Annotated in this window: 61 protein-coding genes, 1 tRNA gene and 1 pseudogene (2 of these 63 cut by a window edge); 57 read left to right on the top strand and 6 right to left on the bottom strand. The window is 40.5% G+C overall.

All coding sequences use genetic code 11. The annotated features are described in order from the left end of the window. The 15 genes from comGA to rpmH all read left to right on the top strand — a co-directional run. Positions 1–79, top strand: partial view of a competence type IV pilus ATPase ComGA gene (comGA, locus tag ACXYSK_RS06045; RefSeq protein ID WP_458625393.1) — the end only. 860 nt of this gene lie to the left of the window's left edge; the window shows 79 of its 939 coding nt (coding positions 861–939); the start codon falls outside the window, past its left edge; the stop codon is at positions 77–79. Beyond that, the gene (comGB, locus tag ACXYSK_RS06040) at positions 3–1046 is read left to right on the top strand and encodes a competence type IV pilus assembly protein ComGB (protein ID WP_458625392.1); all 1044 of its coding nucleotides are present in this window, start codon (positions 3–5) and stop codon (positions 1044–1046) included. Before comGA ends, comGB begins: the two co-directional genes overlap by 77 nt. Continuing rightward, positions 1047–1370, top strand: a complete 324-nt coding sequence (comGC, locus tag ACXYSK_RS06035) for a competence type IV pilus major pilin ComGC (RefSeq protein ID WP_235083713.1) — start codon at positions 1047–1049, stop codon at positions 1368–1370. It abuts the gene before it with no gap. Then, the gene (gene comGD, locus ACXYSK_RS06030) at positions 1333–1767 is read left to right on the top strand and encodes a competence type IV pilus minor pilin ComGD (protein WP_029689590.1); all 435 of its coding nucleotides are present in this window, start codon (positions 1333–1335) and stop codon (positions 1765–1767) included. Before comGC ends, comGD begins: the two co-directional genes overlap by 38 nt. After that, entirely contained in the window at positions 1730–2032 is a 303-nt protein-coding gene (gene comGE, locus ACXYSK_RS06025) for a competence type IV pilus minor pilin ComGE (RefSeq protein WP_025169999.1), read from the top strand. Before comGD ends, comGE begins: the two co-directional genes overlap by 38 nt. Beyond that, positions 1995–2456, top strand: coding sequence for a competence type IV pilus minor pilin ComGF (gene comGF / locus ACXYSK_RS06020; RefSeq protein WP_254726639.1), 462 nt, complete (start codon positions 1995–1997; stop codon positions 2454–2456). The genes comGE and comGF overlap by 38 nt, the downstream gene beginning before the upstream one ends. Then, the gene (comGG, locus tag ACXYSK_RS06015; protein ID WP_254726637.1) at positions 2434–2871 is read left to right on the top strand and encodes a competence type IV pilus minor pilin ComGG; all 438 of its coding nucleotides are present in this window, start codon (positions 2434–2436) and stop codon (positions 2869–2871) included. Before comGF ends, comGG begins: the two co-directional genes overlap by 23 nt. 99 nt (positions 2872–2970) lie before the next feature. Next, entirely contained in the window at positions 2971–3672 is a 702-nt protein-coding gene (locus ACXYSK_RS06010) for a histidine phosphatase family protein (RefSeq protein ID WP_006150385.1), read from the top strand. A 191-nt stretch (positions 3673–3863) separates the two neighbouring features. Beyond that, positions 3864–5570, top strand: coding sequence for an ABC transporter ATP-binding protein (locus ACXYSK_RS06005; RefSeq protein WP_458625391.1), 1707 nt, complete (start codon positions 3864–3866; stop codon positions 5568–5570). Between the two features lies 1 nt (position 5571). Beyond that, positions 5572–7338, top strand: coding sequence for an ABC transporter ATP-binding protein (locus ACXYSK_RS06000; protein ID WP_458625390.1), 1767 nt, complete (start codon positions 5572–5574; stop codon positions 7336–7338). A 242-nt stretch (positions 7339–7580) separates the two neighbouring features. After that, positions 7581–8270: a gamma-glutamyl-gamma-aminobutyrate hydrolase family protein gene (locus tag ACXYSK_RS05995; protein WP_458625389.1), complete on the top strand. Its 690-nt coding sequence runs from the start codon at positions 7581–7583 to the stop codon at positions 8268–8270. Between the two features lie 170 nt (positions 8271–8440). After that, on the top strand, positions 8441–9790 hold the full coding sequence (locus tag ACXYSK_RS05990; protein WP_000018248.1) for a glucose-6-phosphate isomerase: 1350 nt from the start codon (positions 8441–8443) through the stop codon (positions 9788–9790). A gap of 131 nt (positions 9791–9921) precedes the next feature. Then, positions 9922–11382, top strand: coding sequence for a glutamate--tRNA ligase (gltX, locus tag ACXYSK_RS05985; RefSeq protein ID WP_458625388.1), 1461 nt, complete (start codon positions 9922–9924; stop codon positions 11380–11382). A gap of 474 nt (positions 11383–11856) precedes the next feature. Next, positions 11857–13071, top strand: a complete 1215-nt coding sequence (locus tag ACXYSK_RS05980) for a pyridoxal phosphate-dependent aminotransferase (RefSeq protein WP_006150249.1) — start codon at positions 11857–11859, stop codon at positions 13069–13071. Positions 13072–13215: 144 nt separating this feature from the next. Beyond that, complete coding sequence (rpmH, locus tag ACXYSK_RS05975) at positions 13216–13350, top strand: 50S ribosomal protein L34 (protein ID WP_000831905.1); 135 nt, start codon at positions 13216–13218, stop codon at positions 13348–13350. Between the two features lie 182 nt (positions 13351–13532). Here the strand turns inward: rpmH and ACXYSK_RS05970 are convergent, their stop codons facing one another. Continuing rightward, on the bottom strand, positions 13533–15377 hold the full coding sequence (locus ACXYSK_RS05970; protein WP_458625387.1) for an APC family permease: 1845 nt from the start codon (positions 15375–15377) through the stop codon (positions 13533–13535). A 156-nt stretch (positions 15378–15533) separates the two neighbouring features. Between ACXYSK_RS05970 and ACXYSK_RS05965 the strand changes: the two genes are divergently transcribed. The 13 genes from ACXYSK_RS05965 (at position 15534) to pflA (ending at position 27646) form a co-directional block, all read left to right on the top strand. After that, complete coding sequence (locus ACXYSK_RS05965) at positions 15534–16310, top strand: TatD family hydrolase (protein WP_458625386.1); 777 nt, start codon at positions 15534–15536, stop codon at positions 16308–16310. Continuing rightward, entirely contained in the window at positions 16307–16870 is a 564-nt protein-coding gene (gene rnmV, locus ACXYSK_RS05960) for a ribonuclease M5 (RefSeq protein ID WP_458625385.1), read from the top strand. The genes ACXYSK_RS05965 and rnmV overlap by 4 nt, the downstream gene beginning before the upstream one ends. 118 nt (positions 16871–16988) lie before the next feature. Further along, positions 16989–18416 carry an SseB family protein gene (locus ACXYSK_RS05955; RefSeq protein WP_458625384.1) on the top strand — a complete coding sequence of 476 codons (1428 nt, stop codon included), beginning with the start codon at positions 16989–16991 and terminating at the stop codon, positions 18414–18416. An 89-nt stretch (positions 18417–18505) separates the two neighbouring features. Beyond that, entirely contained in the window at positions 18506–19222 is a 717-nt protein-coding gene (locus ACXYSK_RS05950; protein WP_458625383.1) for a dimethyladenosine transferase, read from the top strand. 12 nt (positions 19223–19234) lie between these two features. Further along, the gene (gene rsmA, locus ACXYSK_RS05945) at positions 19235–20107 is read left to right on the top strand and encodes a 16S rRNA (adenine(1518)-N(6)/adenine(1519)-N(6))-dimethyltransferase RsmA (RefSeq protein ID WP_458625382.1); all 873 of its coding nucleotides are present in this window, start codon (positions 19235–19237) and stop codon (positions 20105–20107) included. A 1-nt stretch (position 20108) separates the two neighbouring features. Continuing rightward, positions 20109–20987 (top strand): ribosome small subunit-dependent GTPase A, encoded by an 879-nt coding sequence (gene rsgA / locus ACXYSK_RS05940; protein ID WP_458625413.1) that lies wholly within the window; start codon positions 20109–20111, stop codon positions 20985–20987. 10 nt (positions 20988–20997) lie between these two features. Further along, positions 20998–21654, top strand: a complete 657-nt coding sequence (gene rpe, locus ACXYSK_RS05935) for a ribulose-phosphate 3-epimerase (protein ID WP_414259615.1) — start codon at positions 20998–21000, stop codon at positions 21652–21654. Continuing rightward, entirely contained in the window at positions 21617–22279 is a 663-nt protein-coding gene (locus ACXYSK_RS05930) for a thiamine diphosphokinase (protein WP_458625381.1), read from the top strand. The genes rpe and ACXYSK_RS05930 overlap by 38 nt, the downstream gene beginning before the upstream one ends. 1 nt (position 22280) lies before the next feature. Next, on the top strand, positions 22281–23537 hold the full coding sequence (locus ACXYSK_RS05925) for a DNA recombination protein RmuC (protein ID WP_458625380.1): 1257 nt from the start codon (positions 22281–22283) through the stop codon (positions 23535–23537). Next, positions 23527–24468 (top strand): 3'-5' exoribonuclease YhaM family protein, encoded by a 942-nt coding sequence (locus ACXYSK_RS05920; RefSeq protein ID WP_006152067.1) that lies wholly within the window; start codon positions 23527–23529, stop codon positions 24466–24468. Before ACXYSK_RS05925 ends, ACXYSK_RS05920 begins: the two co-directional genes overlap by 11 nt. Positions 24469–24569: 101 nt before the next feature. Next, positions 24570–25394, top strand: a complete 825-nt coding sequence (gene purR, locus ACXYSK_RS05915) for a pur operon repressor (protein WP_006152187.1) — start codon at positions 24570–24572, stop codon at positions 25392–25394. Positions 25395–25466: 72 nt separating this feature from the next. Beyond that, positions 25467–26720 (top strand): diaminopimelate decarboxylase, encoded by a 1254-nt coding sequence (locus tag ACXYSK_RS05910; RefSeq protein ID WP_458625379.1) that lies wholly within the window; start codon positions 25467–25469, stop codon positions 26718–26720. Between the two features lie 131 nt (positions 26721–26851). Beyond that, complete coding sequence (gene pflA / locus ACXYSK_RS05905; RefSeq protein ID WP_458625378.1) at positions 26852–27646, top strand: pyruvate formate-lyase-activating protein; 795 nt, start codon at positions 26852–26854, stop codon at positions 27644–27646. A 79-nt stretch (positions 27647–27725) separates the two neighbouring features. Here pflA and yidC read toward each other — a convergent pair whose 3' ends face one another. Further along, on the bottom strand, positions 27726–28652 hold the full coding sequence (gene yidC, locus ACXYSK_RS05900; RefSeq protein ID WP_373113768.1) for a membrane protein insertase YidC: 927 nt from the start codon (positions 28650–28652) through the stop codon (positions 27726–27728). Between the two features lie 77 nt (positions 28653–28729). After that, positions 28730–29008 carry an acylphosphatase gene (locus ACXYSK_RS05895; RefSeq protein WP_458625377.1) on the bottom strand — a complete coding sequence of 93 codons (279 nt, stop codon included), beginning with the start codon at positions 29006–29008 and terminating at the stop codon, positions 28730–28732. 33 nt (positions 29009–29041) lie between these two features. On the opposite strand from ACXYSK_RS05895, the gene ACXYSK_RS05890 reads away from it, so the two are divergent. From ACXYSK_RS05890 to ACXYSK_RS05840, 11 genes are all read left to right on the top strand, one after another. Continuing rightward, positions 29042–29782 carry a TrmH family RNA methyltransferase gene (locus tag ACXYSK_RS05890; protein WP_458625376.1) on the top strand — a complete coding sequence of 247 codons (741 nt, stop codon included), beginning with the start codon at positions 29042–29044 and terminating at the stop codon, positions 29780–29782. A gap of 53 nt (positions 29783–29835) precedes the next feature. Beyond that, positions 29836–30519, top strand: a complete 684-nt coding sequence (locus tag ACXYSK_RS05885) for a Bax inhibitor-1/YccA family protein (protein WP_458625375.1) — start codon at positions 29836–29838, stop codon at positions 30517–30519. A gap of 97 nt (positions 30520–30616) precedes the next feature. Continuing rightward, entirely contained in the window at positions 30617–31609 is a 993-nt protein-coding gene (asnA, locus tag ACXYSK_RS05880; protein ID WP_458625374.1) for an aspartate--ammonia ligase, read from the top strand. A 60-nt stretch (positions 31610–31669) separates the two neighbouring features. Further along, positions 31670–32209, top strand: coding sequence for a 16S rRNA (guanine(966)-N(2))-methyltransferase RsmD (gene rsmD / locus ACXYSK_RS05875; protein WP_458625373.1), 540 nt, complete (start codon positions 31670–31672; stop codon positions 32207–32209). Then, the gene (coaD, locus tag ACXYSK_RS05870) at positions 32199–32687 is read left to right on the top strand and encodes a pantetheine-phosphate adenylyltransferase (protein WP_458625372.1); all 489 of its coding nucleotides are present in this window, start codon (positions 32199–32201) and stop codon (positions 32685–32687) included. The genes rsmD and coaD overlap by 11 nt, the downstream gene beginning before the upstream one ends. Next, the gene (locus ACXYSK_RS05865) at positions 32671–33708 is read left to right on the top strand and encodes a SepM family pheromone-processing serine protease (protein WP_414254280.1); all 1038 of its coding nucleotides are present in this window, start codon (positions 32671–32673) and stop codon (positions 33706–33708) included. The genes coaD and ACXYSK_RS05865 overlap by 17 nt, the downstream gene beginning before the upstream one ends. A 57-nt stretch (positions 33709–33765) precedes the next feature. Then, a complete protein-coding gene (locus ACXYSK_RS05860; RefSeq protein ID WP_282185014.1) occupies positions 33766–33996 on the top strand; it encodes a DUF1146 family protein in 231 nt (76 codons plus the stop codon). 24 nt (positions 33997–34020) lie between these two features. After that, complete coding sequence (gene murA, locus ACXYSK_RS05855; RefSeq protein ID WP_006150250.1) at positions 34021–35307, top strand: UDP-N-acetylglucosamine 1-carboxyvinyltransferase; 1287 nt, start codon at positions 34021–34023, stop codon at positions 35305–35307. Then, a complete protein-coding gene (locus ACXYSK_RS05850) occupies positions 35300–35488 on the top strand; it encodes a DNA-directed RNA polymerase subunit beta (RefSeq protein WP_006150292.1) in 189 nt (62 codons plus the stop codon). Before murA ends, ACXYSK_RS05850 begins: the two co-directional genes overlap by 8 nt. A 45-nt stretch (positions 35489–35533) precedes the next feature. Continuing rightward, positions 35534–36361 carry a DNA/RNA non-specific endonuclease gene (locus ACXYSK_RS05845; protein ID WP_006150172.1) on the top strand — a complete coding sequence of 276 codons (828 nt, stop codon included), beginning with the start codon at positions 35534–35536 and terminating at the stop codon, positions 36359–36361. 118 nt (positions 36362–36479) lie between these two features. Further along, on the top strand, positions 36480–37811 hold the full coding sequence (locus tag ACXYSK_RS05840; RefSeq protein WP_414259601.1) for a hemolysin family protein: 1332 nt from the start codon (positions 36480–36482) through the stop codon (positions 37809–37811). A gap of 309 nt (positions 37812–38120) precedes the next feature. Here ACXYSK_RS05840 and ACXYSK_RS05835 read toward each other — a convergent pair. Next, a tRNA-Cys gene (locus ACXYSK_RS05835) sits at positions 38121–38191 on the bottom strand. Positions 38192–38370: 179 nt separating this feature from the next. Between ACXYSK_RS05835 and ACXYSK_RS05830 the strand changes: the two genes are divergently transcribed. From ACXYSK_RS05830 to ACXYSK_RS05805, 6 genes are all read left to right on the top strand, one after another. Beyond that, a complete protein-coding gene (locus ACXYSK_RS05830; protein ID WP_458625371.1) occupies positions 38371–40350 on the top strand; it encodes a peptide ABC transporter substrate-binding protein in 1980 nt (659 codons plus the stop codon). A 65-nt stretch (positions 40351–40415) separates the two neighbouring features. Next, positions 40416–41912: an ABC transporter permease gene (locus ACXYSK_RS05825; protein WP_458625370.1), complete on the top strand. Its 1497-nt coding sequence runs from the start codon at positions 40416–40418 to the stop codon at positions 41910–41912. Continuing rightward, on the top strand, positions 41912–42838 hold the full coding sequence (gene oppC, locus ACXYSK_RS05820) for an oligopeptide ABC transporter permease OppC (RefSeq protein ID WP_006150281.1): 927 nt from the start codon (positions 41912–41914) through the stop codon (positions 42836–42838). The genes ACXYSK_RS05825 and oppC overlap by 1 nt, the downstream gene beginning before the upstream one ends. Positions 42839–42846: 8 nt before the next feature. Next, the gene (locus ACXYSK_RS05815; RefSeq protein ID WP_006150205.1) at positions 42847–43914 is read left to right on the top strand and encodes an ABC transporter ATP-binding protein; all 1068 of its coding nucleotides are present in this window, start codon (positions 42847–42849) and stop codon (positions 43912–43914) included. Between the two features lie 10 nt (positions 43915–43924). Beyond that, on the top strand, positions 43925–44851 hold the full coding sequence (locus ACXYSK_RS05810; RefSeq protein ID WP_458625369.1) for an ATP-binding cassette domain-containing protein: 927 nt from the start codon (positions 43925–43927) through the stop codon (positions 44849–44851). Between the two features lie 154 nt (positions 44852–45005). After that, positions 45006–45206 (top strand): mechanosensitive ion channel protein MscL, encoded by a 201-nt coding sequence (locus ACXYSK_RS05805; RefSeq protein WP_458625368.1) that lies wholly within the window; start codon positions 45006–45008, stop codon positions 45204–45206. A gap of 346 nt (positions 45207–45552) precedes the next feature. On the opposite strand, the pseudogene ACXYSK_RS05800 reads toward ACXYSK_RS05805, so the two are convergent. Beyond that, positions 45553–47952, bottom strand: a pseudogene (locus ACXYSK_RS05800) (glycoside hydrolase family 95 protein); the annotation flags it as partial. A 282-nt stretch (positions 47953–48234) separates the two neighbouring features. Here ACXYSK_RS05800 and ACXYSK_RS05795 point away from each other — a divergent pair. The 12 genes from ACXYSK_RS05795 (at position 48235) to ACXYSK_RS05740 (ending at position 55907) form a co-directional block, all read left to right on the top strand. Continuing rightward, the gene (locus ACXYSK_RS05795; RefSeq protein WP_004251708.1) at positions 48235–48480 is read left to right on the top strand and encodes a YneF family protein; all 246 of its coding nucleotides are present in this window, start codon (positions 48235–48237) and stop codon (positions 48478–48480) included. A gap of 208 nt (positions 48481–48688) precedes the next feature. Continuing rightward, on the top strand, positions 48689–49483 hold the full coding sequence (gene racE / locus ACXYSK_RS05790; protein ID WP_458625367.1) for a glutamate racemase: 795 nt from the start codon (positions 48689–48691) through the stop codon (positions 49481–49483). Continuing rightward, positions 49480–50451, top strand: a complete 972-nt coding sequence (locus ACXYSK_RS05785; protein WP_458625366.1) for a nucleoside-triphosphate diphosphatase — start codon at positions 49480–49482, stop codon at positions 50449–50451. Before racE ends, ACXYSK_RS05785 begins: the two co-directional genes overlap by 4 nt. Next, positions 50427–50948: a metallophosphoesterase gene (locus ACXYSK_RS05780; RefSeq protein WP_045614638.1), complete on the top strand. Its 522-nt coding sequence runs from the start codon at positions 50427–50429 to the stop codon at positions 50946–50948. Before ACXYSK_RS05785 ends, ACXYSK_RS05780 begins: the two co-directional genes overlap by 25 nt. After that, positions 50945–51406, top strand: a complete 462-nt coding sequence (cbpB, locus tag ACXYSK_RS05775; protein WP_049530037.1) for a cyclic-di-AMP-binding protein CbpB — start codon at positions 50945–50947, stop codon at positions 51404–51406. The genes ACXYSK_RS05780 and cbpB overlap by 4 nt, the downstream gene beginning before the upstream one ends. Next, a complete protein-coding gene (gene xerD, locus ACXYSK_RS05770; protein ID WP_458625365.1) occupies positions 51403–52137 on the top strand; it encodes a site-specific tyrosine recombinase XerD in 735 nt (244 codons plus the stop codon). The genes cbpB and xerD overlap by 4 nt, the downstream gene beginning before the upstream one ends. Then, the gene (locus ACXYSK_RS05765) at positions 52137–52871 is read left to right on the top strand and encodes a segregation/condensation protein A (protein WP_016466838.1); all 735 of its coding nucleotides are present in this window, start codon (positions 52137–52139) and stop codon (positions 52869–52871) included. Before xerD ends, ACXYSK_RS05765 begins: the two co-directional genes overlap by 1 nt. Before the next feature lie 12 nt (positions 52872–52883). Next, a complete protein-coding gene (scpB, locus tag ACXYSK_RS05760) occupies positions 52884–53453 on the top strand; it encodes an SMC-Scp complex subunit ScpB (RefSeq protein ID WP_458625364.1) in 570 nt (189 codons plus the stop codon). After that, complete coding sequence (locus ACXYSK_RS05755; protein ID WP_458625363.1) at positions 53440–54165, top strand: pseudouridine synthase; 726 nt, start codon at positions 53440–53442, stop codon at positions 54163–54165. The genes scpB and ACXYSK_RS05755 overlap by 14 nt, the downstream gene beginning before the upstream one ends. Further along, positions 54165–54401: a membrane protein insertion efficiency factor YidD gene (gene yidD / locus ACXYSK_RS05750; protein ID WP_016466835.1), complete on the top strand. Its 237-nt coding sequence runs from the start codon at positions 54165–54167 to the stop codon at positions 54399–54401. The genes ACXYSK_RS05755 and yidD overlap by 1 nt, the downstream gene beginning before the upstream one ends. Positions 54402–54521: 120 nt before the next feature. After that, positions 54522–55586 (top strand): glutamyl aminopeptidase, encoded by a 1065-nt coding sequence (gene pepA, locus ACXYSK_RS05745; protein ID WP_458625362.1) that lies wholly within the window; start codon positions 54522–54524, stop codon positions 55584–55586. A 24-nt stretch (positions 55587–55610) separates the two neighbouring features. Further along, the gene (locus ACXYSK_RS05740) at positions 55611–55907 is read left to right on the top strand and encodes a bacteriocin immunity protein (RefSeq protein WP_458625412.1); all 297 of its coding nucleotides are present in this window, start codon (positions 55611–55613) and stop codon (positions 55905–55907) included. Positions 55908–55936: 29 nt separating this feature from the next. Here the strand turns inward: ACXYSK_RS05740 and ACXYSK_RS05735 are convergent, their stop codons facing one another. After that, a protein-coding gene (locus tag ACXYSK_RS05735; protein WP_458625361.1) for a Na/Pi cotransporter family protein crosses the window boundary here: on the bottom strand, positions 55937–56433 show its end. The gene runs 1135 nt beyond the window's last position; 497 of the gene's 1632 nt are visible here — the last part of the coding sequence; its start codon lies beyond the right edge, outside the window; it ends in the stop codon at positions 55937–55939.

Below are 56433 nucleotides of genomic sequence, written 5' to 3'. Positions count from 1 at the left end.
GAATGAACAAATTGACCAACTTCTTAAAGAAGGACATATCACTACCATTCAAGCTGAAACGGAGAAAATTAGCCACTAGTAAGCAGAAGAAAATCATCACTCTCTTTAACAATTTATTTTCGAGTGGTTTTCACTTGGTAGAAATCACTTCCTTCTTAGATAGAAGTCATTTGTTGGAAAAGGAATATGTATCTCAGATGCGCTTAGGACTCTCGCAGGGGAAATCCTTCTCGGAAATGATGAGGACTTTAGGTTTTTCGAGTGCGATTGTCACCCAACTTTCATTGGCTGAAGTTCATGGAAATCTTCATTTGAGTTTAGGGAAAATTGAAGAGTATCTTGATAATCTTGCTAAGGTGAAGAAGAAGTTAATTGAAGTTGCGACCTACCCACTTATTTTACTAGCTTTCTTACTGCTCATTATGTTGGGTTTGCGAAATTATCTCTTGCCCCAACTGGATAGTAGTAACATAGCTACATTAGTGATTAGCAATCTACCACAGATTTTTCTTTGGCTTGTTCTAGCGTTAGCTCTCGTATCTTTAACAGGGCTGATTTTCTACAGGAAATCTAGAAAGATACAAGTCTTTTCTTTTCTAGCTAGAATCCCCTTTCTAGGTGTATTTATCCAGTATTATCTAACTGCCTATTATGCTAGAGAATGGGGAAATATGATTGGACAAGGTTTAGAGTTGGCACAGATTTTCCAGATGATGCAGGAGCAAGGGAATCCTCTTTTTAAGGAAATTGGATACGATTTAGATCAATCTTTGCAAAATGGGCATGAATTTTCTAAGGTTGTTCAGACCTATCCCTTTTTTAGAAGGGAGTTGGGATTAATCATTGAATATGGAGAGGTTAAATCCAAATTGGGAAGCGAATTGGAAATCTATGCGGAAAAAACTTGGGAATCATTCTTTACCCGAGTCAATCGGACCATGAACCTCGTTCAACCACTGGTCTTTATTTTTGTAGCCCTACTAATCGTTTTATTGTACGCAGCTATGTTGCTGCCAATGTATCAAAATATGGAGGTAAATTTTTAGATGAAAAAAATGATGATGAAATTAAAAGAAGCAAAGGTAAAAGCTTTTACTCTGATCGAAATGTTAGTGGTTCTTCTTATCATTAGCGTCCTACTCTTGCTTTTTGTGCCAAATCTGACGAAGCAAAAGGATGCAGTGAATGACAAGGGGAAAGCGGCTGTCGTCAAGGTGGTAGAAAGTCAGGCAGAACTCTATAGTCTGGATAAAAATGAAGATGCCAGTCTAAGCAAATTACAGGCAGATGGACGTATCACTGCTGAGCAAGCAAAAGCCTATAAAGAATATCATGCAAAGCAAAAGACAAGTCAAACAGTTGCGGATTAGGGCTTTTACTGTGCTAGAAAGTCTATTGGTATTAGGAATAGTCAGTCTGTTAGCTTTGGGCTTGTCAAGTTCAGTTCAGTCCACTTTTGCGGCTGTGGAGGAGCAGATTTTCTTTATGGAGTTTGAGGAACTATATAGAGAAACGCAGAAACGGAGTCTGGCTGGTCAGCAAAAGATGAACTTAATGTTAGAAGAGAGAAGTATTGATAATGGTTACCGAAAATTAGCCATCCCTAAAGGAATTCAACTGAAGTTCAATCAGTCAATCACCTTTGACAAGGCTGGAGGGAATTCATCTCTGGCAAGTGTGAAATTTCAAACAAGGAAAGAGGTAGTTCGTTACCAACTATATCTAGGAAATGGAAAGATTAAACGTATTCAAGAAGCAAAAAATTAAGGCGGTTATTCTGCTAGAGGCAGTGATTTCCCTTGCAATTTTTGCTAGTATTGCAACCCTCTTGCTAGGACAGATTCAAGAAAGTAGAAGGAGAGAAGCAGAACTTCTAAAACAGGAAGAAGTTTTGCGAGTGGCCCGTATGGCTTTGCAGACTGGAGAAAAGCAGTTGACGGTTAATGGGCTTACGGTTGATGTTGTCTCGAATGAGCGAGGTTTGGAGGTGTATCATGGAACTGAAAAATTACTGGCGATTCAAGATAAGTAGAGTCAGAGCCTTTACTCTTTTAGAATCCCTGGTTGCTCTTATTGTGATTAGTGGGAGTTTACTTCTTTTTCAATCTATGAGTCAACTCTTGGTTTCAGAAGTTCGCTACCAGCAGAAAAGTGAGCAGAAGGAATGGCTCTTATTTGTGGATCAGCTGGAAGCAGAGTTGAATCGAACTCAATTTGAAAAAGTGGAGAATGATAGACTTTACCTTAAACAGGATGGGAAATCTATCTCTATGGGTAAATCAAAGTCAAATGATTTTCGGAAAACAGATGCCAGTGGACGTGGTTATCAACCTATGATCTACGGTCTGAAATCAGCTCATATTTACCAAAAAGGGCAAAATGTTCATTTTTATTTTCAGTTTGAAAAGGGACTTGAGAGGGAGTTTATCTATCGTGTGGAAAAAGAAAAAAGTTAGGGCTGGAGTTCTCCTTTACGCCGTTACTATTGCTGGAATTTTTAGTCTCTTATTGCAGTTTTATCTGAATCGACAAGTGGCTCATCATCAGGATTATGCCCTTAATAAAGAAAAGCTTCTTGCATTCGCAATGGCTAAAAGAACTTATGAAAAAGCTAGTTCTGAAAGTGGAGTCCAGTCATTTGATGTCGGAAAAGCAACTTATCATACTGATGAAAAAGGCTTTTTAAAGATAGTTACAAGTGGCAAAAATCAGTTTGAATTTCGCTTTTCTCCTTTAAAAAAGACCGGCCGAAAGTCTGAGAAAACAGAAAATAAGCCCAAAGAAGGAAATGAGGAGAAAAAAGAAGAACAGGTAAAAAAAGAAACTGCAAAGTCTTCTGAAGTTACTCCTTCAAAGAAAGATACAGAATAGCTTGGATTTTTGCTTCAGTTGTAAGGTTGAAGGCCAGTGAGTTAGGACGAGGTTTTTGTCTAAAATCATGCTATAATAGATACATATGGAGGACGGAATATGTCAGGTGTAAAATTGTATCTAGTACGTCATGGGAAAACAATGTTTAATACAATCGGTCGTGCTCAAGGTTGGAGTGATACTCCCCTAACAGCTGAGGGAGAACGAGGCATTCACGAATTGGGAATTGGTTTGCGGGAGTCAGGTTTAACCTTTGAACGTGCTTATTCAAGCGATTCTGGGCGGACCATTCAGACAATGGGAATTATCCTTGAAGAGCTTGGTTTGACAGGGCAAATTCCTTATCGCATGGATAAGCGAATTCGTGAATGGTGCTTTGGTAGTTTTGATGGTGCTTATGATGGAGATCTTTTTATGGGTATCATCCCTCGAATCTTTAATGTCGATCATGTGCATCGTTTGTCCTATGCGGAACTAGCTGAAGGTCTGGTAGAAGTGGATACAGCAGGCTGGGCTGAAGGCTGGGAAAAACTAAGCGGTCGTATTTGGGAAGGTTTTGAAGCCATTGCCAAGGAAATGGAAGCTAATGGAGGTGGAAACGCTCTGGTAGTTAGCCATGGAATGACAATCGGAACCATTGTCTATCTAATCAACGGAATGCATCCACATGGTCTTGATAATGGAAGTGTGACGATTCTCGAGTACCAGGATGGTCAGTTCTCAGTTGAGATTGTTGGGGACCGTAGCTACCGTGAAATTGGTCGAGCTAAGTTAGAAGAGCAAGCTAGTTCAGAGCAATAAACATTCTCTACAAAGGCAGAAGATTTTTTTAAATGATTTAATAGAATGCTGATGTCGTCATTGCACAAGCTTGCGAGAGCTGAGTGCTTTGACAATAGCATTCTTTTTTGTTAGAATAGCATCAACATGAAAGCATAAGAAGGGACTGACAGAGCTGTCGTTCCCTTTTGTCTATCTTATAAGGGGGAAATATGCTGTTTCAGAAAATAAAAGCCTATAAATGGCAGGCTCTGGCTTCCTTAATTATGACAGGTCTAATGGTAACGAGTTCACTCCTGCAACCACGTTATTTGCAGGAAGTTTTAGAGGCCTTGCTAGCAGGAGATAATGAAGCTATTTACAATATCGGTTTTTGGTTAATCCTGGTTGCCTTGATTGGTCTAGTCGCAGGTGGAATTAATGTTGTATTAGCAGCCTACATTGCTCAGGGAGTTTCGTCAGACTTACGGGAAGATGCCTTTCGTAAGATTCAAACTTTTTCATACGCTAATATTGAGAAATTTAATGCAGGGAACCTTGTTGTTCGTATGACCAATGATATCAACCAAATCCAGAACGTAGTCATGATGACCTTTCAAATTCTCTTTCGACTACCGCTTTTGTTTATCGGTTCCTTTATTCTAGCAGTCGCGACCTTACCTTCTCTGTGGTGGGTACTAGTTCTTATGGTCGTTCTGATTGTTGCTATGATGGGTCTTATGATGGGAATGATGGGGCCTCGCTTTGCAAAATTCCAGACCTTATTAGAGCGTATCAATGCTATTGCAAAAGAAAATTTACGTGGTGTGCGCGTGGTCAAATCTTTTGTTCGAGAGAAAGATCAGTTTAATAAGTTTACGCAAGTGTCAGATGAGTTGCTGGGAGAAAACCTTTATATCGGCTATGCTTTTTCTATTGTTCAACCTGCAATGATGTTGATTTCTTACGGTGCTGTCTTTCTTTCAATCTGGCTTGTAGCAGGTATGGCAGAGTCAGATCCTTCAGTGGTTGGTTCCATTGCTTCCTTCGTGAACTATCTGAGTCAGATTATCTTTACTATCGTTATGGTCGGATTTTTGGGGAACTCAGTCACTCGTGCCATGATTTCCCTCCGTCGTATTCGTGAAATCCTTGATACAGAACCAGCTATGACTTTTAAGGATGTGGAAGATGAAGAATTGGAAGGAAGTCTCAGTTTTGAAAATGTAACCTTCACCTATCCAAATGATGAAGAACCTATCCTAAAAGATGTATCCTTCGATATTGCAGCTGGTGAGATGGTTGGGGTTGTCGGAGCAACTGGTGCAGGGAAATCAACCTTGGCTCAGTTGATTCCACGATTATTTGATCCTCAGCAAGGTTCTATCAAGATTGGAGGAAAGGACATTCGTACAGTTAGCGAAGGGACACTTCGCAAGACAGTCTCTATCGTCCTACAAAGAGCCATTCTTTTTAGTGGAACCATCGCAGATAACCTCAGACAAGGAAAAGGAGATGCAACAGTTTCAGAAATGGAACGCGCAGCTCGTATCGCACAAGCTAGTGAATTTATCAGCCGCATGGACTTGGCTTTTGAAAGTCCGGTCGAGGAACGTGGGACCAACTTTTCTGGTGGACAAAAACAACGAATGTCTATTGCGCGTGGGATTGTCAGCAATCCTAAAATATTGATTTTCGATGATTCAACCTCTGCACTTGATGCCAAATCAGAACGCTTGGTTCAAGAAGCCCTTAACAAGGATTTGAAGGGGACAACTACGATTATCATCGCCCAAAAAATAAGCTCTGTTGTTCATGCGGATAAAATTTTAGTGCTTGATCAAGGTCGATTGATTGGTCAAGGTAAGCATGCTGAGTTGGTTGCAACAAACTCAGTCTATCGTGAAATTTACGAAACGCAAAAAGGAAAGGAGGAGTAGGATGAAGACATTTCGATTTTTTTGGAACTATTTTAAAGTTTACAAGATATCCTTTGTCGTTGTTATCACTATGATTATCATTGCAACGGTAGCACAAGCCCTCTTTCCAGTTTTTGCAGGTCAAACAGTCACAGAGCTGGCTAATTTGGTTATAGCCTATCAAAATGGAAATTCAGATATGGTTTGGCAAAGTCTATACGGACTCCTTATTAATCTTGCCTATGTTTTGATTGCGCTCGTGGTATCTAGTCTCATCTATATGATCTTGATGAGTCGCATTATTGCCGAATCGACAAATGAAATGCGTAAGGGGCTTTTTGGCAAGCTTTCTCGCCTGACAGTTTCCTTCTTTGACCGCCATCAAGATGGAGATATCCTGTCACGTTTTACCAGTGATTTGGATAATATTCTCCAAGCTTTTAATGAAAGTCTTGTGTCTGTCATGACCAATATTGCTCTTTACATTGGCTTGCTGATTGTCATGTTTGCAAAAAATGTTACATTGGCTTTGATTACGACTGCTAGCACTCCGATAGCAGTTGTCATGTTGTTCTTTATCCTGAAGCTAGCGCGGAAATACACCAACCTTCAACAAAAGGAAGTTGGGAAACTCAATGCTTATATGGATGAGAGTATCTCTGGACAAAAAGCAGTTATCGTTCAAGGTATCCAAGAAGATGTGATTGCTGGTTTTGTCGAGCAGAATGAACGAGTTCGAAAAGCCACTTTCAAGGGAAGAATGTTCTCAGGAATTCTTTTCCCTGTTATGAACGGAATGAGTTTGGTCAATACAGCAGTCGTTATTTTTGTAGGTTCAGCTGTATTACTGAATGATAAGAACATCGAGACAGCAACAGCACTTGGTTTGATTGTCATGTTTACTCAGTTTTCGCAACAGTATTACCAACCCATTATCCAGTTAGCGGCGAGTTGGGGAAGTTTGCAACTGGCCTTTACAGGTGCAGACCGTATCCAAGAAATGTTTGATGCAGAAGAAGAAATTCGTCCTCAAGATGCTCCAGCCTTTAGCGAATTAAAAGAGGGTGTGGAGATTCGTAACGTAGACTTCTCCTACCTGCCAGGAAAACCTATTTTGAAAGATGTCAGCATTTCAGCTCCAAAAGGGAAAATGATTGCAGTTGTTGGTCCGACAGGTTCAGGGAAAACAACCATTATGAACTTGATTAATCGTTTTTATGATGTGGATGCAGGAAGTATCAGCTTTGATGGTAGAGATATCCGCGAATTTGACCTGGATAGTTTGCGAAGCAAGGTGGGAATTGTTCTACAGGATTCTGTTTTGTTTAGCGGAACTATTCGTGACAATATTCGATTCGGTGTGCCAGATGCCAGTCAGGAAATGGTTGAAGCAGCAGCTAAAGCTACACACATCCATGAATATATCGAAAGTTTGCCAGAAAAGTATGATACATTGATTGATGATGACCAAAGTGTCTTCTCGACCGGTCAGAAGCAGTTGATTTCTATTGCTCGTACCTTGATGACAGATCCACAGGTCTTAATCTTGGATGAGGCAACATCAAACGTTGATACTGTAACAGAAAGTAAGATTCAAAATGCCATGGAAGCTATCGTGGCAGGAAGAACTAGTTTTGTAATTGCCCATCGCTTAAAAACCATTCTCAATGCAGATCAGATTATTGTCCTTAAGGACGGTGAAGTTATTGAGCAAGGAAACCATCACGAATTGCTCAAGCTTGGAGGCTTTTACTCCGAACTTTATCACAATCAATTTATCTTTGAATAATACTCTTCGAACATCTCTTCAAACCACGTCAGCGTCCCCTTGCCGTACTCAAGTACAGCCTGCGGCTAGCTTCCTAGTTTGCTCTTTGATTTTCATTGAGTATAAGCAAAAAAGTTGTCCTAATTTTGGGCAACTTTTTCTTATAAAAAAAATTTATCACGGACTTAAAAAATACATATTAGACAGGAGTGGGGAAGGATGATAAGATAAGATTATCAATAGAAGAGGAAAGGAAATCAGTAATGGCAAGAACAGTTGTTGGAGTTGCAGCAAATCTATGTCCCGTGGACGCAGAAGGTAAAAATATTCATTCATCAGTCTCTTGTAAATTTGCTGAGAGTATTCGTCAGGTTGGCGGACTTCCTTTGGTCATTCCGGTTGGTGATGAGTCAGTGGTCTATGACTATGTAGAAATGATTGATAAGCTCATCTTGACTGGGGGACAAAATGTTCACCCTCAGTTTTATGGTGAGGAAAAAACGATTGATAGTGATGATTATAACCTAGCTCGTGATGAGTTTGAGCTCGCTCTTCTACAAGAAGCCTTGCGTCAGAATAAGCCAATCTTAGCCATTTGCCGTGGGGTTCAGCTTGTCAATGTTGCCTTTGGTGGTACACTCAATCAGGAGATTGAAGGTCATTGGCAAGGTCTACCCTTTGGGACTTCACATTCCATTGAGACAGTTGATGGAAGTGTTGTGTCAAAATTGTTTGGTAAAGAAAGTCAAGTAAACTCAGTGCACCGTCAGAGCATTAAAGACTTGGCACCAAATTTCCGTGTGACGGCTGTAGATCCACGTGACCAAACTGTTGAAGCAATCGAATCTATCGATGAACACCGCATTATCGGCTTGCAGTGGCATCCAGAATTTCTGGTCAATGAAGAAGATGGCAACTTAGAATTATTTGAGTATTTATTGAATGAATTGTAACGACTAGAAATCTAGTCGTTTTCTTGTATTGCTTCTTCAAATTTTAATATTGTAACATTTTTTACGCAAACGTTTGAATTATGATAAAATTTGGAAAAATTCAGTATAAAAACTTGAAAAAATTCAAGGTAAGCGTTATGATAGAAAAGAAGAAATATTGGAGGAATACTATGTCACATATTAAATTTGATTATTCAAAAGTATTAGACAAATTTGTTGCACCACATGAAGTGGAATACATGCAAGCACAAGTTACAGCAGCAGACGAATTGATCCGTAAAGGAACTGGTGCTGGTAGCGACTTCTTGGGTTGGTTGGACCTTCCTGAAAACTATGACCGCGAAGAATTTGACCGCATCTTGAAAGCTGCTGAACAAATCAAATCAGACAGCGATGTTTTGGTTGTGATCGGTATTGGTGGATCATACCTTGGAGCGAAAGCTGCCATTGACTTCTTGAACCACCACTTTGCAAACTTGCAAACAAAAGAAGAACGCAAAGCGCCACAAATCCTTTACGCTGGGAACTCAATCTCATCTACTTACCTTGCTGACTTGGTAGAGTATGTTGCAGACAAAGACTTCTCAGTAAACGTAATTTCTAAATCAGGTACAACTACTGAACCAGCTATCGCTTTCCGTGTCTTCAAAGAACTCTTGGTGAAGAAATACGGACAAGAAGAAGCTAACAAACGTATCTATGCTACAACTGACCGCCAAAAAGGTGCTGTTAAGGTTGAAGCAGATGCTAACGGTTGGGAAACATTTGTGGTTCCAGATGATATCGGTGGACGTTTCTCAGTCTTGACAGCAGTTGGATTGCTTCCAATCGCTGCATCAGGTGCAGATATCAAAGCCCTTATGGAAGGTGCGAACGCTGCCCGTAAAGACTACACTTCAGACAAACTTTCAGAAAACGAAGCTTACCAATACGCAGCAGTTCGTAACATCCTTTACCGTAAAGGTTATGCAACTGAAATCTTGGTAAACTACGAGCCATCTCTTCAATACTTCTCAGAATGGTGGAAACAATTGGCTGGTGAGTCAGAAGGGAAAGACCAAAAAGGGATTTACCCAACTTCAGCAAACTTCTCAACAGACTTGCACTCATTGGGTCAATTTATCCAAGAAGGAACTCGTATCATGTTTGAAACAGTTGTCCGCGTTGACAAACCACGTAAGAACGTGATCATCCCTACTTTGGAAGAAGACCTTGACGGACTTGGTTACCTTCAAGGAAAAGACGTTGACTTCGTTAACAAAAAAGCAACTGACGGTGTTCTTCTTGCCCACACTGACGGTGACGTACCAAACATGTACGTGACTCTTCCTGAGCAAGATGCCTTCACTCTTGGCTACACTATCTACTTCTTCGAATTGGCTATTGCCCTTTCAGGTTACTTGAATGCTATTAATCCATTTGACCAACCAGGTGTTGAAGCTTACAAACGTAACATGTTTGCCCTTCTTGGAAAACCAGGTTTTGAAGAATTGAGCAAAGAACTCAACGCTCGTCTATAATAGCTTTAAAAAAGAGTGGTTTTACCACTCTTTTTACTATTTCTCGAAAAGAGAAATTGGACTCTGGAACGACTTGTGATATAATATAGAGAGCAAAAAGGCAGACGCCTAGATACTTTATAGGAGAAGATATGTCAAAAGATATTCGTGTGCGTTATGCACCAAGTCCAACAGGACTACTACACATCGGAAATGCCCGTACAGCATTGTTTAACTACTTGTATGCTCGCCACCATGGTGGAACTTTTATCATCCGTATCGAGGATACTGACCGTAAGCGCCACGTTGAAGACGGAGAACGTTCTCAGCTTGAAAACCTTCGTTGGTTGGGCATGGACTGGGATGAAAGTCCAGAGACTCATGAAAACTACCGCCAGTCTGAACGTTTGGAACTCTATCAAAAATACATTGACCAATTGCTAGCCGAAGGAAAAGCCTACAAATCTTACGTTACAGAAGAAGAGTTGGCAGCAGAACGTGAACGCCAAGAAGCAGCTGGTGAAACACCTCGCTACATCAACGAATACCTTGGCATGAGCGAAGAAGAAAAAGCAGCTTATATCGCAGAACGTGAAGCAGCAGGTGTGATTCCAACGGTTCGTTTGGCAGTCAATGAGTCAGGTATCTACAAATGGCATGATATGGTCAAAGGTGATATCGAATTTGAAGGTGGCAATATCGGTGGTGACTGGGTCATCCAAAAGAAAGATGGATACCCAACTTACAACTTTGCCGTTGTAATCGATGACCACGATATGCAAATCTCTCACGTCATCCGTGGAGATGACCATATTGCTAATACACCAAAACAGCTCATGGTCTATGAAGCTCTTGGTTGGGAAGCACCAGAATTTGGTCACATGACCTTGATCATCAACTCTGAAACTGGTAAGAAGTTGTCAAAACGTGATACCAATACCCTTCAGTTCATCGAAGATTACCGGAAGAAAGGTTACCTTCCAGAAGCAGTCTTTAACTTTATCGCTCTTCTTGGTTGGAACCCTGGTGGGGAAGACGAAATCTTCTCTCGCGAAGAACTGATCAAACTTTTTGATGAAAACCGCCTCAGCAAGTCTCCAGCAGCCTTCGACCAAAAGAAAATGGACTGGATGAGCAATGAGTATATCAAGAATGCGGATCTTGCGACCATCTTTGAAATGGCCAAACCATTCCTCGAAGCAGCAGGACGTTTGACAGACAAGGCTGAGAAATTGGTGGAACTCTACAAACCACAAATGAAGTCAGTGGATGAAATCGTTCCATTGACAGACCTCTTCTTCTCAGACTTCCCAGAATTGACAGAAGCTGAGAAAGAAGTCATGGCTGGTGAAACAGTGCCAACGGTACTTGAAGCCTTCAAAGCAAAACTTGAAGCCATGTCAGACGAAGAGTTTGTGGCAGAAAATATCTTCCCACAAATCAAAGCAGTCCAAAAGGAAACAGGTATCAAAGGGAAGAACCTCTTCATGCCTATCCGTATCGCCGTTTCAGGTGAAATGCATGGTCCTGAATTGCCAGATACCATCTACTTGCTTGGACGCGAAAAATCCATCCAGCACATCGAAAAAATGTTGGAAGAAATTGCAAAATAGTACCTTAAAAAGAACTCATATATTGAGTTCTTTTTTTGTGTTTACTTATTTGAAAATGCAAAGATTTTATTGTATAATATGAGGTGACAGGGCAAGGGAAATAAAGTAATGCGATGGTATATTCTTTACAATGAGACTCGTATTAGCCCAGACATTACATTTAATGTTGGTGAGTCTACTTATTTTTTCTTTGCGTTTTGCTGGATGTAAGGAGAGATTCCTCATCTATGCAGTTACCATCCGCTACAAAGACCTTGTTTTCGATCACAAGAGTTTTTCTATAAGGATTTTGGTCGCTATTGGCCATTATTTAGAGAACCTATCAACTCTTTCTTCTCCAAAAATAGAAAGAAATCGGATTTGTCCTGTTACCTTGCGTTAAGCAAGGTTTTTTTGTGGAATAGTACTAGGCAATTTACGATTTTGTTTTGGAGTGGTATAATATTAACTATCCTGATGAATAGAGGAACTCAAATGAAAGAATTTAACAAATCAATCAAATTAGAGCATGTGGCTTATGATATTCGTGGTCCAGTTTTGGAAGAAGCTATGCGCATGCGCGCAAATGGAGAAAAAATTCTTCGTTTGAATACAGGGAACCCAGCTGAGTTTGGCTTTACAGCTCCGGATGAGGTGATTCATGACTTGATTATGAATGCGCGTGATAGCGAAGGTTATTCAGATTCTAAAGGAATCTTTTCGGCTCGTAAAGCGATTATGCAATATTGCCAACTGAAAAATTTCCCAAATGTAGATATCGATGATATCTACCTTGGAAATGGGGTTAGTGAGCTGATTGTTATGTCTATGCAGGGGCTTTTGGATAACGGCGATGAAGTCTTAGTTCCTATGCCTGACTATCCTCTTTGGACGGCAGCAGTTAGCTTGGCTGGAGGAAATGCCGTACACTACCTCTGTGATGAAGAAGCTGAATGGTATCCAGACCTAGATGATATCAAGTCTAAGATTAGTTCAAATACCAAGGCTATTGTGTTGATCAATCCAAATAATCCAACAGGTGCCCTCTATCCCAAAGAACTCTTGCTAGATATTATTGAGATTGCTCGTCAAAATGACTTGATTATCTTTGCGGATGAAATCTACGACCGTATGGTTATGGATGGGAATGTCCACACACCAGTAGCAAGTTTGGCTCCAGACCTTTTCTGTGTCAGCATGAATGGTTTGTCTAAATCTCACCGTATCGCTGGATTCCGTGTAGGATGGATGGTCTTGTCTGGGCCTAAACATCACGTAAAAGGCTACATTGAAGGTCTCAATATGCTTTCAAATATGCGCCTCTGTTCGAATGTACTTGCCCAGCAGGTAGTTCAAACCTCCCTAGGTGGTCACCAGTCAGTGGATGAATTGCTCTTGCCAGGTGGTCGCATCTATGAACAAAGAAACTTTATTTATAATGCCATTCAAGATATCCCTGGTTTATCAGCTGTTAAGCCAAAAGCGGGTCTTTATATCTTCCCTAAAATCGACCGCAATATGTACCGTATCGATGACGATGAACAATTTGTCCTTAATTTCTTGAAACAAGAAAAGGTGCTTTTGGTACATGGACGTGGCTTTAACTGGAAAGAACCAGATCATTTTCGTATCGTTTATCTACCACGTGTCGATGAGTTGGCCCAAATCCAAGAGAAGATGACTCGTTTCTTGAAGCAGTATCGTAGATAAGGCTTTCATAGCAAAAAAGCTGGAAACATTTGTCAGAGCTATTGACAAATAAGTAAGAATCAGATAGAATAGTAAAGTATGTTTAGTAACTGATCACTTTATAGCCGGCTAAACGAATACAAAATCTATGAGGAGGTATTCATCGTGAAACGTACTTATCAACCAAGTAAACTTCGTCGTGCGCGCAAACACGGATTCCGTAACCGTATGTCAACTAAAAACGGTCGTCGCGTATTGGCAGCTCGTCGTCGCAAAGGACGCAAAGTTTTGGCTGCATAATCCAAACGAATTAAACAAAGAAGTCAGTAGGAACTCGAGCCTACTGACTTTTCTGTTGCCTAAAAAAGTGAATTTTCTAAAATACCTGTTTTAGAATAAAACCTTTAGAAGATGTATTGGAAAGACGACATATAGAAAAAAGCTCAAAACCAGAAGGTGAATTTCTGATTTTGAGCTTTTCTTTATTCTTTCAAATGATAAGAGTAGCTAGCTACGACGACATCTTCGTGCCATCTGAGTGCATATTTGAGTTTGAGGCTCATTTGATTGTGGAGGATATTTTGCCAAGGCTTGTTAGGGATAAATTGGGGTACTAGAACTGTAACTGTGTAGTTCTTTTTCTTGGCTTCTTGAGAAATTTTTCGAACATAGCGAACGGTTGGTGTGATGATATCGCGATAGCTAGTAGTAATATTTTTGAGAGTGATATTTGGGAAGTAGTCAGCGAATTCTTGAAGGATTTCTTGGTCTTTTTCCTCCGTTTCCTTGGTGGAGATGTGCATAGCCAAAACCTCATCTCCTATGCTTTGAGCGTAATTAATCGCTCCGACGCTAACTCGAGTCACATTTCCCACTAAGACAAGGACGACATTGCCATCGTAGGCTTTCTTTTGAATTCCTTCATAAAGTCGAAGTTGTTTAGCCACCTTTTGGTAATGACTGTGGATGGCTAAAAAGAGGAAGGTTAAGACTAGGATAATTGGGAAGAAGGGCCAGATATCTCCAAGTCTGAAGAAGAGTAAGATAAGAACGATAGCATAACAAATGATGGCACCGAGGATATTTGCAAAGGCAGATTTTAAGAAATGAGAGCCTTTTTCTTTTTTCCAGTGGCGAATCATCCCTGTTTGAGAAAGAGCAAAAGGTACGAAAACTCCAATAGTATAAAGAGGAATCAAGCGTTCCGTATTTCCGTTAAAAATGAGCAGAAGAATCATAGCGCCAAAGGCTAGTGTTAAGATACCGTTTGAGTAACCTAGGCGGTCTCCCTTCTCCATAAAAAGATGGGGCATGTACTTGTTCTTGGCCATGTTGTAGGCCAGCATCGGAAAGGCAGAAAAACCAGTATTTGCAGCTACGGCTAGGATTAGAGCTGTTGAAAATTGGAAGAGATAATAAACAACTTGGCCGAGAGCTGAATCCCCTAAAATTCCTTTAGCCATCTGTGAGAGGATTGTTTCTCCGTGTTGTGGAGTAATCCCCATCCAGTAGTTTAGGAAGGTAATTCCTGCAAATAGAAATCCAAGAATCAGAGACATGATGGTCAGTGTCTGAGCAGCGTTCTTCTCTTTAGGAGTTTTGAAAAATGGAACAGCATTTGAGATTGCTTCAACCCCGGTTAATGAAGCTGAACCGCTGGTAAAGGCTCTTAAAATCAGGACAATTGAGAGACTTGGGACAGTTTGACCAATTGCAGAAGTTGCATGATAGCTGAGAGAACCTGTCAATAGTTGGAAAATACCAAACAATAAGAGGAAGACCGTACTAAAGATAAAGAGATAGACAGGGATCATCAGCGAACTAGCAGATTCCCTCAAGCCTCGCAGATTTAAAAGCATGAGCAAACATACTAGAGAAATGGAGATGTGGAGGTTGTAGGGATGGAGAGCAGGAAGTGCTGCTGTGATAGCATCAGCTCCTGCAGCCACGGATACGGCTACTGTTAGCATATAGTCAACAAGCAAGCTTCCCCCAGCAATCAAACCGAGCTTAGGAGAAAGATTTTCTCGTGTTACCATATAGGCACCCCCACCTTGAGGGTAGGCGTGAATGATTTGTCGGTAAGAAATGGTTAGACTAGCAAGTAGCAAGAGGACAAAAATGCCGATAGGGAGACTCCACCAAATAGCAAGCGGAGATAGGCTAGCCAAGACAAGGACGACCTGCTCAGGCCCATAGGCGATAGATGAAAGGGCATCGCTTGAGAGCATTGCAAGTGCTTGTGTTTTTCCAAGAAGTCCTCCTTCACCCTCAGTTAAGGATTTTAGAGGACGACCGATAAAGGTATATTTAAGTTTTGTAAACATTTTCTTTCCTTTTTTGAAATTTTCAACAAGAGCTATTATACTGCTATGAAAAAATACCGTCAAGGGAAAATCATTGATTTCAAAATATTTTTTTCCTATAAGGATGCGACTAGTTTTTTTGGTATAATAGAAGGTAGAAAAAACGAGGAAATATAAATGATTTTTGATACTCATACACATTTAAATATAGAGGAATTTTTGGGACGTGAAGAAGAAGAGCTTGCCTTAGCAGCTGAAATGGGTGTGACTCGGATGAATATTGTTGGTTTTGACAAGCCGACGATTGAGCGTGCTTTAGAATTGGTGGACAAGTATGACCAACTCTATGCGACAATTGGATGGCATCCAACAGAGGCAGGGACCTATACAGAGGATGTTGAGAATTACCTGTTGGAGAAACTAAAACATCCCAAAGTTGTTGCCTTGGGTGAGATTGGTTTGGACTATCACTGGATGACAGCCCCTAAAGAAGTGCAGGAGCAAGTTTTTCGTCGTCAGATTCAGCTATCTAAGGATTTGGATTTGCCTTTTGTGGTCCATACCCGTGATGCGCTAGAAGATACCTATGAGATTATTAAGAGTGAGGGAGTTGGTCCCCGTGGTGGTATCATGCACTCTTTCTCAGGTTCACTGGAGTGGGCTGAGAAGTTTGTAGAGCTTGGCATGACTATTTCCTTTTCTGGGGTGGTAACTTTCAAGAAGGCGACTGACATACAGGAGGCAGCTAAAGAATTACCATTGGACAAGATTTTGGTAGAAACGGATGCCCCTTACTTGGCACCCGTTCCCAAACGTGGTCGCGAAAACAAGACAGCTTATACGCGCTATGTAGTGGATTTTATCGCCGACTTACGTGGCATGACAACAGAAGAAATAGCTACTGCGACCAGTGCCAATGCAGAAGGCATCTTTGGATTGGAACATAAATCATGAAAGAGAAAATTTCCCAAGTCATCGTAGTCGAAGGGCGTGATGATACGGCCAATCTCAAACGTTATTTTGATGTGGAGACCTATGAGACTCGTGGTTCGGCTATCAATGAACAAGACCTTGAACGGATCCAACGTCTACACGAACGTCATGGGGTGATTGTCTTTACAGATCCTGACTTTAATGGGGAACGCATTCGTCGGATGATTATGACAGCTATTCCGACAGTTCAACACGCCTTTCTCAAACGTGATGAGGCAGTGCCTAAGTCCAAGACCAAGGGGCGTTCTCTAGGAATCGAACACGCTAGCTACGAAGACTTGAAAATAGCACTGGAACAAGTGACAGAGCAATTTGAAGTAGAAAGTGATTTTGATATTAGCCGTAGTGACTTGATTCGATTAGGGTTTCTAGCTGGAGCAGACAGCCGAAAACGCAGAGAATATCTAGGAGAGAATCTTCGTATCGGTTATTCCAATGGGAAGCAACTTCTCAAGCGTTTGGAATTATTTGGCATCCGTTTAGCTGAAGTTGAAGATGCCATGAAATCATATGAGAATTGAGAAACTCCCCAAAATGTAAGGGGAATATGATACAATAGAAGTAATCATAAACGGTTTAATTAGGCTTGCTTGCAAGCATTAGAAAAGTGGCTCTAAGTGGAGATAATGAGGAAAAGTTATGGGAATCTTTGATTTTTTAAAAAAGACAGACGCAACAAAAACAACTGAAATAACTGAATCCAATAAGGAAGCAGAAGAGGCGAAAGGCAATGCTTGCTTGGGTGTTCTAGATTTGTTCCCGATGAAGGAAACGAATCAATTATTGATTGTAGGGAGTTTAGAAGGTAGTCTGAATGTTGGGGATCAGTTGCAATTTTGCAATCCCGACCAAGGAATGGAAATTCTTGGCTCTGTAGAAGTAAAAAAACTTAGCAGTCAAAACAAAGATGCAGATAGTCTTACTGATGAAGTTCTCGCGCATCTAGTGGTTGATAGGATTCCTTCTTTGGATAAATTGAAAAAAGGAAGTGTACTCTTTAGTTCAGGTGTTGATGAAGAGCAAAAATTATCTAGCTATTCAGATGCTCTTTATCGTGCTTTTGTAGCCATTCAAGAAGGTCAATTGACTAATGAAGACTATTTGGCATCTAGTCTTGATGATAGCGTAGAGATTTTACGCCTCTTTTTATGGAAATGCCGTCAAAATCAGGAAACTGAAAGTGAAGAAAGCTATCAAGCTAACACCCGCAAGTTAGAGCGTCTAGCAGAAATTGTCAAGGATAAGTTGTTAGCAGCAGATTCTGTTTATGCAGTTTATTCAGAAAAAACAGGCGAACCCTATCTTTTCTCAACGACCTATGACAGGGGAGAAGAGGGATACCTATGTACTGATCCCATGATCATGCTTTTGACACCATCTTGGTATCGCCAATTCAAGGAAACCATTGATAGTCGACCAAACTCAGTCGTAAAACTGATTGAAAATACGGAAGATAAAAAAGGGATTGAGAATTTCCTTGGGACAGCCTTTTACTTAAATGGTGCCTTGGGAGCAATCTTTAATTCCAAGGAAGTTAGCATCAGTGCCTCGGCCTTGGTTCAAAAACCAGATTTTTCTAATTTGCCAGAAATACAAGTTCCTGTAATGAATCCTGACCTAGTAAGATGGATGTTGCTGATGGGACAATTGGATAGCCCGACGACAGAAGATGAAGAAGTAATTTACAAGCTCTATTATAAGTTTTTTTCAGAAGCTATGCTGAAAGCAAAATTCCTAATTCCTTTAGATGCGGCTTCAGAATTTAAGGACGATAGTCAGGAAGGAAGCTCCTTTGTCTTGGAAAAAGATTCTAGTTTCAACATTCCAGTCAAAGAAGGAAAAGATGGCAGAAATTCTGTGCCAGTATTTACCGATTGGAAACGTCTGCGAATGGTCTTTGACGAAAAATGGAATGGAATGATTGAAGAAGCGGGGGGCATGATTGAAGTTTTTGACTATGCCATTAATCCAACGGAGTATTATGAAGCGGGTGCTTATGTTAGCCTAACAGCTTTTAAAGAAATGCAAAAGTTTAGTGAGGAACTAGAAGGCAGAGCTAACGGTTAGAGAGTTTCTTTACATTGGGAAACTATATAGTTTTATCTACATCCTACTTGAACCACTACCTTTTTTCAAAGATTGTGAAAGGAAATGATATGGCAAATAGAAGTTATATTTACTTAAAAAACGGAGATGAAGCTCGTATTCTAACAGAGGGAATTTACACGATACCCTATTTTTGGCAATTGTTTTGGGATGAAGAAGATTTAAGAACTCCTATTGCTCTCTGGAAAACAGCAGAAAAACTCGAAGAAGATGAAGAGCAAGCAGAAAAGTTTTACCAAGAGCAGAATGTAGATATCTTGCTTCCTATTGAAAAATTCCGGCAAAACGCCCTCCAAAACCGGTCTTTTTTAGAAGAAAATGTCCCACAATCCGTGCAACTATATGATGCCTTTGTTCGTTATATTCTTGCAAATGTCAAAGATGGTGATGTACTCGGATTTGATGTCTTAGATGTTGTTTTTATGGACCAAGTGTCTGTTGTTTCTGATAAACTGTTAAAAAATATAGGAGCTATTCGGGAAAATCAACCCAAAGATTTAGATTTTTCTTTGACAGAAAAGAACCTAATTGTTCTTGCTATGGGCTTTCCTGATTATTATGCTTCAGAATTATTGCCAGAAGATAATATTCTAGATTCGGTTGCCTATCAGGATGAACTGAATAAAATGAACCCTCAAGATGATAAGCAAGGGGGCGATATGACTGGAGCCGATACAAAAGCGAACAAGTGGAGGAATGGTTTAGTATATTTGTTTATACTTGCACTAGTAATTCGGTTGATTTTTTATATGATGGTTAAGAGATAGAAAAGAGAATACATGAGAATTGCAGATTATAGCGTGACCAAGGCAGTGCTGGAGCGTCACGGTTTTACCTTTAAAAAGTCCTTCGGACAAAATTTCCTGACCGATACCAATATCCTTCAAAAAATTGTGGATACGGCTGAAATTGATGACCAAGTCAATGTCATCGAGATTGGGCCAGGAATTGGTGCCTTGACTGAGTTTTTAGCTGAGCGTGCAGCTCAAGTCATGGCATTTGAGATTGACCACCGCTTGGTACCAATCCTAGCGGATACTTTGCGGGATTTTGACAATGTGACTGTAGTCAACGAGGACATTCTAAAAGTTGACCTAGCGCAACATATCCAAAATTTCAAAAATCCTGATTTACCAATCAAGGTAGTAGCCAACTTGCCATACTATATCACGACGCCTATTCTCATGCACTTGATTGAAAGTGGCATTTCATTTAGTGAGTTTGTGGTTATGATGCAAAAAGAAGTGGCAGATCGTATCTCTGCTAAGCCAAATACCAAGGCTTACGGTAGCTTGTCGATTGCCGTTCAGTATTACATGACAGCCAAGGTTGCTTTTATCGTACCCCGTACGGTCTTTGTGCCAGCACCAAATGTGGACTCAGCTATCCTGAAAATGGTACGTCGTCCAGAACCGGCTGTAGCAGTGAAAGATGAGAACTTCTTCTTTAAGGTTTCCAAGGCTAGTTTCACTCATCGTCGTAAGACCTTGTGGAACAACTTGATAGGCTACTTTGGGAAAACTGATGAAGTCAAGGATAAGCTGACCAAGGCTTTGGACCAGGCAGGCTTGTCACCGAGTGTGCGTGGTGAAGCTCTGGGCTTAGAAGAATTTGCTAGTCTAGCAGATGCGCTTAAAGGACAAGGACTCTAAGATGCAAGGACAAATCATTAAAGCTTTGGCCGGCTTCTACTATGTGGAAAGTGATGGTCAGGTTTATCAAACACGCGCGCGTGGAAATTTTCGTAAAAAGGGGCATACGCCCTATGTTGGAGATTGGGTAGATTTTTCTGCGGAGGAAAATTCCGAAGGTTATATTCTCAAGATTCATGAACGAAAAAATAGTCTGGTTCGCCCCCCTATTGTCAATATTGATCAAGCTGTGGTGATCATGTCGGTCAAAGAGCCTGACTTTAATAGCAACTTGCTGGATCGCTTCTTGGTTCTTTTGGAGCACAAGGGCATTCATCCTATCGTCTATATTTCCAAAATGGACTTACTGAAAGATGGGAGAGAACTGGATTTCTACGAGAAAACCTATCGTGCTATTGGTTACGATTTTGTGACGAGTAAAGAAGAACTTTTACCCTTGTTGACAGATAAGGTTACGGTCTTTATGGGGCAGACGGGTGTTGGAAAGTCAACTTTGCTCAATAAAATCGCACCTGATCTCAATTTAGAAACGGGAGAAATCTCAGACAGTCTGGGTCGTGGTCGTCACACTACTCGAGCGGTTAGTTTTTACAATCTCAATGGTGGGAAAATCGCAGACACACCAGGTTTTTCATCGCTAGATTACGAAGTAACAACAGCAGAAGACCTTAATCGAGCTTTTCCAGAAATTGCCAGTGTCAGTCGAGACTGCAAGTTCCGTACTTGTACGCATACCCACGAACCTTCTTGCGCGGTTAAGTCTGCAGTAGAAGAGGGCATAATTGCCACCTTCCGTTTTGATAACTACCTACAATTTCTCAGTGAGATTGAAAATCGTAGAGAAACCTATAAAAAAGTCAGCAAAAAAATTCCAAAATAAGGAGAAACCTATGTCTCAATACAAGATTGCTCCGTCAATTCTGGCAGCAGATTATGCCAACTTTGAACGTGAAATTAAACGCCTAGAAGCAACTGGGGCTGAATATGCCCATATCGATATCATGGATGGTCACTTTGTACCTCAGATCAGCTTTGGTGCAGGTGTAGTCGAAAGTCTTCGTCCTCATAGCAAGATGGTCTTTGATTGTCACTTGATGGTAGCTAATCCCGAACATCATTTAGAAGACTTTGCGCGTGCAGGTGCAGACATCATCAGCATCCATGCAGAAGCAACACCTCATATCCATGGGGCCCTTCAAAAAATTCGTTCTCTTGGAGTCAAACCTTCAGTCGTCATTAATCCTGGTACACCTGTTGAGGCGATTAAGCATGTACTACACTTAGTTGACCAAGTATTAGTCATGACAGTTAACCCTGGATTTGGTGGGCAAGCCTTTCTGCCAGAAACCATGGATAAGGTACGTGAATTGGCTGCCCTTCGTGAGGAAAAAGGATTGAATTTTGAAATTGAAGTGGATGGTGGGATTGATGATCAGACCATAGCTCAAGCCAAAGAAGCGGGTGCAACAGTCTTTGTAGCAGGTTCTTATGTCTTCAAGGGAGATGTCAATGAACGAGTGCAAGCTCTCAGAAAAGAACTGGACTAGGGTTGCAGTTTTTGCTGGTGGAGACCGTGGCCACTACCGGACAGATTTTGACTGCTTTGTCGGTGTGGATCGAGGCTCGCTCTGGGTACTGGAGAAAAAACTTCCTCTTGCTTTAGCCGTTGGGGATTTTGATTCTGTGACTGCAGAAGAACGTCATTCAATTCAAAAACGTGCCCAGCATTTTGTTCAAGCCCAACCAGAAAAAGATGATACCGATCTGGAACTAGCACTTTTAACGATTTTTGAAAAAAATCCTCAAGCTCAGGTGACCATTTTTGGTGCCCTAGGTGGTCGTATTGATCATATGCTGGCTAATGTGTTTCTGCCTAGCAATCCTAAATTGGCGCCCTATATGCGTCAGATAGAGATTGAGGATGGACAAAATTTGATTCGTTACTGTCCAGAAGGGACCAGTCAACTTGAACCACGGTCAGACTATGATTATCTTGCTTTTATGCCTGTTAGGGATAGTCAGCTGACCATTATCGGTGCCAAGTACGAATTGACAGAGGAGAACTTTTTCTTTAAGAAAGTCTATGCTTCTAACGAATATATAGATAGGGAAGTTTCGGTAACATGCCCGGATGGCTATGTGGTCGTACTGCATAGTAAGGACAGGAGATAGGATGGAGATTGTATTACTACTGTTATTAATTGCTAACCTAGTCGGCCTCTTTCTCATTTGGCAAAGGCAGGACAAGCAGGAGCAATATTTGACCAAGAGTCTAGAAGATCAGGCAGATAATCTCTCAGACCAGCTGGATTATCGATTTGAGCAAGCCAGACAAGCAAGCCAGCTGGATCAAAAAAATCTTGAAGTGGCTGTCAGCGACCGTTTGCAGGAGGTGCGGATTGAATTGCACCAAGGTCTGACTCAGGTGCGCCAGGAGATGAATGAAAACCTCCTCCAAACCAGAGATAAGACCGACCAACGACTACAGGCCTTGCAGGAGTCAAATGAGCAACGCTTAGAACAGATGCGTCAGACAGTCGAGGAAAAATTAGAAAAAACCTTGCAAACTCGCTTGCAGGCCTCCTTCGAGACAGTTTCCAAGCAACTGGAGTCTGTCAATCGAGGTCTAGGTGAAATGCAGACGGTGGCGCGTGATGTTGGTGCGCTAAATAAAGTTCTTTCTGGAACTAAGACCCGAGGAATTCTGGGTGAATTACAACTGGGACAGATTATTGAAGATATCATGACACCTGCCCAGTATGAACGAGAATTTGCAACGGTTGAAAATTCGAGTGAGCGAGTCGAGTACGCCATCAAGTTGCCTGGGCAAGGTGACCAGGAATATGTTTATCTACCGATTGACTCTAAGTTTCCACTGGCAGCTTATTACCGCCTTGAAGAAGCCTATGAAGCAGGTGATAAGGATGAAATCGAAAATTGTCGCAAATCTCTCCAAACAAGTGTTAAGCGTTTTGCCAAGGATATTAAGAACAAGTACATAGCACCGCCAAGAACGACCAATTTTGGAGTTTTGTTTGTTCCGACAGAAGGTCTCTATTCAGAAATCGTTAGGAATCCGATTTTCTTTGATGGTTTGAGACGGGAGGAGCAGATTATCGTTGCAGGGCCAAGTACCTTATCAGCCCTTCTTAACTCTCTATCAGTTGGCTTCAAAACTCTCAATATCCAAAAGAGTGCCGACCATATCAGCAAGACTCTTGCCAGTGTCAAGACCGAGTTTGGCAAGTTTGGGGGGATTTTGGTCAAGACACAAAAACATCTCCAACATGCCTCTGGCAATATTGATGATTTATTAAACCGTCGTACTACAGCTATCGAGCGAACGCTCCGTCACATTGAGTTATCAGAAGGTGAGCCTGCGCTTGATCTACTCCAGTTCCAAGAAGGTGAGGAAGAATATGAAGATTAGTCACATGAAGAAAGATGAGCTTTTTGAGGGCTTTTACCTAATCAAGTCAGCTGACCTAAGACAGACACGTGCTGGGAAGAATTACCTGGCTTTCACTTTCCAAGATGACAGTGGGGAAATTGAAGGGAAACTCTGGGATGCCCAACCTCATAACGTCGAAGCTTTTACTGCAGGGAAAGTTGTTCACATGCAGGGACGTCGTGAGGTATACAATAACACCCCACAGGTTAATCAAATCACCCTTCGCTTACCACAACCTGGCGAACCAAATGACCCAGCAGATTTTAAGGTAAAATCACCAGTGGATGTTAAGGAAATCCGTGAGTATATGGCGCAGATGATTTTCAAAATTGAAAATCCTATCTGGCAACGAATCGTTCGAGCTCTCTATACCAAATATGATAAAGAATTTTATTCCTATCCAGCTGCAAAAACCAACCACCATGCCTTTGAAACAGGGCTTGCTTATCATACAGCGACTATGGTTCGTTTAGCAGAGGCAATTGCAGATGTCTACCCACAGCTTAATAAGAGCTTGCTCTACGCTGGGATTATGTTGCATGACCTAGCTAAGGTTATTGAGTTGACAGGCCCAGACCAGACAGAGTATACAGTGAGAGGAAATCTTATCGGCCATATCGCTCTGATTGATAGCGAGATTACCAAAGCGGTTATGGAACTTGGCATTGATGATACCCGAGAAGAAGTGGTACTCTTGCGTCATGTGATTCTCAGCCATCATGGTTTGCTTGAGTATGGTAGTCCTGTTCGTCCTCGTGTGATGGAAGCTGAAATTATTCATATGATTGATAATCTAGATGCTAGCATGATGATGATGTCAACAGCTCTCGCCCTTGTTGATGAGGGTGAAATGACCAATAAAGTCTTTGCAATGGACAATCGTTCCTTCTACAAGCCAAAATTAGACTAGAAACTAAAAAATGAGCTTTATTTAGACAATAAAGTTCGTTTTTTTTGCTTTAGTGTGTTATAATGAGAAAAAGACTAATTAAAAAGAATGGTGAATAACTAATGAAATTAAGAAGAAGTGATCGGATGGTTGTTATTTCCAATTATTTGATTAACAATCCATACAAATTAACCAGTCTCAATACCTTTGCGGAAAAGTATGAATCTGCCAAATCTTCTATTTCAGAAGATATTGTCATTATTAAGCGCGCCTTTGAAGAAATTGAAATTGGTCATATCCAAACTGTGACAGGCGCTGGTGGTGGGGTTATTTTCACACCATCTATCTCTACCCTTGAGTCCAAAACAATCATCGAAGAGCTTCGCGATAAACTTTCAGAGAGCGACCGCATTCTTCCAGGTGGCTACATTTATTTGTCTGATCTCCTTAGCACTCCAGCTATTTTGAAAAATATCGGTCGTATTATTGCTAAGAGCTTTATGGACCAAAAGATTGATGCTGTTATGACGGTAGCGACCAAAGGGGTTCCGCTTGCAAATGCAGTAGCCAATGTTCTCAACGTACCTTTTGTCATTGTCCGTCGTGACTTGAAAATCACTGAGGGTTCAACTGTTAGTGTCAACTACGTCTCAGGATCTAGTGACCGTATTGAAAAAATGTTCCTTTCAAAACGTAGTCTTAAGGCAGGAAGTCGTGTCTTGATTGTTGATGACTTCTTGAAAGGCGGAGGGACTATTAATGGTATGATTAGCCTTTTAACAGAGTTTGATTCAGAGTTGGCTGGAGTAGCCGTCTTTGCTGACAATGCTCAAGAAGATCGCGAACAGCAGTTTGACTACAAATCACTCTTGAAAGTCACAAATATTGATGTGAAGAATCAACAAATTGAAGTTGAAGTTGGGAACATCTTCGAAACAGAAAAATAAGAGAGAATATGATACTTAAAGGTTGGAACTTTCGTCCCAGCCTTTCTTTGATAATGAATATAAAGGAGCCCTATGAAAACACCATTTATTAAACGTGAAGCCTTAGAAAAAATCGTCGAAGAGTTTCCAACCCCTTTCCACCTCTACGATGAAAAAGGGATTCGCGAGAAAGCACGCGCAGTTAATCAAGCTTTTTCTTGGAATAAAGGATTTAAAGAATACTTCGCAGTAAAAGCAACCCCAACCCCTGCTATCTTGAAGATTTTGCAAGAAGAAGGATGTGGAGTGGATTGTTCTAGTTATGTAGAACTCTTGATGAGTCATAAGCTAGAATTTGCTGGTTCTGATATGATGTTTTCATCTAACAATACTCCAGACCAAGAGTACGCTTATGCCCGTGAATTAGGTGCGACGATTAATTTAGATGCCTTTGAAGATATAGAGCATTTGGAACGTGCAGCAGGCATCCCTGAGATTATCTCTTGCCGTTATAATCCTGGTGGCGTATTTGAACTAGGGACAGACATTATGGATAATCCTGGTGAAGCTAAGTTCGGGATGACTAAGGAGCAACTCTTTGAAGCCTTTGCTATCCTGAAAGAAAAGGGAGCTAAAACCTTTGGGATTCATTCCTTCCTAGCTTCCAATACTGTGACCCACCTCTACTATCCAGAATTAGCACGTCAGCTCTTTGAGTTAGCAGTAGAAATCAAGGAAAAGTTGGGTATTTCGCTGGACTTTATCAACCTTTCTGGAGGTATCGGAGTCAACTATCGTCCAGATCAAGAGCCAAATGACATCGCCTTGATTGGTGAGGGAGTTCGTCAGGTTTATGAAGAAGTTCTTACGCCAGCAGATCTTGGTCAGGTTAAAATCTTTACAGAACTAGGTCGCTTTATGTTGGCACCTCATGGCATTCTCGTTACAAAAGTTACTCATAAAAAGAAAACCTACCGTACTTATCTAGGAGTAGATGCGTCAGCTGTCAATCTTATGAGACCAGCTATGTACGGTGCTTACCATCATATTACTAACATGATGCATCCTGATGGTCAGACTGAAATGGTTGATGTTGTTGGTTCTCTTTGTGAAAACAACGACAAGTTTGCAGTAAATCGTGAGTTGCCTCAAACAGAAATTGGTGATTTGTTAGTGATTCATGATACAGGTGCCCATGGCTTTTCTATGGGATACCAGTACAATGCCAAACTTCGTTCGGCAGAGATTCTCTATACAGAGGATGGAGGTGCTCGACTAATCCGTAGAGCAGAGCGACCTGAGGACTATTTTGCGACTCTCTATGGCTTTGACTTTGACAAGGACTAGAAGAATTTTGAAAATCATGAAAGTTGAAAGTGAAAAACAGATTGTTTTCTAAAAAATAGACAAAATCTATTGTTTTTCCTTTCAAGCGTGATATAATAAAATTATAAAACGGTTTCAAGGAAGGTGACGTGATGTCAGAAGAAACAATAGACTACGGACAAGTGACAGGAATGGTGCATTCGACAGAGAGTTTTGGGGCGGTAGATGGTCCTGGAATCCGTTTCATTGTCTTTTTGCAGGGCTGTCAGATGCGTTGCCAATATTGCCATAACCCGGATACATGGGCTATGGAGACCAATAAATCTCGTGTTCGAACAGTAGATGATGTCTTGGAAGAAGCCTTTCGCTATCGTGGCTTCTGGGGAGACAAGGGTGGTATTACAGTCAGTGGAGGAGAAGCTCTTCTCCAAATCGATTTCTTGATTGCCCTCTTTACAAAGGCAAAAGAAAAAGGCATCCACTGTACCTTAGATACCTGTGCTCTTCCATTCCGTAACAAGCCACGCTATCTTGAAAAATTTGATAAATTAATGGCTGTGACTGATTTGGTTCTTCTTGATATCAAAGAAATTAATGATGCTCAACATAGGATTGTAACCAGTCAAAGTAACAAAACCATTTTAGCTTGTGCTCAATACTTGTCAGATATTGGGAAACCTGTCTGGATTCGTCACGTTCTCGTACCTGGTTTGACAGATAGAGATGAGGATTTGATTGAACTTGGTAAGTTCGTGAAAACTCTTAAAAACGTTGATAAGTTTGAAATCCTACCTTATCACACGATGGGTGAGTTCAAGTGGCGTGAACTTGGCATTCCGTATTCGCTTGAAGGAGTTAAACCTCCAACAGCAGATCGTGTCAAGAACGCTAAGGAACTAATGGATACAGAAAGCTATCAAGATTACATGAAACGTGTTCATGGATAATATAAAAAATGAGGCCGAGAAACTCGGCCTCTTTTCGATTATAGAAAAGGCTCAGCAATTTATCCGAGCCTTTTATTTTTTATCTAGAATGTTGTTTACCAGCATTGCGTTTTTTGTTTTTCTTCTTGTTAGAAGTTGAGATTACTGCTGCTGATTCAGGAGTCACATCCTTGCGAGCGCCTGAAGTTTTGCTTGCTTTTGGTGGGTTCTTTGCAAATTCTTCGCGTACTTTTTTACGAAGTTTTGGACGAATGATGTAGTTGACGATGAATTGTTGAAGGATCATCATGAAACCACCGACAACCCAGTAAAGTGTGACACTGGCTGGGGAGAAGATTGAGAACATGACAATCATCAACGGACTCATGTAAATCATTTTCTTGAGTTGTTCTCTTTGAGTCTCGTCTTCAACTCCGTGTAGAGAAAGGAGTGATTGGATGTAGTAGAGAACACCTGCGCAGGCAATGAGAATCCAACTTGGAGAACCCAGTGCAATACCTAAGAAGCTAGCTTCAGAAACACCTTCTGTGTGTTGAGCAGCAAAGTAGATAGCAGAGAAGAAAGGCATTTGAATGAGGATAGGGAAACATCCTACACCACCAAACATACTAATACCATGCTCTTTTTGAGCAGCAAAGAGAGCTTGTTGGGCTTCTAGTTTTTCTTCTTGAGTCGTTGCTTCTTTCAGACGAGTCTGATGTGGCTCAAGGACATGCTTGAGGGCGTTCATCTTCTCAGAGTGAAGGGTAGCCTTCCATGATTGGTAGATACCAAGTGGAAGGATAATCAAGCGGACGATAATAGTTACGATGATAATACCAACACCGAAACCAAGACCTTGGTCATTGGCAAAATATTTGATAGCCTCTGCCATAGGTGCTCCGATGGTATTCCAGATAAATCCGGTTGGCTGACCTGTTGCTTTATCAACCTGGACACATCCTGTCAATAATAATAGCATAGCCACTCCCATGATTGAGAGGGCGATTCGTTTAATTGATTTCACTGTTTTTATTCCTTCTTTAAAAATTATACCTTTCTATTCTACTGTTTTTTTTGAAAATATACAATAGTTCTAGAGACCTAATTTGCGACTTTGAAGTCAGAATAGGAAGGAAAGTTACTCAATTGGACGTCGAGATAGGTCACTTTTGAGAAGGGAGTTGGCCCTTTTCGGATCTCTTGGATGAACTTAGCCATGATAGCAGAAGATTCTGTTTGGGCAAGAATTTCGACGGTGCCGTCATCGTTGTTCCAGACCCGACCGGTGATTCCGCCTAGTTCGAGCGCAAGGGTATAGACACCCCAACGAAAGCCAACACCTTGGACGCGTCCCTGTGCAATCATTTTGACCTTTTGCATACCAAACCTCCTTGATTGTGTTATAATATTCCTATGACTATTATAACCTCTAAAGCGAATTCTGTGGTAAAAAATGCCAAGAAATTGCATCAAAAAAAATATCGAAAATCTTCTTATTTAATTGAGGGCTGGCATTTATTTGAGGAAGCTGTTCAGGCAGGAGCAACGATTGAGAAAATTTTTGCCTTGGTAGAACATGGGGGGAAATTAGCTGACTATCCTCAGACAGTCTTGGTAACGGAAGACATCTTGCTTGATTTGGCTGATTCACAAACACCTCAGGGCATTGTAGCTATTGTTCAAAAGGAAGAGGAGCTGTTGCCGGATTTTACCTCAGGTAAATATCTTTTCTTAGAAGATGTGCAGGATCCTGGAAATGTAGGGACCATGATACGGACGGCAGATGCGGCAGGTTTTTCAGGAGTCATCGTTTCCAGCAAGTCGGCTGATATATACAGTCTCAAGACTCTTCGCTCCATGCAGGGTAGCCATTTCCATTTACTTATTTATCGGATGCCTGTTGATACATTTGTTGAAGAGGCGAAAAAGAGTCATTTGCCGATTCTAGCCACTACTTTATCCCAAAACTCTAAAGATTATCGTGAGCTTGCTCGACTAGAGAATTTTGCCTTGGTCATGGGAAATGAAGGTCAGGGCATTAGTTTATTCATGACAAATCAGGCAGACCAACTGGTTCACATTAGCATGAAAGGGCAGGCGGAAAGTCTCAATGTTGCCATTGCGGCAGGCATACTCATGTTTTATTTGAGTTAAATCAATTTATTTTTGTTATAATCAGTAAAAAGATTTCATAAGGAGAAAAAGATATGAATCAAACAATTATTCAAGAACGTTCTGGTTTGAATCAATTTTATGCAAAAGTTTATGCTTTTGTAGGAATTGGGATTGCCTTATCTGCACTTGTTTCAGCCTTGATGTTAACAACCTTCCAAGATGTTCTCGTACAGTTAATGCTTAACGCCCGCATATGGTTAATTGTGACAGGAGTCGTTGAAGTTGCTCTAGTGTTATTTGCAAGTGGTTTAGCGTTAAGGAACAGTCCAGCGGCATTTCCAATATTTCTATTATATTCTGCGGTCAACGGTTTTTCACTAAGTTTCATTGTATCGCTTTACCTTCCTGGTACAGTCCTAACAGCCTTTATCTCCAGTGCAGCCCTTTTCTTTGTCATGGCATTCGTCGGAGTAGTCATCAAAAAGGATTTGAGTGGTATCGGACGTGCTTTGATTGCAGCCTTATTTGGTCTAATATTAGCCATGGTTGTTAATATCTTCTTAAATAGTGGCCTAATGGACTATATCATCAGTATTGTTATGGTACTTGTTTTTGCAGGTTTAATCGCTTGGGATAATCAAAAAATTCGTTATGTTTACGAAGAGTCAGACGGTCAAGTTGCTACAGGTTGGGCAATTTCTTTGGCACTTAGCCTTTACCTTGACTTTATCAACCTATTCCTTAGCTTCTTGCGTATCTTTGGAAGTGACGATTAATAATTTTAGGGCTCAAATGAGCTCCTTTTTATTTTTTACTTTCATTTTTACTAGCAAAAGGGTATAATCTTTTTATTATTCAAAAGGAGGGGTACATATGAAAAAAAGTTTTATTCACCAGCAGGAAGAGATTTCATTTGTAAAAAATACCTTTACTCAGTATTTAAAAGATAAGTTAGAAGTAGTAGAAGTACAAGGGCCAATCTTAAGTAAGGTTGGAGACGGGATGCAGGATAACCTTTCAGGGATTGAACATCCGGTATCTGTTAAGGTTTTACAAATCCCAGATGAAACCTATGAGGTGGTACATTCACTTGCTAAGTGGAAACGCCATACTTTGGCACGTTTTGGTTTCGGTGAAGGAGAAGGTCTCTTTGTTCACATGAAGGCTCTTCGACCAGACGAAGATTCACTAGATGCGACTCACTCTGTTTATGTGGACCAGTGGGACTGGGAAAAGGTTATTCCTAATGGACAACGCAATCTAGCCTACCTCAAAGAAACCGTTGAAAAGATTTATAAGGCCATTCGTTTAACAGAGCTAGCAGTTGAAGCAAGATATGATATTGAGTCAATTTTGCCTAAGCAAATCACCTTTATCCATACAGAAGAGTTGGTTGAACGCTATCCAGACTTGACGCCAAAAGAACGTGAAAATGCTATCTGTAAGGAATTCGGTGCTGTCTTCTTGATTGGTATTGGCGGTATATTGTCGGATGGTAAACCTCATGATGGACGTGCACCAGACTATGATGACTGGACAACTGAATCTGAAAATGGTTATCATGGCTTGAATGGAGATATCCTTGTCTGGAATGATAATTTGGGTGCGGCCTTTGAATTATCTTCAATGGGAATTCGTGTTGATGAAGATACCCTCCGTCGACAAGTAGCTATTACAGGAGATGAAGACCGTCTTTCTTTGGAATGGCATAAGGCCCTCTTAAACGGACTCTTCCCGTTGACAATTGGTGGAGGAATTGGTCAATCACGTATGGCTATGTTCCTACTTCGTAAGAAGCACATCGGTGAAGTTCAAACTAGTGTTTGGCCACAAGAAGTCAGAGATACTTACGACAATATTCTTTAATCAATCGAGCCGCAAGGTTCGATTTTCTTTTTTTTATCAGAATTTGGTATAATATACCTTATGAAAATCGTATCAGGAATCTACGGAGGACGTCCTTTAAAGACGTTGGAGGGCAAAACAACGAGGCCGACATCAGACAAGGTCCGAGGAGCTATTTTCAATATGATTGGTCCTTACTTTGAAGGAGGACGTGTGCTAGATCTCTATGCTGGTAGTGGGGGGTTATCCATTGAAGCAGTTTCAAGAGGGATGTCGAGCGCTGTCCTAGTTGAGAAGGATCGCCGAGCACAGAATATTGTGGCAGAAAATATCCGGATGACCAAGGAAACCTCAAAGTTTCAATTATTGAAAATGGAGTCCAGTCGTGCGTTGGAGCAGGTGGATGGCGTTTTTGATCTCATCTTTTTGGACCCTCCCTATGCAAAGGAACAAATCGTGTCTGATATTGAAAAAATGGCAGAGCGAGATCTTTTTTCAAAAGATGTCATGGTGGTTTGTGAAACAGATAAATCAGTAGAGCTTCCGGAAGAAATAGCCTGTTTGGGCATCTGGAAAGAAAAAATATATGGGATTAGTAAGGTGACGGTTTATGTCAGATAAGATTGGTTTATTCACAGGTTCGTTTGATCCGATAACAAAGGGCCATTTGGACCTCATTGAGCGTGCAAGTGAGCTCTTTGATCAATTGTATGTAGGAATTTTTTATAATCCACACAAAAATAGATTTTTACCGATAGAAAGCCGACTAGAGACGGTTGAAAAAGCAGTGGCACATCTAGAAAATGTCCAAGTCATAGCTTCTCACGATGAGTTAGTGGTTGATGTTGCTAGAAAACTGGGTGTCCATGTTCTTGTTCGTGGTTTGCGTAACGCTGCGGATCTTCAGTATGAAGCTAGTTTTGATTTTTACAATCATCAATTAGCAGGAGAGATTGAGACAGTCTATCTCCATAGCCGCCCAGAACATGTTTACATCAGTTCTTCAGCGGTGAGAGAACTATTGAAATTTGGTCAAGATATCAGTGAGTATGTCCCAAATGCTGTCTTAGAGGAGTTAAATCATGAAGAAAAAAACTAGATGGCCCATATATCTAATTATTGGGCTCGTTATTACTTTTATAGCTTTTACGGTTCCCCTGCCATATTACATTGAGGTTCCAGGGACTTCAGAAGATATTCGAAAAGTCTTACAAGTCAATAATCAAGCTGACCAAGAGGAAGGTTCCTATCAATTTGTGACAGTTGGTGTTAAACATGCTAGACTGGTGGACTTGGTTTATGCTTGGCTGACACCTTTTACGGATATTCGAAGTGCTAAAGAGATGACAGGTGGTTCTTCAGATGCAGAATTTATGCGAATCAACCAGTTTTACATGGAAACTTCGCAAAACATGGCCAAATATCAAGGTCTGAAATCTGCTGGTAAGGAAATAGAGCTCAAATACCTGGGGGTCTATGTTTTGACTGTGACGGATAACTCGACTTTCAAGGGGATTCTCAATATCGCTGACACCGTGACGGCTGTAAACGATAAGACTTTTGAAAGCTCCAAGGAGATGGTCGACTACGTCAACTCTCAAACTCTTGGAGACAAGGTTAAGGTTACCTACCAGGAAGACGGAAAAGTCAAAACTGCTGAAGGAAAAATCATTACTCTGGAAAATGGGAAAAACGGTATCGGAATCGGTTTGATTGACCGCACAGAAGTGTCAAGTGATGTGCCAATCAAGTTTTCAACTGCTGGCATTGGCGGCCCGAGTGCTGGAATGATGTTTAGTTTATCCATCTATACGCAAATTGCAGACCCAACCCTTCGTAATGGACGCATCATTGCTGGTACAGGAAGTATCGACAGAGATGGAAATGTTGGTGATATTGGGGGAATTGACAAAAAAGTTGTTGCTGCTGCAAAAAAAGGAGCTACTGTATTCTTTGCTCCAAACAATCCAGTAACTGAAGAAGCTAAAAAGGCCAATCCTAATGCTAAAAGTAATTATGACACGGCTGTAGAAGCTGCTGAAATGATTAAAACAGACATGAAGATTGTTCCTGTAAAAACACTTCAGGATGCAATTGATTACTTGAAAAACAACCCATAAAATATAGTGCAAGTCCATAGACTAGCGTAGAAAAAGAGAAGATGGTATAATAGGCAGATGATTCAATTGTTTTTTACCCTCAGTAGTCATATGTTTTTTGTCTACCTAGTTTTTCAACTGTTGAAAGATTTGGTCAAATGGGATCAAATTTTAAAGGTAACTAAGGACAATGCGAGGAAGGTACGACTTTTAGTAGTATTGTGTAGTATCGGTTTAGGGTATCTGATTAGTTCTTTTTTCCTAAATCTCTATCAATTATGGCAAGAAGCCATACGGACATTATTTTAAACTCGAAAGTAAAGGAAAATATTTATGGAAAAAATTGTAGTTCGAGGTGGCGATAATCGCCTAGTCGGAAGTGTTACGATTGAAGGTGCGAAAAATGCAGTTTTGCCACTACTTGCGGCGACGATTTTAGCAAGCGAAGGAAAAACAGTTTTAAAAAATGTTCCGATCTTATCAGATGTCTTTACCATGAATCAAGTGGTTCGTGGATTAAATGCGAAAGTGGATTTTGACCAAGAAGCACATATTGTTGAAGTTGATGCGACAGATGACATTACAGAAGAGGCACCTTATAAGTATGTCAGCAAGATGCGTGCATCTATTGTAGTCTTAGGTCCAATCCTGGCTAGAGTTGGTCACGCTAAAGTTTCGATGCCAGGTGGATGTACGATTGGTAGTCGTCCTATTGACCTTCACCTTAAAGGTTTGGAAGCAATGGGAGCTAAGATCACCCAAACAGCTGGTTATATCGAAGCTAAGGCAGAACGCTTGCATGGAGCCCATATCTATATGGACTTTCCTAGTGTTGGGGCAACTCAAAACTTGATGATGGCTGCAACGCTAGCTGATGGCGTAACTGTTATTGAAAATGCTGCGCGTGAGCCTGAGATTGTAGACTTGGCTGTTCTCTTGAATAAAATGGGAGCAAAAGTTAAGGGTGCAGGAACAGAAACTGTGACAATCACTGGTGTTGAAAAGCTACACGGTGCTACACACAATGTTGTTCAGGATCGTATTGAAGCAGGTACCTTTATGGTAGCGGCTGCTATGACAGGTGGAGATGTCTTGATTAAAGATGCCATCTGGGAACACAATCGTCCCCTGATTGCTAAATTGCAAGAAATGGGTGTGGAAGTCATTGATGAAGACGAAGGCATCCGCATTCGTTCTCAACGAGATAAATTGAAAGCCGTTCATGTTAAGACGCTTCCGCATCCAGGATTTCCGACAGACATGCAGGCACAATTCACTGCACTGATGACGGTTGCTCAAGGTGAGTCAACCATGGTGGAAACAGTGTTTGAAAATCGTTTCCAACATTTAGAGGAAATGCGTCGTATGGGCTTGCATTCTGAAATTATCCGTGATACAGCTCGTATCGTCGGTGGGCAACTTCTGCAAGGAGCAGAGGTTTTGTCTACAGACCTACGTGCAAGTGCGGCTTTGATCTTAACAGGTCTAGTAGCTGAAGGGGAGACAGTTGTCGGAAAACTTGTCCATTTGGATAGAGGATATTATCGTTTCCATGAAAAATTGGCTCAGTTAGGAGCTAATATTGAACGGGTAAGTGTGGAAGCTGATGAAGATGAATAAACAAGCAGCGTATGTGCTACGTCGATTTTTATTAGTTATTATTGTTTTGCTTCTAGGAGTCTTGGCGTTGGGTATCGGCTTGATGATTGGCTATGGTATCGTAGGAAAAGGTCAAGATCCATGGGCAATTTTGACACCCGATAAATGGCATGAATTGATTGCAAAATTTACAGGGAAATAGGCTGGGGAACCGGCCTTTTTCTAGGGATAAAAGTAAGGAGGAAATATGAATAAAAAAACCAGACAGGCCCTCATAGGTCTCCTGATTTTTCTACTATTGACGGCAGGAAGTTACTACATTAAAAAAATGCAGGCTTCCAATAATACACCACAAACACAAGTGACACAAAAATCCCAGTCATCCGACACTCCTAGTCAAGAATTGGCAGAGAGTGTACTGACTGACTCGGTCAAAAAACAAATCAAGGGTACAATTGAGTGGAATGGAGCAGGAGCTTTTGTAGTTAATGGAAACAAAACCAATCTAGATGCTAAGGTATCAAGTAAACCTTATGCTGATAATAAAACTAAAACTGTAGGAGGAGAGACAGTTCCTACAGTAGCCAATGCTCTCATGTCAAAAGCAACTCGACAGTATAAGGATCGCGAAGAGACGGGTAATGGTTCGACCTCTTGGACTCCAGCAGGCTGGCATCAGGTCAAGAACCTAAAAGGAAGTTATAATCACGCTGTAGATAGAGGACATTTATTAGGCTATGCCTTGATTGGTGGTCTAGATGGCTTTGATGCATCTACTAGTAATCCTAAAAACATCGCTGTACAAACAGCCTGGGCCAACCAAGCTCGCGCAGAAGATTCAACAGGACAAAACTACTATGAAGGTTTAGTTCGAAAAGCGCTAGATAAGAATAAACGAGTGCGTTACCGCGTTACGCTACTGTATGCGACAGAAGAGGATCTAGTACCTTCTGCCTCTCAAATTGAAGCAAAATCCTCTGACGGAGAATTGGAGTTTAATGTAGTAATTCCTAATGTTCAAAAGGGAATTCGGTTAGATTACCGAACAGGAGAAGTTACGGTTACAAAAGACTAATAAATAGATAATCCCTTATCGTTTTGATAGGGGATTTACTATAGAAATCGAAAATTAATGTGTAGAAATTGAAAAATATGGTATAATAGTCTCAATTATACTTTTTAGGAGAAGGAAAATGGAAGACCCGAGCAGTCAGGATTTGTTACTGCAGTTTGTATTATTAGTTGTTTTGACCTTTTTAAATGCTTTTTTCTCTGCGACAGAGATGGCTATGGTTTCCCTTAGTCGTTCACGTGTTGAACAAAAGGCTGAAGAAGGTGATAAACGTTATATCCGTTTGCTAAAGGTACTTGAAAACCCAAATCACTTTTTATCAACCATTCAAGTTGGTATTACTTTAATTACAATCTTGTCAGGGGCTAAACTTGCAGACTCTCTTGGACAATTGATAGCCTCATGGATGGGGAATAGCGAAACTGCGCATGCAATCGCAAGCTTCCTGTCACTTGCTTTCTTGACCTATATCTCTATCGTTTTTGGTGAGCTCTATCCCAAACGGATTGCGCTAAATCTTAAGGATGCCTTGGCTATCCGAACAGTGCCATTTATTATCGCTCTCGGTAAGATTGTGAGTCCATTTGTTTGGATGTTATCAGCATCAACTAATCTCTTGAGTCGTTTGACGCCAATGACATTTGACGATGCAGATGAAAAAATGACTCGTGATGAGATTGAGTATATGCTTACCAATAGTGAAGAAACCTTGGATGCAGATGAAATCGAAATGTTGCAAGGAATTTTCTCACTAGATGAGCTCATGGCGCGTGAAGTCATGGTTCCTAGAACTGACGCTTTCATGGTAGATATTCAAGATGACACTCAGACGATTATCGAAAGCATCTTAAAACAAAGCTTTTCTCGAATTCCTGTCTATGATGATGACAAGGACAACGTGATTGGTTTGATCCATACAAAGAGTCTGCTAAAAGCAGGATTTACCGATGGTTTTGACAATATCGTATTGAGAAAGATATTACAGGAACCTCTCTTTGTACCTGAAACTATTTTTGTGGATGATCTGTTAAAAGAATTGAGAAATTCACAAAGACAGATGGCAATTCTTCTTGATGAATACGGAGGAATGGCAGGGTTAGTTACTCTTGAGGACTTGCTTGAGGAGATTGTCGGTGAAATTGATGATGAAACCGACCGTGCTGAAGTTTACGTTCATACCATTGCTGAGAACACTCATATTGTCCAAGGTACAATGACCCTAAATGACTTCAATGACTATTTCGATGTCGAACTTGAAAGTGATGACGTAGATACCATCGCGGGTTATTATTTGACCGGTGTGGGAACTATTCCAACATCAGAAAAACTCAGTTATGAGTTAGATAGTGGCAACAAGCATATCACCTTGACAAATGACAAGGTAAAAAATGGTCGTGTCACCAAGCTTAAGGTTCAAATCCAAGAACTTGAATCAGAAGAAGAAACTGAATAAAACAAAAGCTTTATCAGCTAAATACTGATAAAGCTTTTTAAATCGTTAAAAAGAAAAGACTCCTTTAGGAGTCTTTGTTTAAATAGAGGTGGAGTATTCTTATTTGCTTGATTTTTGTCTGTTTTGTTTATTTCAATATTATACCACTAGCGGCAACTAGTCTTTTTTGTTTGCTCAAAAAACACCCCCCGCCCCAAACTCGCCCCAAAAGATTTTTAAAGTTATCCTTTTTTATCCTAAAGAAAAACTAAAAAAGTCCGTAAATACGGACTTTCTTTTCGGATAAATTACTATAAAATAGTATAAAAAAGGCGGTAGACGGATTTGAACCGACGATCAAGCTTTTGCAGAGCCGTGCCTTACCACTTGGCTATACCGCCTTAACTTTTATTATTATACCTTGAAAATTGTTTCTCGTCAATAGTTTTCTTTTCTGAAAACATAAGATTCAAATGTTTAAAAAAACATGCGACAAAATATTCTGAAAATTCGTTTACTTTTTAAAAAAACTGTGGTATAATCTTCAATATCCACAATTTAAAACGAGGAGTTTAAAAATATGAAAAAAAGTCGGATTCTTGCGGTAGCGGGTGTTGCGCTACTTGCTACAGGTGTTCTTGCAGCTTGCGGTTCTTCAAAATCATCAAATGCTGAAGCACCAAAGGCTTATGGCTATACTTATACTGCTGACCCAGAAACATTGGACTACCTAATTTCTGGTAAACAAAGTACAAAAGTTGCTACTTCAAATGGTATCGATGGTCTCTTTACAAATGACCAATATGGAAATCTAACTCCTGCAGTCGCTGAAGACTGGTCAGTATCTCAAGATGGATTGACATATACATACAAGATTCGTAAAGGTGTAAAATGGTTCACATCTGATGGTGAAGAATATGCAGAAGTAACTGCAAATGACTTTGTTACAGGTTTAAAACACGCAGCTGACAATAAATCAGCCGCTCTTTACCTAGCACAAAATTCTGTTAAAGGATTGGCTGACTATATATCAGGGAACAATACAGACTTTTCTGAAGTAGGTATTAAAGCTGTTGATGATTACACTCTTCAATATACATTGAACAAACCTGAACCATACTGGAACTCTAAATTATCTTATGGAATCTTCTGGCCTTTGAATGCAGAGTTTGAAAAATCAAAAGGTAAAGACTTTGGTAAAGCGACAGATCCAACATCATTGCTTTACAATGGTCCATTCTTGCTTAAGGGATTGACAGCTAAGTCTTCTATCGAATTTGCAAAGAATGATCAGTATTGGGATAAAGACAATGTTCACATCGATACTGTAACACTTTCTTACTATGATGGTTCAGACCAAGAGTCACTTGAGCGTAACTTTACAAATGGTGCATATAGTTATGCACGTCTCTTCCCTACTAGCTCAAACTATTCTAAAGTAGCAGAAACATATAAAGATAATATCTACTATACCCCACAGGGAGCTGGTATTGCTGGTTTAGGTGTTAACATTGACCGTCAAAGTTATAAATATACATCAAAAACAACTGACGAGGAAAAGACTTCTACTAAGAAAGCTCTTCTTAACAAAGACTTCCGTCAAGCTTTGAACTTTGCTTTTGACCGTACTGCTTATTCAGCTCAGCTAAATGGTAAGGATGGAGCCGCCCTTGCTGTTCGTAACCTCTTTGTCAAACCTGACTTTGTTTCTGCTGGAGATAAGACATTTGGTGACTTGGTCACTGAGAAGGTCGTTTCTTATGGTGATGAATGGAAAGATGTAAACTTTGCGGATGCTCAAGATGGTCTTTACAATGCTGATAAGGCTAAAGCAGAACTAGCTAAAGCTAAAAAAGTCCTTGAAGCAGATGGTGTAAAATTCCCAATACACTTGGATATTCCAGTTGACCAAACATCTAAAAACTATATCGCTCGTATCCAATCATTTAAACAATCTGTTGAGACGGCTTTGGGTACAGATAATGTAGTCATCGATATTCAACAAATCACTACAGATGAATTACAAAATGCCACATACTACGCAGCTAGTGCGGCAGCAGAAGATTGGGACCTTTCAGGTGCTGTTGGATGGAATCCAGACTATGATGATCCATCGACTTATCTTGATATTTTGAAATCAACTAATAGTGAAACAACTAAGTCCTACATGGGCTATGATAATCCATCAAACCCAGCGGTTGCTCAAGTTGGTTTGAATGATTATGACAAATTAGTTGATGATGCAGCTAGTGAAACAAGCGATCTTAATAAACGTTATGAGAAATATGCAGCAGCTCAAGCTTGGTTGACAGATAGCTCACTCTTCCTTCCAGCTATGTCTTCTTCAGGAGCAGCACCAATCATTTCTCGCGTAGTACCATTCTCAGCATCTTATACTCAATCTGGTGATAAAGGTTCAGATGTTTACTTCAAATATCTTAAATTGCAAGCGAACACTGTAACTGCTAAAGAGTACAAAGAAGCTCGTGAAAAATGGCTCAAAGAAAAAGCTGAATCAAACGAAAAAGCTCAAAAAGAATTAGCGAGCCACGTGAAATAAATAATGCTCATCAGAACTTTCTCTCCAAAAGGAGAAGGTTCTTTTGGGATTTTAAAGGAAAAAATATGAAAAAATATGTTTTTATGCGTATCTTGCGGTCGTTAGTTTCTATCTTTTTAGTAACGACCTTGATTTACACAATCATCTATACGATGGTTCCACGGAAGTTGATCTTCAAACAAGATACTAACTACAATAAAATTGCAACAACAGCTGATAAACGGGATAACTATGAAAATACCGTTTTTGAGCGTATGGGTTATATCGAATATTACGATACGAAAGAGTTGCAGGAAAAAGCTAGTAGCATTGACCCTTCTGTAACTGTTGATGCAAACGATACAAATAAAGCTATCTACGAAAAATATATCCAACAACTTGGGAACGGTTGGACTTTAGGTGAGTTTACAGAGAGCGGTCAATTCTATGCGACTCGTGAAATCCCTATTTTCGAGCGTGTGTTCAAATTCTATGCAAACTTGCTTGATATTGACCATACAAACAAGATTCAAGACCCAGAAAATCCTAACTTAGAGCGTTATTTGCGTTTTGAAAACGATCCAGCTATCGGATGGTCTTTAGTAGGTTCAGGGACTAAACATAAATACCTCTTGTACTTCAACAGTCAGTTCCCATTTGTTCATCAGAACTTTGTGAACTTGAACCTAGGAGATTCTTACCCAACTTATGCGAATACTCCTGTACTTCAAGTTATCACACAAGGGCAAGGACAAACGAAGACTTCTGAAGTTCAATTCCCAACTGGTAAGAAAATGTCATCAGTCAATATCTACTCAAGAACATATAAATCTCCAAGTCAAGCTGATGCGCGTGAAGTAGCGAACTACGGTAAAGGTGATCCATATACAGCTACTGAAAGCAACTATCAGTATCCATCTATGATTACCAGTTCTGCTATTGCTGGTTTGATTGGCCTTGCAATTTCGTACGCGATTGCGGTCCCACTTGGTTCTGCAATGGCTCGTTACAAGAATACTTGGATTGATAGTTTCTCTACAGGAGCTTTAACATTCTTACTTGCTCTTCCAACTATCGCTCTTGTCTATATCATTCGTTTGATTGGTTCTTCAATTGGACTCCCTGATTCATTCCCTATCTTGGGTGCTGGAGACTGGCGTTCATATGTACTACCTGCAGTTATTCTTGGTTTACTTGGTGCTCCTGGTTTGGCTATCTGGATTCGTCGTTACATGATTGACTTACAATCACAAGACTTTGTTCGTTTTGCACGTGCAAAAGGTCTTTCTGAGAAAGAAATTTCAAACAAACACATCTTTAAAAATGCTATGGTACCACTCGTTTCAGGTATTCCAGGTTCTATTATCGGTGTTATTGGTGGAGCTACTCTTACTGAAACAGTCTTCGCCTTCCCAGGTATGGGTAAAATGTTGATTGACTCTGTAAAGGCGTCAAATAATAACATGGTTGTTGGTCTAGTTTTCATCTTTACTTGCGTCTCAATCTTCTCTTACTTAATTGGGGATATTTGGATGACAATTATTGACCCACGTATTAAGTTGACAGAGAAAGGAGGCAAATAATGTCTACAATTAGTAATGATAAATTTCAGTTTGTAAAACGCGATGACTTTGCCTCTGAAGCAATTGATGCTCCTGCCTACTCATATTGGGGTTCTGTTTTTAGACAATTTTTGAAAAAGAAATCAACCATCATCATGCTTGGTATTTTGATTTCAATCGTTTTGATGAGTTTCATCTACCCAATGTTTTCTGATTTCGACTTCAATGATGTAAGTAAGGTAAATGATTTTAGCGCTCGCTACATTAAACCAAATGCGGAACATTGGTTCGGTACAGATAGTAATGGTAAGTCTCTTTTTGATGGTGTCTGGTTTGGAGCCCGTAACTCTATCTTGATTTCCGTTATTGCGACCTTTATCAATATTGTAATTGGTGTTATTGTCGGCGGTATCTGGGGTATTTCAAAATCAGTTGACCGCGTCATGATGGAAGTTTATAACGTTATTTCCAACATCCCACACTTATTGATTGTTATCGTCCTAACATACTCAATCGGAGCAGGTTTCTGGAATTTGATTTTTGCCATGAGTGTAACGACTTGGATTGGGATTGCCTACTCAATTCGTATCCAAATCATGCGTTACCGTGACTTAGAGTACAACCTTGCTTCACGCACACTCGGAACTCCAACATACAAAATTGTCATTAAAAATATCATGCCACAATTGGTATCTGTTATTGTTACGACTACATCACAAATGCTTCCAGCATTTATCTCCTATGAAGCCTTTCTGTCATTCTTTGGACTTGGATTGCCTATTACAGTACCAAGTTTAGGTCGATTGATTTCAGATTATTCACAGAACGTAACAACAAATGCATACCTCTTCTGGATTCCATTGACAACTTTGGTCTTGGTATCCTTGTCACTTTTCGTAGTTGGTCAAAACCTAGCGGATGCTAGTGATCCACGTACACATAGATAGGAGTAGACATGACAAAAGAAAAAAATGTAATTTTGACTGCTCAAGATATTGTCGTGGAATTTGATGTTCGTGACAAAATTTTGACAGCTATTCGTGGAGTATCTCTGGAGTTGATTGAGGGCGAAGTGCTTGCACTCGTTGGAGAATCTGGTTCAGGGAAATCTGTTTTAACAAAAACTTTTACAGGAATGTTGGAAGATAATGGTCGTATTGCGAACGGTAGTATTCTTTACCGTGACCAAGATTTGACTGAATTTTCTTCTCATAAAGATTGGGAGCAAATTCGTGGTGCGAAGATTGCAACGATCTTCCAGGACCCGATGACCAGTCTTGACCCAATCAAAACAATCGGAAGTCAAATCACAGAAGTTATTGTGAAACACCAAGGGAAAACGGCTCAAGAAGCAAAAGACTTGGCGATTGACTATATGAATAAGGTTGGTATCCCTGACGCTGAGAGACGTTTTAATGAATATCCATTCCAGTATTCTGGAGGAATGCGTCAACGTATTGTTATTGCGATTGCCCTTGCCTGTCGTCCAGATGTTTTGATTTGTGATGAACCAACAACAGCCCTTGATGTGACCATCCAAGCTCAGATTATTGACTTGTTGAAAACACTTCAACAAGAATACCACTTTACAACTATCTTTATCACACACGACCTTGGTGTTGTAGCAAGTATTGCTGATAAAGTTGCAGTTATGTATGCTGGTGAAATCGTTGAGTATGGTACAGTTGAAGAAATCTTCTACGATCCACGTCACCCATACACATGGAGCCTCTTATCAAGTTTGCCACAGCTGGCTGACGATAAAGGAGAATTGTATTCAATTCCGGGAACACCTCCATCACTGTATACTGAATTGAAGGGAGATGCTTTTGCTCTTCGTTCAGATTATGCGATGAAGATTGATTTCGAAGAAAAAGCTCCTCAGTTTGCAGTATCTGATACTCACTGGGCTAAAACATGGTTGCTTGATGAACAAGCTCCAAAAGTTGCAAAACCAGCAGTAATTGCAGATTTACACGATAAGATTCGTGAAAAGATGGGCTTTGCTCATCTTGAGGACTAGGAGGAAGGAAATGTCTGAAAAATTAGTAGAAGTTAAAGACTTAGAGATTTCCTTCGGTGAAGGAAGCAAAAAGTTTGTAGCCGTTAAAAATGCAAACTTCTTTATCAACAAAGGTGAAACATTCTCTCTCGTTGGAGAATCTGGTAGTGGTAAGACAACAATTGGTCGTGCCATTATCGGCCTTAATGATACCAGCAAAGGGGATATCATCTTTGATGGACAAAAAATCAATGGTAAAAAATCACGTGAACAAGCAGCGGAATTAATCCGTCGCATTCAAATGATTTTCCAAGACCCAGCCGCAAGTTTGAATGAACGTGCAACAGTTGACTATATCATCTCTGAAGGTCTTTACAACCACCATTTATTTAAAGATGAAGAAGAGAGAAGAGAAAAAGTTCAAAATATCATTCGTGAAGTGGGACTTTTAGCTGAACACTTGACTCGTTACCCACATGAGTTTTCAGGTGGACAACGTCAACGTATCGGGATTGCTCGTGCCTTGGTCATGCAACCTGACTTCGTTATTGCGGATGAGCCGATTTCAGCCTTGGACGTTTCAGTACGTGCTCAAGTTTTGAACTTGCTCAAGAAATTCCAAAAGGAATTAGGATTAACCTATCTCTTTATCGCCCACGATTTGTCAGTAGTTCGTTTCATCTCTGATCGTATTGCGGTAATTTATAAGGGTGTCATTGTAGAAGTGGCTGACACTGAAGAATTGTTTAACAATCCAGTTCATCCATATACACAGGCACTTCTATCAGCTGTTCCTATTCCAGATCCAATCTTGGAACGTAAAAAAGTTTTGAAAGTCTATGATCCAGATCAACATGACTATGAAACTGACAAACCTTCTATGGTTGAAATTCGTCCAGGTCATTACGTTTGGGCTAACCAAGTAGAATTGGAACGCTATAAAAAAGAAATGAAATAATCACTAAAGTTTTATAATCTAGCTAGAAGGCTTCTAGTAAGATTATGAAACTTTTTTATTTTACAGATAAAAGCTTGATTATCTATAAAAAATTGATATACTGAATACAATGAAAACAGAATAGTAATAGTCGGAGTAATCAAGGGAGAATCGCATGGATCAACAACCAAATTTTTTTACCAACATGGCAAGAGTGATTGGAACATGTCTTTGGGTGAAAGGGATGGAAGTATTGACTGAAAAGAAGGAGTCCGAGCCAAAAGCTATAGAGTTTAGTCGCTTTCTTTTGGCGTTAAAACTAGAATCATCCTTACCTTGGATTCTGGGACTTTCTAAGAAAGAAGACAGAAAATGAAATTTATCTTGGATATTTTGTTTTATATCTTAGTGAAGCCACTGATTGCAATTGTAGAATTCATTTGGTATCTCATTTGCTTATTTTTTATGATTTCCTTACGAATGTATTGTATTCGATTTTTAATTGGTTTTTTAGTTTGTTTTAGAAACTAAAAATTGGGAGCAGTTACTTATAGATACTCCTATATAATTTTATTATCATAAAAAAGGATGGGAAATATTCCCTCCTTTTTTGTTTATATCAATAAGATTAACGTGAAAATTTATAAAGTTGATGCAAATAACAGAATTGTAGAGAGTCTAGGAAATAGACTAGATTTAGTTTAATCCATTTATGATGGTATAGGTAACTTTTCAAAGGTGATCACATCACCCTTTTGAGTCGCAAGTTGGATACGGTTATCTTTGAGGCGACTAGGTTGAACTTCCTTGCCATTAATCTTGATGATACTAGCTTCAATATTTGGGTAGTCTACGACTAAGTCTCCACCCGCATTAGAAAGGAAAGATAGTGTTTCAAGATTTCTTTCTTTCCATTTCATGCTGACTTCAAAGTTACCACGAGCTACGAGACCTGAGATTTGTCCGTCTTTCCAGGCATCTGGAAGGGCTGGTAATGGGGCAATGTAGCCTGTGTGAGACTGAAGGAGCATTTCTGCCATACCGCTGGTTGCACCAAAGTTCCCATCAATTTGGAAAGGCGCGTGCGTATCCCAGAGATTTTCTAGGGTTGAGGATCTGAGCTGTTCTGCCAATAAACGGTGGGCACGATTTCCATCTAGGAGACGGGCCCAGAGGTTGATTTTATTAGCCTTAGACCAACCAGTTCCACCATCTCCACGGTGGTTTAGGGTTGCGCGTGCAGCTTCTAGATATTCATGCTGATCCTTGCCAAATAGAGTACCTGGGAAGAGTCCAACTAGATGGGAAACGTGACGGTGGTGGTTTTCAATGCCTTCGTTAGTGAATTGCGGGCTGTCTTCCTCGTACCATTCCTTGATGTGGCCTTCTTGATTGATATGAAGTGGTTTGAGCTTGTCAAATTTAACCTTTACTTCGGTTACCAAATCTTGGTCGACCTTCAGATGATTAGCTGCTTCCATATAGTCGTGGAATAACTGCCAAACTAGAGATTGGTCGAAGGTATTTCCGATCGTGATAGTACCATGCTCTGGCGAGTAAGATGGAGAAGAAACCCAACGGTCACTGGCCTTGTCGTAGTGCAAGAAGGAATTCCAAAACTTGGCAGTTTCCTTGAGCATTGGATAAATCTTTTCTTTGAGATAAGTTTCATCCTTGGTGAATTTGTAGTAGTCATAGACGTTCTGCATCATCCAAGCATTGGCAGCAGGAGACCAACCCCAATAGTAGTTCCAACCAGGAGTAGTCCAGCCAAATGGTGTCGCCTGGGTATGAACCAGCCAACCGTTTTCTTGACCTTCTTTGGACTCGATACCTGCATATTCTTTAGCAGCGATACGGCCATAGTAACGCATATCATCGATATAATTGATCATTGGCTTAGCCGTTTCTGCAAGATTGTTCATGTAGGCAGGCCAGTAGTTCATTTGTAGGTTGACATTGAGGTGGTAGTCAGAATTCCAAGGTGGATTATCTACTGCATTCCAGACTCCTTGCAAGTTAGCAGGAAGGGCATCTGTCCGGTCACGAGAAGAGCTGATGAGGAGGTAACGGCCGTATTGGAAGAAGAGCTCTTCTAGTTGTTGTCCTTTTTTAGGATCATAGGTTTGGAGAGCTTCTTTTGTCGTTTGGCTAGACTTGTTACCGCCAAGATTCAGTTGGACACGATTGAAGAGACTTTGATAGTCCTTGATGTGGTTATTTTTTAGAGTTTCATAATCTTTTGCCTTGGCAGCTTCTACGATAGACTTAACAGTATTTTCTACGTCAATATCCTTGCGGTAATTGGTTTTTGGATTTTGAGCATAATTAGTCTTGGCACTGAGTAAAAGGGTCGCATAGCTGGCTCCAGTGACAGTCAAATAGCCATCTTGGGCAGTGACTTGTCCATCTGTCTTGATTCCAAGATAAGAGGCAAATTGAAGGCCATTGTCTTTGACAGTCCCCTTGAGCAAGATACCATTTGAATCGGTCGTGACTGCCCCTTGTTTATACTTCGAATATTCCCAAGAGTAGTCACCATTCGCAAGTAAATCCTCTGTCAAGCTATTCCAAAGGGTAAAATCGAGAGTCTTATCCCCTTTTTTACTCAAGTGAGTCACAGTAACATCATCCGGATAGCTAGAGAAGGTTTCGCGTTTAAAGTTTGTTCCGTCCTGGCTATAAGAAGTGGTCGTGATAGCTTCGGTAATATCTAAGTCACGGTGATAGTCGGTAACGTTCTCCAAACCTTTCTTTTGATTGTTAAAGACCATAAAGATATCACCGAAAGATAAGTAACGATCATACTGAGCATTGTTTGGACCCACTAGGTTGCGCTCTGCCAATTGTTTGGCTTTTTGACGGTTTCCTTCTTCTAAGGCTTTACGAATTTCTGCTAAGACCTTATAGCGGTCTTGATAGTTCCCCCCATTGTAATCGGTGCTATCAGGTTGTGGCCCACCAGACCAGAGAGTTTTTTCATTGTATTGGATTCTTTCTTCACCGATTAATCCAAAAATCTTAGCCCCCATTTCACCGTTTCCGACAGGCAAGGCTTGTTTTTCCCAGCCGTCATAAGAAGGAGCAGTTGGTTGATCATAATGAAGTTGATAGTTATTTTTATTTTCCATAGTTTTTTATTATTGAAGCAAGTAGTATAGTGAATTCTATGCTTTTACTATAGCAGACACATTAACTTATTGCAAGGTTTTAAAGGCCTCATTTGTTTATTTTAAGGACAGTGTATATTCTAGATTTTATAATGGATAGTATGCAAGCCTTTTTTATAGGTAAAGTGAATTAAAATGTTGCATAGTTGCTTTCTGAAAGCGCAAATCAAACTAGTCAGCAGTGGGACTTTATGGTATAATATAGTAGACTTTAAAAGAAACAGGAGAAATATTATGGATCTTATTTTAGCGATTGTCTTGATTGTTTTAGCTTTTCTAGGAGGTGCTCTAGGAGGCATGTACTTGGTGCGTAAACAAATTGAAAAAGAGTTTGCGGACAACCCACGTTTGAATGCAGAAGCAGTTCGCACCCTTTTGAGTGCTAATGGTCAAAAACCAAGCGAAGCTAAGGTACAACAAGTTTACCACCAAATCATTCGCCAACAAAAAGCAGCTCTTGCTAACAATAAAAAGAAATAAAATAGGAAAAGTCTGGGATGAAAGTTCCAGACTTCTCACTATGTTCAACTGATATTTAGAACTAAGACTTTTTCCTTGCATTCTATTGATATTTGATTATGATTAAGTTGGAGACAACTGATGACGAATCAGTCGGTCGGAAATTTCAGTAAGAAATGTAATGATAATGAACTATCAATCAGAATAATAAGACTAGAAAGAAGACTATATGGATAATCGACCAATCGGTTTTTTGGACTCTGGTGTTGGGGGCTTGACTGTTGTGCGGGAGCTCATGCGTCAGCTTCCTCATGAAGAAATCGTCTATATTGGAGATTCGGCACGGGCGCCATATGGCCCTCGTCCTGCTGAGCAAATTCGTGAATATACTTGGCAGTTGGTCAACTTTCTTTTGACCAAGGATGTCAAGATGATTGTCATTGCTTGTAATACAGCAACAGCAGTCGTCTGGGAAGAAATTAAATCCAAACTGGATATTCCTGTTCTTGGAGTGATTTTACCTGGCGCTTCAGCGGCTATCAAAGCAAGTCAGGGTGGCAAAATCGGAGTGATTGGAACACCGATGACAGTACAATCAGATATCTATCGTCAAAAGATACATGACTTGGATCCGGATTTACAAGTTGAAAGTTTGGCTTGTCCCAAATTTGCTCCTTTGGTCGAGTCAGGTGCTCTATCGACCAGTGTGACTAAGAAAGTCGTATACGAAACCCTACGTCCCTTGGTCGGAAAAGTGGATAGCTTGATTTTAGGTTGTACTCATTATCCGCTTCTTAGACCCATTATCCAAAATGTAATGGGGCCTAAGGTCCAACTAATCGATAGTGGAGCGGAGTGTGTACGCGATATCTCAGTCTTGCTCAACTATTTTGAGATTAACCGTAGTCGAGATGCGGCGCCACTTCAACACCGTTTTTACACAACTGCAAATAGTCAGAGTTTTGCTCAAATCGGAGCAGAATGGCTGGAAAAAAATATTCATGTGGAGCATGTAACATTATGACAAACAAAATTTATGAATACAAGGATGACCAGGACTGGTATGTTGGCTCCTACAGTGTTTTTGGTGGTATCCGTACTTTGACGGATGATGAGTTAGATTTTCCTTTGTTTGATTTAGCCAAAATCTTTCGAGATGAGGAAAGAGGATTTCCGCTTTCAGTTACCGTTTTACGTTATGCTTCAGCCTATCGCCTATTCTCTTTTGTGGTAGATATCCTCAATCAAGAAGCAAATCGAAACTTAGAAGTTATTCAACGCCAAGGAGCTTTGCTCTTAGTGGAAAACGGAAAGCTCTTGCATGTGGAATTGCCTAAAGAAGGAGTAAATGTTCAAGACTTTTTCGAGACAAATAAGGTCAGAGAAACCTTGCTCATAGCGACTCGTAACGAAGGGAAGACCAAGGAATTTCGAGCTATCTTTGACAAACTAGGTTATGACGTAGAAAATCTCAATGATTATCCAGCCCTACCTGAAGTTGCTGAAACGGGTATGACCTTCGAAGAAAATGCCCGCCTCAAAGCAGAAACTATTTCCCAATTAACAGGTAAGATGGTTTTAGCTGATGACTCTGGACTCAAAGTCGATGTGCTTGGTGGTCTACCAGGCGTTTGGTCGGCTCGATTCGCAGGAGTAGGGGCCACTGACCAAGAAAACAACGCCAAACTCTTGCACGAATTAGCCATGGTCTTTGATCTCAAGGACCGCTCAGCGCAATTTCACACAACCTTGGTTGTTGCTAGCCCAGGTAAGGAAAGCTTGGTCGTCGAAGCTGACTGGCCAGGTTACATTAATTTTGAACCTAAGGGTGAAAATGGTTTTGGCTATGATCCGCTATTCTTAGTAGGAGAAACTGGTAAATCATCAGCCGAATTAACCCTTGAAGAAAAAAATAGTCAATCCCACCGTGCCTTAGCCGTTAAGAAACTTTTGGAGGTATTTCCATCATGGCAAAGCAAACCATCATTGTAATGAGTGACTCCCACGGAGATAGCTTGATTGTAGAAGAAATACGTGACCGCTATCTTGGAAAAGTCGATGCTATTTTTCACGATGGTGACTCGGAACTTCGCCCAGATTCACCACTCTGGGAAGGAATCCAGGTAGTCAGAGGAAACATGGATTTTTATTCAGACTATCCAGAACGCTTAGTGACTCAACTGGGTCCTACCAAGATTATCCAGACTCATGGACACTTATTTGATATTAACTTCAACTTCCAAAAGCTTGATTTCTGGGCTCAAGAGGAAGACGCAGATATCTGTCTTTATGGGCACTTGCATGTTCCAAGTGCTTGGATGGAAGGGAAGACTCTCTTTCTAAATCCTGGTTCAATCAGTCAACCACGTGGAACTATCAGAGAATGTCTCTACGCTCGTGTGGAGATTGATGATAGCTACTTTAAAGTAGACTTTTTGACACGTGACCATGAGGTTTATCCAGGCTTGTCCAAGGAGTTTGCTCGATGATTGCCAAAGAATTTGAACAGTTTTTACTGGAGCAAGAGGAAACCTTTTTAACTCCTGCTGAAAATTTGGCTGTGCTCATTGATACTCATAATGCAGATCATGCAATTCTCCTCCTTAGCCAGATGACCTATACCAGAGTACCAGTCGTGACTGATGAGAAAAAATTCGTCGGAACTATTGGTCTTAGAGATATTCTTGCTTACCAGATGGAGCAGGGATTGAGTCAGGAAGCCATGGCAGATACGGATATCGTACACATGACCAAGAAGGATGTTGCAGTGGTAGCTCCGGATTATACATTGACAGATGTTTTACATAAGTTAGTGGATGAATCTTTCCTACCAGTTGTTGATAAGGATGGAATTTTCCAAGGGATTATTACACGGAAATCAATCCTTAAGGCTGTCAATGCCCTTCTGCATGATTTTAGTAAGGAATATGAGATTCGAAGCAAATGAGAGAATGGATTTCAGTATTTTTAGAAGAAAAACAAAATCTATCTAGTAATTCTAAGCAGTCTTATAAGTATGATTTGGAGCAGTTTTTGGATTTTGTTGGAAAACAAATTTCAGAGACAAGTTTAAAAATCTACCAAGCTCAATTATCAAATTTTAAAATGAGTGCCCAAAAGCGCAAAGTTTCTGCTTGCAATCAATTTCTTTACTTTTTATATCAGAAAGGAATGATTGGAACCTTTTACCGTTTGGAATTACTCAAACAGGCTGAGAAAAAACAAGGGAAGTCGGAACTTTTAGACCTCAGTTCTTTCTGGCAAGAAAGTGCTTATCCGGAAGGACGCTTGCTAGCCTTGTTAATAGTAGAATTGGGCCTCTTGCCGAGTGAAATTCTAGCCTTAAAAACAGGGGATGTGAACCTGGATTTTCAAGTTTTGAGAGTCAATAAAGCTTCTCAACAAAGAATCTTGAGCCTTCCCACAAATTTGCTTGCGGAGTTAGAGCCCTTGATGGGGCAGACCTATCTCTTTGAAAAAGCTGGGAAACCGTACTCCCGTCAATGGGCCTTTCGTCAGTTGGAAGCTTTTTTAAAGGAAAAAGGATTTTCAGATTTATCTGCCCAAGGATTGAGAGAACAGTTTATATTAAGACAAATCGAAGAAAAGGTTGACTTGTACGAAATTGCTAAAAAATTAGGATTAAAGACAGTCATGACCTTAGAAAAATATAGATAATGGATATTAAATTAAAAGATTTTGAAGGGCCTTTGGACTTGCTCCTACACTTGGTTTCAAAGTATCAGATGGATATCTATGATGTGCCGATCACAGAGGTTATCGAGCAATATCTAGCCTATATCTCTACATTACAAGCTATGCGTTTAGAAGTTGCAGGCGAATACATGGTGATGGCTAGCCAACTGATGCTGATTAAGAGTCGCAAGCTCTTGCCAAAGGTTGCAGAAGTGACGGATTTAGAGGATGACCTAGAGCAGGATCTCCTTTCTCAGATTGAGGAATACCGTAAATTTAAACTTTTGGGAGAGCAGTTGGAAGTGAAGCACCAGGAACGAGCTCAATATTACTCAAAAGCACCGACAGAGTTGATCTATGAGGATGCAGAACTTGTACATGATAAGACGACGATTGATCTTTTCTTAGCCTTTTCAACCTTACTGACCAAGAAAAAGGAAGAATTCTCTAAAAGTCACACAACAATCCTACGAGATGAGTATAAGATTGAAGATATGATGGTCATCGTTCGAGAAGCCTTGGTTGAAGGTCAACAATTATGTTTGCAGGATTTGTTTAAAGAAACCAAGGATTTACAAGAGGTCATTACACTCTTTTTAGCAACCTTGGAGTTGATTAAAACCCAAGAAATTCTCTTGATTCAAAAAGAGAGTTTTGGAGATATTTATCTCATGAAAAAGAATGAGGAAAATCAAGTAGAGCAGAGTCAAGCTTGATAGAGAGGAAATATGAGTACTTTAGCAGAAATAGAAGCACTCCTGTTTGTAGCGGGGGAGGATGGCATTAGAGTCCGCCAGCTGGCTGAGGTCCTATCGCTTCCACCGACGGGGATTCAGCAAAGCTTAGAAAAGTTAGCCCACAAGTATGAAAAAGACCAGGATTCCAGTTTAGCACTGATTGAGACCGGTGGTGCCTACAGATTGGTGACCAAGCCACAATTTGCAGCGATTTTAAAAGAATACTCTAAGGCGCCAATCAACCAAAGTCTATCTCGTGCCGCCCTTGAAACCTTGTCCATCATTGCTTACAAGCAACCCATCACACGGATCGAAATTGATGCTATTCGGGGGGTTAATTCAAGTGGAGCGCTAGCTAAGTTACAGGCCTTTGAGTTGATACGAGAAGACGGGAAAAAGGAAGTTCTCGGACGCCCTAATCTTTATGTAACGACGGATTATTTCCTGAATTATATGGGGATTAATCACTTGGAAGAGTTGCCCGTGATTGATGAGCTTGATATTCAAGTACAAGAAAGCCAATTATTTGGTGAAAGGATAGAAGAAGATGAGAATCAATAAATATATTGCCCACGCAGGAGTGGCCAGTAGGAGAAAAGCAGAAGAGTTGATCAAGCAAGGCTTGGTGACGGTTAACGGTCAAGTCGTACGTGAACTTGCAACGACCATCAAGTCAGGCGACAAGGTCGAAGTTGAAGGTCAACCAATCTATAACGAAGAAAAAGTCTACTATCTGCTTAACAAACCGCGCGGTGTGATTTCTAGCGTGACAGATGACAAGGGCCGCAAGACAGTTGTCGATCTTTTGCCCAATGTGAAAGAGCGCATCTATCCTGTGGGGCGCTTGGACTGGGATACGTCTGGAGTCTTGATTTTGACCAACGATGGTGACTTTACAGATGAGATGATTCATCCTCGTAATGAGATTGATAAGGTTTATGTTGCGCGTGTGAAAGGAATTGCCAACAAAGAAAATCTCCGTCCCTTGACTCGAGGAGTAGAAATTGATGGCAAGAAAACCAAGCCAGCTGTTTACGAAATTCTCAAAGTAGATCCGGTTAAAAACCGCTCAGTTGTTCAATTGACGATCCATGAAGGGCGTAATCACCAGGTTAAAAAGATGTTTGAAGCTGTTGGTCTCCAAGTGGATAAACTCTCTCGTACTCGTTTTGGACATCTAGACTTAACGGGCCTTCGTCCAGGTGAATCACGTCGTCTTAATAAAAAAGAAATCAGCCAATTACACACCATGGCTGTAAACAATAATAAATAATGAAAAAAATTTTAATTGCGCCAGTGCGCTTTTACCAACGATTTATCTCGCCTGCTTTCCCGCCATCTTGCCGCTTTGAACCGACTTGTTCGAACTACATGATTCAAGCTATCGAAAAGCATGGTGCCAAGGGAGTTCTGATGGGCTTAGCACGGATTTTACGGTGCCATCCTTGGTCCGAAGAGGGTAAAGATCCAGTGCCGGATGTTTTCTCATTAAAAAGAAATTCAAAATAAAAGAATCACATTTGTGATTCTTTTTTGTTGCAGGAAATAAGTTAGATGGTAAAATGTTGATTTCTACTACCTTTCTCCTATAAAAAGTGGTAAAATGGTTGAAAGAAAGAAGGGACTAAAATGACAACATTATTTTCTAAAATCAAAGAAGTAACAGAACTTTCTGCTATCTCAGGTCATGAAGCACCTGTACGTGCTTATCTTCGTGAAAAATTAACACCACACGTGGATGAAGTGGTGACTGATGGCTTGGGGGGTATTTTTGGGGTTAAGCACTCAGAAGCAGCCAATGCACCTCGTGTTTTAGTAGCCTCTCACATGGATGAAGTTGGTTTCATGGTTAGTGAAATCAAAGCAGACGGGACCTTCCGAGTAGTCAGCATTGGTGGTTGGAACCCTATGGTTGTTAGTAGCCAGCGTTTCAAACTCTTTACACGCGAAGGACGTGAAATCCCAGTAATTTCAGGTTCAGTTCCTCCACATTTGACTCGTGGCACAGGTGGACCAACTATGCCAGCTATTTCAGATATCGTTTTTGACGGTGGTTTTGCGGATAAAGCAGAAGCTGAAAGTTTCGGTATCCGTCCAGGAGATACAATTGTTCCAGATAGTAGTGCTATCCTAACTGCTAATGAAAAAAATATCATCTCAAAAGCATGGGATAACCGTTATGGTGTTCTCATGGTAAGCGAGCTAGCAGAAGCCTTGTCAGGTCAAAAACTAGGAAATGAACTTTACCTTGGTGCTAACGTCCAAGAAGAAGTTGGACTTCGTGGTGCCCATGCCTCTACAACAAAATTTGATCCAGAAGTATTCCTTGCTGTGGACTGTTCACCAGCAGGTGATGTCTATGGTGGACAAGGCAAGATTGGTGATGGAACCTTGATTCGTTTCTACGATCCAGGTCACTTGCTTCTCCCAGGTATGAAGGACTTCCTTTTGACAACTGCTGAAGAAGCTGGCATCAAATACCAATACTATTGTGGAAAAGGTGGTACAGATGCAGGAGCAGCTCATCTGAAAAATGCTGGTGTTCCATCTACAACAATCGGTGTCTGCGCTCGTTATATCCACTCTCACCAAACCCTTTATGCAATGGATGACTTCCTTGAAGCTCAAGCTTTCCTACAAGCCTTGGTTAAAAAATTAGATCGCTCTACAGTAGACTTGATTAAAAATTATTAAACTGAAAAGATGAAAGTGATGGGTATGGAAGAACCAAACCTAGAAATCTTGATACGAGAACTTTATAACAATGCCCGCCAAACATTGAGTGAAGACTTAGTGGCTGCACTCCTAGAAACTGCTAAGCAGTTGCTCAGCACCAATGAGCGATTGCTAGCAGTCCGACTTTCAGGGTTAGTCACTCTTGAACTACTCAAGAATCCTAGAACACCTGCGCCAGAGTTAGTCAATCTGGCCCGCTATATCAAAAAGGAAGAAGCTAGGTACAAGGGTGCAGCTACCTCTTCCTTTATGATTGGAGAGTTATTTAAAATGCTTTGATTCGAAAGAATCAAAGCATTTTTTTTATCTTAGATTTGTTCAGCCAAAACTTTTTCAGCAAGGTTCATAGCGTGGTCTGACACACGAGTGTAGTGTGAAATGATGTCGATAAAGTTGACACCTGCTTGGGTAGAACATTCGCCGTTATTAAGACGTTTGATGTGGGTCTTACGAAGAACACGTTCCATCTTGTTAATAGCTTCATGACGTTCGATAAGAGACTCGGCCATCTCGAGGTCGTTATTCTCTACACTTTCGAGAGCATCTTTAACGAATTCACTTGTTTGACGGTAAATATCTTCCAACTCTTCTAGGGCTGAGTTAGAGAATTGAACGTTCTTACGTTGTATGTAGTCATTAAGATTAATTAATGCTTCTGCGTGGTCTCCGATACGTTCCAAGTCACGAGAAGAGTCAAGGATATTTGTTAAGACTTCACTCTCTTTTTGACTCAAAGCTTCACTAGAAAGAGTAATGAGGTAGCGCGTTAATTTCTCATCGATAGTATTGATAGCTTCTTCAGTCT

This window comes from Streptococcus sp. V919 (assembly GCF_054353475.1).
This window is presented reverse-complemented; position numbering and strand designations above follow the sequence as displayed.

Excerpts from the sequence above, each read along its gene's own strand:
- ACXYSK_RS06000 (WP_458625390.1), top strand. The coding sequence starts at position 5,572 with ATGAAGACATTTCGATTTTTTTGGAACTATTTTAAAGTTTACAAGATA.
- ACXYSK_RS05785 (WP_458625366.1), top strand. The coding sequence starts at position 49,480 with ATGACAAACAAAATTTATGAATACAAGGATGACCAGGACTGGTATGTT.
- ACXYSK_RS05755 (WP_458625363.1), top strand. The coding sequence starts at position 53,440 with ATGAGAATCAATAAATATATTGCCCACGCAGGAGTGGCCAGTAGGAGA.
- rsmA (WP_458625382.1), top strand. The coding sequence starts at position 19,235 with ATGAGAATTGCAGATTATAGCGTGACCAAGGCAGTGCTGGAGCGTCAC.
- ACXYSK_RS05980 (WP_006150249.1), top strand. The coding sequence starts at position 11,857 with ATGAAAGAATTTAACAAATCAATCAAATTAGAGCATGTGGCTTATGAT.
- ACXYSK_RS05845 (WP_006150172.1), top strand. The coding sequence starts at position 35,534 with ATGAATAAAAAAACCAGACAGGCCCTCATAGGTCTCCTGATTTTTCTA.
- ACXYSK_RS05805 (WP_458625368.1), top strand. The coding sequence starts at position 45,006 with ATGGATCAACAACCAAATTTTTTTACCAACATGGCAAGAGTGATTGGA.
- ACXYSK_RS06005 (WP_458625391.1), top strand. The coding sequence starts at position 3,864 with ATGCTGTTTCAGAAAATAAAAGCCTATAAATGGCAGGCTCTGGCTTCC.
- ACXYSK_RS05740 (WP_458625412.1), top strand. The coding sequence starts at position 55,611 with ATGGAAGAACCAAACCTAGAAATCTTGATACGAGAACTTTATAACAAT.
- ACXYSK_RS05850 (WP_006150292.1), top strand. The coding sequence starts at position 35,300 with ATGAATAAACAAGCAGCGTATGTGCTACGTCGATTTTTATTAGTTATT.
- ACXYSK_RS05920 (WP_006152067.1), top strand. The coding sequence starts at position 23,527 with ATGAAGATTAGTCACATGAAGAAAGATGAGCTTTTTGAGGGCTTTTAC.
- ACXYSK_RS05990 (WP_000018248.1), top strand. The coding sequence starts at position 8,441 with ATGTCACATATTAAATTTGATTATTCAAAAGTATTAGACAAATTTGTT.
- ACXYSK_RS05765 (WP_016466838.1), top strand. The coding sequence starts at position 52,137 with ATGGATATTAAATTAAAAGATTTTGAAGGGCCTTTGGACTTGCTCCTA.
- comGF (WP_254726639.1), top strand. The coding sequence starts at position 1,995 with ATGGAACTGAAAAATTACTGGCGATTCAAGATAAGTAGAGTCAGAGCC.
- comGE (WP_025169999.1), top strand. The coding sequence starts at position 1,730 with ATGGAAAGATTAAACGTATTCAAGAAGCAAAAAATTAAGGCGGTTATT.
- ACXYSK_RS05930 (WP_458625381.1), top strand. The coding sequence starts at position 21,617 with ATGAACGAGTGCAAGCTCTCAGAAAAGAACTGGACTAGGGTTGCAGTT.
- scpB (WP_458625364.1), top strand. The coding sequence starts at position 52,884 with ATGAGTACTTTAGCAGAAATAGAAGCACTCCTGTTTGTAGCGGGGGAG.
- racE (WP_458625367.1), top strand. The coding sequence starts at position 48,689 with ATGGATAATCGACCAATCGGTTTTTTGGACTCTGGTGTTGGGGGCTTG.
- ACXYSK_RS05970 (WP_458625387.1), bottom strand. The coding sequence starts at position 15,377 with ATGTTTACAAAACTTAAATATACCTTTATCGGTCGTCCTCTAAAATCC.
- rsmD (WP_458625373.1), top strand. The coding sequence starts at position 31,670 with ATGAAAATCGTATCAGGAATCTACGGAGGACGTCCTTTAAAGACGTTG.
- ACXYSK_RS05830 (WP_458625371.1), top strand. The coding sequence starts at position 38,371 with ATGAAAAAAAGTCGGATTCTTGCGGTAGCGGGTGTTGCGCTACTTGCT.
- gltX (WP_458625388.1), top strand. The coding sequence starts at position 9,922 with ATGTCAAAAGATATTCGTGTGCGTTATGCACCAAGTCCAACAGGACTA.
- ACXYSK_RS05910 (WP_458625379.1), top strand. The coding sequence starts at position 25,467 with ATGAAAACACCATTTATTAAACGTGAAGCCTTAGAAAAAATCGTCGAA.
- ACXYSK_RS05780 (WP_045614638.1), top strand. The coding sequence starts at position 50,427 with ATGGCAAAGCAAACCATCATTGTAATGAGTGACTCCCACGGAGATAGC.
- asnA (WP_458625374.1), top strand. The coding sequence starts at position 30,617 with ATGAAAAAAAGTTTTATTCACCAGCAGGAAGAGATTTCATTTGTAAAA.
- ACXYSK_RS05810 (WP_458625369.1), top strand. The coding sequence starts at position 43,925 with ATGTCTGAAAAATTAGTAGAAGTTAAAGACTTAGAGATTTCCTTCGGT.
- ACXYSK_RS05885 (WP_458625375.1), top strand. The coding sequence starts at position 29,836 with ATGAATCAAACAATTATTCAAGAACGTTCTGGTTTGAATCAATTTTAT.
- ACXYSK_RS06010 (WP_006150385.1), top strand. The coding sequence starts at position 2,971 with ATGTCAGGTGTAAAATTGTATCTAGTACGTCATGGGAAAACAATGTTT.
- ACXYSK_RS05840 (WP_414259601.1), top strand. The coding sequence starts at position 36,480 with ATGGAAGACCCGAGCAGTCAGGATTTGTTACTGCAGTTTGTATTATTA.
- ACXYSK_RS05950 (WP_458625383.1), top strand. The coding sequence starts at position 18,506 with ATGGCAAATAGAAGTTATATTTACTTAAAAAACGGAGATGAAGCTCGT.
- ACXYSK_RS05895 (WP_458625377.1), bottom strand. The coding sequence starts at position 29,008 with ATGCAAAAGGTCAAAATGATTGCACAGGGACGCGTCCAAGGTGTTGGC.
- yidD (WP_016466835.1), top strand. The coding sequence starts at position 54,165 with ATGAAAAAAATTTTAATTGCGCCAGTGCGCTTTTACCAACGATTTATC.
- ACXYSK_RS05925 (WP_458625380.1), top strand. The coding sequence starts at position 22,281 with ATGGAGATTGTATTACTACTGTTATTAATTGCTAACCTAGTCGGCCTC.
- cbpB (WP_049530037.1), top strand. The coding sequence starts at position 50,945 with ATGATTGCCAAAGAATTTGAACAGTTTTTACTGGAGCAAGAGGAAACC.
- ACXYSK_RS05865 (WP_414254280.1), top strand. The coding sequence starts at position 32,671 with ATGAAGAAAAAAACTAGATGGCCCATATATCTAATTATTGGGCTCGTT.
- rnmV (WP_458625385.1), top strand. The coding sequence starts at position 16,307 with ATGAAAGAGAAAATTTCCCAAGTCATCGTAGTCGAAGGGCGTGATGAT.
- xerD (WP_458625365.1), top strand. The coding sequence starts at position 51,403 with ATGAGAGAATGGATTTCAGTATTTTTAGAAGAAAAACAAAATCTATCT.
- ACXYSK_RS05955 (WP_458625384.1), top strand. The coding sequence starts at position 16,989 with ATGGGAATCTTTGATTTTTTAAAAAAGACAGACGCAACAAAAACAACT.
- ACXYSK_RS05795 (WP_004251708.1), top strand. The coding sequence starts at position 48,235 with ATGGATCTTATTTTAGCGATTGTCTTGATTGTTTTAGCTTTTCTAGGA.
- ACXYSK_RS05815 (WP_006150205.1), top strand. The coding sequence starts at position 42,847 with ATGACAAAAGAAAAAAATGTAATTTTGACTGCTCAAGATATTGTCGTG.
- comGD (WP_029689590.1), top strand. The coding sequence starts at position 1,333 with ATGCAAAGCAAAAGACAAGTCAAACAGTTGCGGATTAGGGCTTTTACT.
- comGC (WP_235083713.1), top strand. The coding sequence starts at position 1,047 with ATGAAAAAAATGATGATGAAATTAAAAGAAGCAAAGGTAAAAGCTTTT.
- ACXYSK_RS05860 (WP_282185014.1), top strand. The coding sequence starts at position 33,766 with ATGATTCAATTGTTTTTTACCCTCAGTAGTCATATGTTTTTTGTCTAC.
- coaD (WP_458625372.1), top strand. The coding sequence starts at position 32,199 with ATGTCAGATAAGATTGGTTTATTCACAGGTTCGTTTGATCCGATAACA.
- ACXYSK_RS05995 (WP_458625389.1), top strand. The coding sequence starts at position 7,581 with ATGGCAAGAACAGTTGTTGGAGTTGCAGCAAATCTATGTCCCGTGGAC.
- rpe (WP_414259615.1), top strand. The coding sequence starts at position 20,998 with ATGTCTCAATACAAGATTGCTCCGTCAATTCTGGCAGCAGATTATGCC.
- ACXYSK_RS05825 (WP_458625370.1), top strand. The coding sequence starts at position 40,416 with ATGAAAAAATATGTTTTTATGCGTATCTTGCGGTCGTTAGTTTCTATC.
- pflA (WP_458625378.1), top strand. The coding sequence starts at position 26,852 with ATGTCAGAAGAAACAATAGACTACGGACAAGTGACAGGAATGGTGCAT.
- ACXYSK_RS05965 (WP_458625386.1), top strand. The coding sequence starts at position 15,534 with ATGATTTTTGATACTCATACACATTTAAATATAGAGGAATTTTTGGGA.
- pepA (WP_458625362.1), top strand. The coding sequence starts at position 54,522 with ATGACAACATTATTTTCTAAAATCAAAGAAGTAACAGAACTTTCTGCT.
- comGB (WP_458625392.1), top strand. The coding sequence starts at position 3 with ATGAACAAATTGACCAACTTCTTAAAGAAGGACATATCACTACCATTC.
- purR (WP_006152187.1), top strand. The coding sequence starts at position 24,570 with ATGAAATTAAGAAGAAGTGATCGGATGGTTGTTATTTCCAATTATTTG.
- rsgA (WP_458625413.1), top strand. The coding sequence starts at position 20,109 with ATGCAAGGACAAATCATTAAAGCTTTGGCCGGCTTCTACTATGTGGAA.
- murA (WP_006150250.1), top strand. The coding sequence starts at position 34,021 with ATGGAAAAAATTGTAGTTCGAGGTGGCGATAATCGCCTAGTCGGAAGT.
- ACXYSK_RS05890 (WP_458625376.1), top strand. The coding sequence starts at position 29,042 with ATGACTATTATAACCTCTAAAGCGAATTCTGTGGTAAAAAATGCCAAG.
- oppC (WP_006150281.1), top strand. The coding sequence starts at position 41,912 with ATGTCTACAATTAGTAATGATAAATTTCAGTTTGTAAAACGCGATGAC.